This is a genomic window from Rummeliibacillus suwonensis (assembly GCF_007896435.1).
GTDB classification, from domain to species: Bacteria; Bacillota; Bacilli; order Bacillales_A; family Planococcaceae; genus Rummeliibacillus; species Rummeliibacillus suwonensis.
On sequence record NZ_VCBL01000005.1, the window covers coordinates 57672 to 113643 of the forward strand.

The 55972-nt window shown below is 34.7% G+C and carries 47 protein-coding genes, 7 tRNA genes, 1 rRNA gene and 1 pseudogene; 8 read left to right on the plus strand and 48 right to left on the minus strand.

The window, feature by feature from the left end; translation table 11 throughout:
* Nucleotides 1-171 precede the first annotated feature (171 nt).
* From gcvH to FEU33_RS17435, 5 genes are all read right to left on the minus strand, one after another.
* Nucleotides 172-552, minus strand: a complete 381-nt coding sequence (gene gcvH / locus FEU33_RS17415; RefSeq protein ID WP_146550759.1) for a glycine cleavage system protein GcvH — start codon at nt 550-552, stop codon at nt 172-174.
* 78 nt (nt 553-630) lie between these two features.
* A complete protein-coding gene (locus tag FEU33_RS17420; RefSeq protein ID WP_146550760.1) occupies nt 631-987 on the minus strand; it encodes an arsenate reductase family protein in 357 nt (118 codons plus the stop codon).
* A gap of 128 nt (nt 988-1115) precedes the next feature.
* On the minus strand, nt 1116-2900 hold the full coding sequence (locus FEU33_RS17425; RefSeq protein WP_146550761.1) for an acyl-CoA dehydrogenase family protein: 1785 nt from the start codon (nt 2898-2900) through the stop codon (nt 1116-1118).
* A 149-nt stretch (nt 2901-3049) separates the two neighbouring features.
* Entirely contained in the window at nt 3050-4222 is a 1173-nt protein-coding gene (locus FEU33_RS17430) for an acetyl-CoA C-acetyltransferase (protein ID WP_146550762.1), read from the minus strand.
* A 28-nt stretch (nt 4223-4250) separates the two neighbouring features.
* Entirely contained in the window at nt 4251-6638 is a 2388-nt protein-coding gene (locus tag FEU33_RS17435; protein WP_146550763.1) for a 3-hydroxyacyl-CoA dehydrogenase/enoyl-CoA hydratase family protein, read from the minus strand.
* Nucleotides 6639-6901: 263 nt separating this feature from the next.
* Between FEU33_RS17435 and FEU33_RS17440 the strand changes: the two genes are divergently transcribed.
* Nucleotides 6902-7219, plus strand: coding sequence for a thioredoxin family protein (locus FEU33_RS17440; protein WP_146550764.1), 318 nt, complete (start codon nt 6902-6904; stop codon nt 7217-7219).
* Nucleotides 7220-7627: 408 nt separating this feature from the next.
* Complete coding sequence (locus FEU33_RS17445) at nt 7628-8149, plus strand: C39 family peptidase (RefSeq protein WP_146550765.1); 522 nt, start codon at nt 7628-7630, stop codon at nt 8147-8149.
* On the opposite strand, the gene FEU33_RS17450 is transcribed toward FEU33_RS17445, so the two are convergent.
* The 3 genes from FEU33_RS17450 to FEU33_RS17460 all read right to left on the minus strand — a co-directional run bounded on the left by FEU33_RS17450 (nt 8135) and on the right by FEU33_RS17460 (nt 10791).
* On the minus strand, nt 8135-8980 hold the full coding sequence (locus tag FEU33_RS17450; RefSeq protein ID WP_243881340.1) for a 5'-3' exonuclease: 846 nt from the start codon (nt 8978-8980) through the stop codon (nt 8135-8137). The two genes, FEU33_RS17445 and FEU33_RS17450, sit on opposite strands and share 15 nt — an antisense overlap.
* An 886-nt stretch (nt 8981-9866) precedes the next feature.
* The gene (locus FEU33_RS17455) at nt 9867-10313 is read right to left on the minus strand and encodes an OsmC family protein (RefSeq protein ID WP_146550767.1); all 447 of its coding nucleotides are present in this window, start codon (nt 10311-10313) and stop codon (nt 9867-9869) included.
* Between the two features lie 16 nt (nt 10314-10329).
* Nucleotides 10330-10791, minus strand: a complete 462-nt coding sequence (locus FEU33_RS17460; RefSeq protein WP_146550768.1) for a hypothetical protein — start codon at nt 10789-10791, stop codon at nt 10330-10332.
* Nucleotides 10792-11877: 1086 nt separating this feature from the next.
* Here FEU33_RS17460 and FEU33_RS17465 point away from each other — a divergent pair.
* Nucleotides 11878-12516 carry a DUF2238 domain-containing protein gene (locus FEU33_RS17465; protein ID WP_146550769.1) on the plus strand — a complete coding sequence of 213 codons (639 nt, stop codon included), beginning with the start codon at nt 11878-11880 and terminating at the stop codon, nt 12514-12516.
* Nucleotides 12517-12959: 443 nt separating this feature from the next.
* On the opposite strand, the gene FEU33_RS17470 is transcribed toward FEU33_RS17465, so the two are convergent.
* The 10 genes and pseudogenes from FEU33_RS17470 to FEU33_RS19445 all read right to left on the minus strand — a co-directional run.
* Nucleotides 12960-13706 carry a metallophosphoesterase family protein gene (locus FEU33_RS17470; RefSeq protein WP_146550770.1) on the minus strand — a complete coding sequence of 249 codons (747 nt, stop codon included), beginning with the start codon at nt 13704-13706 and terminating at the stop codon, nt 12960-12962.
* Between the two features lie 445 nt (nt 13707-14151).
* On the minus strand, nt 14152-14805 hold the full coding sequence (locus tag FEU33_RS17475) for a hypothetical protein (protein ID WP_146550771.1): 654 nt from the start codon (nt 14803-14805) through the stop codon (nt 14152-14154).
* 61 nt (nt 14806-14866) lie between these two features.
* A complete protein-coding gene (locus FEU33_RS17480) occupies nt 14867-15151 on the minus strand; it encodes a hypothetical protein (protein ID WP_146550772.1) in 285 nt (94 codons plus the stop codon).
* Between the two features lie 256 nt (nt 15152-15407).
* Nucleotides 15408-15575: a hypothetical protein gene (locus FEU33_RS18930; RefSeq protein ID WP_186731472.1), complete on the minus strand. Its 168-nt coding sequence runs from the start codon at nt 15573-15575 to the stop codon at nt 15408-15410.
* A gap of 368 nt (nt 15576-15943) precedes the next feature.
* Nucleotides 15944-16159 carry a hypothetical protein gene (locus FEU33_RS17485; protein ID WP_146550773.1) on the minus strand — a complete coding sequence of 72 codons (216 nt, stop codon included), beginning with the start codon at nt 16157-16159 and terminating at the stop codon, nt 15944-15946.
* A gap of 97 nt (nt 16160-16256) precedes the next feature.
* Entirely contained in the window at nt 16257-16499 is a 243-nt protein-coding gene (locus tag FEU33_RS17490; protein WP_146550774.1) for a hypothetical protein, read from the minus strand.
* 1179 nt (nt 16500-17678) lie between these two features.
* A complete protein-coding gene (locus FEU33_RS17495) occupies nt 17679-18233 on the minus strand; it encodes a hypothetical protein (protein WP_146550775.1) in 555 nt (184 codons plus the stop codon).
* A gap of 340 nt (nt 18234-18573) precedes the next feature.
* The gene (locus FEU33_RS17500; protein WP_146550776.1) at nt 18574-18834 is read right to left on the minus strand and encodes a hypothetical protein; all 261 of its coding nucleotides are present in this window, start codon (nt 18832-18834) and stop codon (nt 18574-18576) included.
* 583 nt (nt 18835-19417) lie between these two features.
* Nucleotides 19418-19567, minus strand: a complete 150-nt coding sequence (locus FEU33_RS18935) for a hypothetical protein (RefSeq protein WP_186731473.1) — start codon at nt 19565-19567, stop codon at nt 19418-19420.
* 399 nt (nt 19568-19966) lie between these two features.
* Nucleotides 19967-20080, minus strand: a pseudogene (locus tag FEU33_RS19445) (hypothetical protein); the annotation flags it as partial.
* Nucleotides 20081-20219: 139 nt separating this feature from the next.
* Between FEU33_RS19445 and istA the strand changes: the two are divergent.
* Nucleotides 20220-21719: an IS21 family transposase gene (gene istA, locus FEU33_RS17510; protein WP_146548493.1), complete on the plus strand. Its 1500-nt coding sequence runs from the start codon at nt 20220-20222 to the stop codon at nt 21717-21719.
* Nucleotides 21719-22456 carry an IS21-like element helper ATPase IstB gene (gene istB, locus FEU33_RS17515; protein ID WP_370467591.1) on the plus strand — a complete coding sequence of 246 codons (738 nt, stop codon included), beginning with the start codon at nt 21719-21721 and terminating at the stop codon, nt 22454-22456. Before istA ends, istB begins: the two co-directional genes overlap by 1 nt.
* On the opposite strand, the gene FEU33_RS17520 is transcribed toward istB, so the two are convergent.
* Nucleotides 22392-23507, minus strand: coding sequence for a hypothetical protein (locus FEU33_RS17520; protein WP_146550777.1), 1116 nt, complete (start codon nt 23505-23507; stop codon nt 22392-22394). The genes istB and FEU33_RS17520 overlap by 65 nt on opposite strands.
* Nucleotides 23508-23947: 440 nt before the next feature.
* On the opposite strand from FEU33_RS17520, the gene FEU33_RS17525 reads away from it, so the two are divergent.
* Complete coding sequence (locus tag FEU33_RS17525; protein WP_146550778.1) at nt 23948-24706, plus strand: zeta toxin family protein; 759 nt, start codon at nt 23948-23950, stop codon at nt 24704-24706.
* Between the two features lie 91 nt (nt 24707-24797).
* Nucleotides 24798-24959 carry a hypothetical protein gene (locus FEU33_RS18940; RefSeq protein WP_186731474.1) on the plus strand — a complete coding sequence of 54 codons (162 nt, stop codon included), beginning with the start codon at nt 24798-24800 and terminating at the stop codon, nt 24957-24959.
* Nucleotides 24960-25174: 215 nt separating this feature from the next.
* Here the strand turns inward: FEU33_RS18940 and FEU33_RS17530 are convergent, their stop codons facing one another.
* From FEU33_RS17530 to FEU33_RS17600, 15 genes are all read right to left on the minus strand, one after another.
* Nucleotides 25175-27511, minus strand: a complete 2337-nt coding sequence (locus tag FEU33_RS17530) for a S8 family peptidase (RefSeq protein WP_146550779.1) — start codon at nt 27509-27511, stop codon at nt 25175-25177.
* A complete protein-coding gene (locus tag FEU33_RS17535) occupies nt 27512-28654 on the minus strand; it encodes an AAA family ATPase (protein ID WP_146550780.1) in 1143 nt (380 codons plus the stop codon).
* Nucleotides 28655-29192: 538 nt separating this feature from the next.
* On the minus strand, nt 29193-30743 hold the full coding sequence (locus FEU33_RS17540) for a Tn7-like element transposition protein TnsE (RefSeq protein ID WP_146550781.1): 1551 nt from the start codon (nt 30741-30743) through the stop codon (nt 29193-29195).
* Nucleotides 30724-32586, minus strand: a complete 1863-nt coding sequence (locus tag FEU33_RS17545) for a TnsD family Tn7-like transposition protein (RefSeq protein WP_146550782.1) — start codon at nt 32584-32586, stop codon at nt 30724-30726. The genes FEU33_RS17540 and FEU33_RS17545 overlap by 20 nt, the downstream gene beginning before the upstream one ends.
* A gap of 70 nt (nt 32587-32656) precedes the next feature.
* Nucleotides 32657-34354, minus strand: a complete 1698-nt coding sequence (locus tag FEU33_RS17550; RefSeq protein WP_146550783.1) for an ATP-binding protein — start codon at nt 34352-34354, stop codon at nt 32657-32659.
* Nucleotides 34329-36482 carry a Mu transposase C-terminal domain-containing protein gene (locus FEU33_RS17555; RefSeq protein WP_146550784.1) on the minus strand — a complete coding sequence of 718 codons (2154 nt, stop codon included), beginning with the start codon at nt 36480-36482 and terminating at the stop codon, nt 34329-34331. Before FEU33_RS17555 ends, FEU33_RS17550 begins: the two co-directional genes overlap by 26 nt.
* Nucleotides 36479-37318, minus strand: coding sequence for a TnsA endonuclease N-terminal domain-containing protein (locus FEU33_RS17560; protein ID WP_146550785.1), 840 nt, complete (start codon nt 37316-37318; stop codon nt 36479-36481). The genes FEU33_RS17555 and FEU33_RS17560 overlap by 4 nt, the downstream gene beginning before the upstream one ends.
* A gap of 23 nt (nt 37319-37341) precedes the next feature.
* On the minus strand, nt 37342-38130 hold the full coding sequence (locus FEU33_RS17565; protein ID WP_146550786.1) for a restriction endonuclease: 789 nt from the start codon (nt 38128-38130) through the stop codon (nt 37342-37344).
* Nucleotides 38131-38313: 183 nt separating this feature from the next.
* The gene (gene glmS, locus FEU33_RS17570) at nt 38314-40116 is read right to left on the minus strand and encodes a glutamine--fructose-6-phosphate transaminase (isomerizing) (RefSeq protein WP_146550787.1); all 1803 of its coding nucleotides are present in this window, start codon (nt 40114-40116) and stop codon (nt 38314-38316) included.
* A 774-nt stretch (nt 40117-40890) separates the two neighbouring features.
* Nucleotides 40891-41673, minus strand: coding sequence for an SDR family oxidoreductase (locus FEU33_RS17575; protein WP_146550788.1), 783 nt, complete (start codon nt 41671-41673; stop codon nt 40891-40893).
* Nucleotides 41674-41980: 307 nt separating this feature from the next.
* Entirely contained in the window at nt 41981-43135 is a 1155-nt protein-coding gene (locus tag FEU33_RS17580) for an MFS transporter (RefSeq protein ID WP_146550789.1), read from the minus strand.
* Nucleotides 43119-44543, minus strand: a complete 1425-nt coding sequence (gene bacD, locus FEU33_RS17585) for an alanine--anticapsin ligase (protein ID WP_146550790.1) — start codon at nt 44541-44543, stop codon at nt 43119-43121. Before bacD ends, FEU33_RS17580 begins: the two co-directional genes overlap by 17 nt.
* Nucleotides 44544-44966: 423 nt before the next feature.
* Nucleotides 44967-45731 carry a glucose 1-dehydrogenase gene (locus FEU33_RS17590; protein ID WP_146550791.1) on the minus strand — a complete coding sequence of 255 codons (765 nt, stop codon included), beginning with the start codon at nt 45729-45731 and terminating at the stop codon, nt 44967-44969.
* Nucleotides 45732-45764: 33 nt separating this feature from the next.
* A complete protein-coding gene (locus FEU33_RS17595; RefSeq protein WP_244951071.1) occupies nt 45765-46448 on the minus strand; it encodes a cupin domain-containing protein in 684 nt (227 codons plus the stop codon).
* Nucleotides 46441-47040, minus strand: a complete 600-nt coding sequence (locus FEU33_RS17600) for a type 2 periplasmic-binding domain-containing protein (RefSeq protein WP_146550792.1) — start codon at nt 47038-47040, stop codon at nt 46441-46443. The genes FEU33_RS17595 and FEU33_RS17600 overlap by 8 nt, the downstream gene beginning before the upstream one ends.
* 195 nt (nt 47041-47235) lie before the next feature.
* On the opposite strand from FEU33_RS17600, the gene FEU33_RS17605 reads away from it, so the two are divergent.
* Complete coding sequence (locus FEU33_RS17605) at nt 47236-47688, plus strand: Lrp/AsnC family transcriptional regulator (protein ID WP_146550793.1); 453 nt, start codon at nt 47236-47238, stop codon at nt 47686-47688.
* Nucleotides 47689-47977: 289 nt separating this feature from the next.
* Here the strand turns inward: FEU33_RS17605 and glmM are convergent, their stop codons facing one another.
* The 14 genes from glmM to rrf form a co-directional block, all read right to left on the minus strand.
* A complete protein-coding gene (glmM, locus tag FEU33_RS17610; RefSeq protein WP_146550794.1) occupies nt 47978-49330 on the minus strand; it encodes a phosphoglucosamine mutase in 1353 nt (450 codons plus the stop codon).
* Between the two features lie 47 nt (nt 49331-49377).
* Nucleotides 49378-50661 (minus strand): CdaR family protein, encoded by a 1284-nt coding sequence (locus tag FEU33_RS17615; protein ID WP_243881363.1) that lies wholly within the window; start codon nt 50659-50661, stop codon nt 49378-49380.
* Complete coding sequence (gene cdaA, locus FEU33_RS17620) at nt 50661-51503, minus strand: diadenylate cyclase CdaA (protein WP_146550796.1); 843 nt, start codon at nt 51501-51503, stop codon at nt 50661-50663. Before cdaA ends, FEU33_RS17615 begins: the two co-directional genes overlap by 1 nt.
* A gap of 117 nt (nt 51504-51620) precedes the next feature.
* Nucleotides 51621-52241: an anti-sigma factor family protein gene (locus tag FEU33_RS17625; RefSeq protein WP_146550797.1), complete on the minus strand. Its 621-nt coding sequence runs from the start codon at nt 52239-52241 to the stop codon at nt 51621-51623.
* A gap of 13 nt (nt 52242-52254) precedes the next feature.
* Entirely contained in the window at nt 52255-52818 is a 564-nt protein-coding gene (gene sigW, locus FEU33_RS17630; RefSeq protein WP_146550798.1) for an RNA polymerase sigma factor SigW, read from the minus strand.
* Between the two features lie 464 nt (nt 52819-53282).
* The gene (gene rocF, locus FEU33_RS17635; RefSeq protein WP_146550799.1) at nt 53283-54188 is read right to left on the minus strand and encodes an arginase; all 906 of its coding nucleotides are present in this window, start codon (nt 54186-54188) and stop codon (nt 53283-53285) included.
* Nucleotides 54189-54922: 734 nt separating this feature from the next.
* Nucleotides 54923-54995 (minus strand) — tRNA-Lys (locus FEU33_RS17640).
* 12 nt (nt 54996-55007) lie between these two features.
* Nucleotides 55008-55082 (minus strand) — tRNA-Gln (locus FEU33_RS17645).
* A gap of 5 nt (nt 55083-55087) precedes the next feature.
* Nucleotides 55088-55171 (minus strand) — tRNA-Tyr (locus FEU33_RS17650).
* 4 nt (nt 55172-55175) lie between these two features.
* Nucleotides 55176-55251, minus strand: a tRNA-Val gene (locus FEU33_RS17655).
* Nucleotides 55252-55271: 20 nt separating this feature from the next.
* Nucleotides 55272-55346: transfer RNA gene (locus tag FEU33_RS17660), tRNA-Glu, on the minus strand.
* 123 nt (nt 55347-55469) lie between these two features.
* Nucleotides 55470-55542, minus strand: a tRNA-Thr gene (locus tag FEU33_RS17665).
* Nucleotides 55543-55555: 13 nt separating this feature from the next.
* Nucleotides 55556-55632: transfer RNA gene (locus tag FEU33_RS17670), tRNA-Asn, on the minus strand.
* A 250-nt stretch (nt 55633-55882) separates the two neighbouring features.
* A 5S ribosomal RNA gene (gene rrf / locus FEU33_RS17675) occupies nt 55883-55972 on the minus strand; the annotation flags it as partial.

Sequence of the window (55972 nt, forward strand, 5' to 3'; positions counted from 1 at the left end):
CTTATAGGGTTTGCTCTCTGGAATAAAGTGAGCACTACCTGTATCTGCCCGACTGGTTCAACTAACTCACAGTGGGCTAAGAAACACCCATTGTGACAAGTTTCGCTCAATCCAACTTGAAATTGTACATAAAAACGCCAACACAAAAGTGTGGCGCCTCTATAGTAAAAATTATTCTTCGATTAGCTCTTTATATTGATCAGCTGTTAGTAATTTATCGATTTGAGAAATGTCCGTAGGTTCTATTACAACCATCCATGCTTTTTCATATGGTGATTCGTTCACGAATTCTGGACTATCTTCTAATTCCTCATTGATTTCAACAACTTTTCCTGAAACCGGCGCATAAATTTCTGATACAGTTTTTACAGATTCAACACTACCAAATGGTTCGTCTGCTACTACTTCGTCCCCTACTTGTGGTAGTTCAACGAATACGATATCCCCTAGTTCTGATTGTGCGAATTCCGTAATACCGATGCGTACTTTACCTTCATCTATTTTTACCCATTCATGCTCTTCTGAATAACGCAAATCTGCTGGTATGCTCATTATTACCCCTCCAAATATGTATTAATATTCACTTTAATTTTGACATATTCCCTATACAAAAACAAGCTAATTCCTTTACTATTTCCATGTGTTTTCAAAGTCATCTTCTTTAAAGCCCAACGTAATTCTTTGTCCATCAGTCACAATTGGTCTCTTAATAAGCATGCCATCTGAGGCTAATAATTCAAGCTGTTCTTCATCTGACATTTCTTTTAGACGATCTTTTAATTGAAGCTCACGATATTTTTTTCCAGATGTATTAAAAAATTTTTTTAAAGGGTACCCACTTAATTTCCAGTAATTCGTTAGTTCTTCTTTTGTGGGTGCTTCTTCTACAATATGTCGTGCAGTATACTCAATGCCATTTTCATTTAACCATGCTTGCGCTCTTTTACATGTCGTACACTTGGGATAGTGAATCATTTTGATCGTCATATGGATGCTCCTTTTTTTACGGTTTTTTATTGTTTTCTTTCATTGTAGTGTGACAGCCGTGTACAAGCAAGAAATCCGATCACCATTTATCATGACCGGATTTCTAGTTTTTATGCAAATTTTATACATTAAACCGTATACTTTTCTTCAGCAATCAGCTTTAAAGAGGCTTGACGTTTTTTCACGATCAAATTATATGGAGTAAAACGTGTCAGTTTACGCAATGCAGATAGTAGCATGCGTGCTTCGTCACCTTCTACAGAACCAATAATTGTTTCTTTTGCTTCTTTTTCGATTTCTGCAAAAGCCTCTTGTACGAAGATCTCTGTGTACAGAACTTTTTGTGCCGATTTATCGAAGCCATCACGCGCAAGTGCCTTTTCCGTGCGGAGAACAACAGATTCTATTGCGAATAATTGATTGGCGATGTTGGCAATATTCACTAAGATTTCTTGTTCTTGCTCTAGTTTTTGACCAAAACGTTGTACTGCTGTACCTGCTGCTAGTAATGCAATTTTTTTCGCCATTTTCACTAGATGTTTTTCTTGTGCTAATGGTTCATCCCCAATTTCTTCTGGCACCAGCGATAGCAATTCCGCTTGTAAGCTTTGCGCCTGTTGAAGAAGTGGTAATTCGCCTTTCAAAGCTTTTTTTACAAAAGTTCCAGGAACGATTAGACGATTGATCTCATTTGTTCCTTCAAAAATACGGTTGATACGAGAGTCACGATAAATACGTTCAACTTCGTATTCCTGCATGTATCCATAACCACCATGTAATTGCACGGCTTCATCTGCTATATAATCCAACGTTTCAGAACCGAATACTTTATTGATCGAACATTCAATTGCATACTCAGCGATTGATGCTGCAACCGCTTTTCCGTCATTCTTTTCTTTTTCATTTAACTGACTCATACGATCCTCGAAATAACCAACCGTACGATAGATCAAAGATTCTGAAGCATATAATTTGGAAGCCATCGTTGCTAATTTTTCTTTTGTTAGATTAAAGGATGAAATGGGTGTTCCAAATTGTTGACGTTGATTCGTATAGGCTATCGACAACTCAAGCGCGCGTTTTGAAGCCCCAATCGTCCCAACCCCTAGTTTATAACGACCGATATTGAGAATATTGAAAGCGATAACGTGCCCACGCCCTACTTCACCTAATAGATTTTCCACAGGTACAGCAGCATCCTCAAAAATAAGCGTACGTGTTGAGGAAGATTTAATCCCCATTTTTTTCTCTTCCGCACCAGTTGATACACCTGGATATGAACGTTCTACGATAAATGCTGAAAATTTATCGCCATCTACTTTAGCATAAACAACAAAAACGTCCGCAAATCCTGAGTTTGTAATCCATTGTTTTTCACCGTTTAAAATATAATGAGTTCCTTCTGCATTGAGTTTAGCTGTTGTCTTCGCACCTAAAGCATCCGATCCTGATCCCGGCTCTGTTAACGCATATGCGGAGATCAGCTTACCTGAAGCCAACTTAGGAAGGTATTTGCGTTTTTGGTCTTCGTTACCGAATAAAACAATTGGAAGTGAGCCAATACCTACATGCGCACCATGAGTAATCGAAAAACCGCCAGCACGAGACATTTTTTCAGCAATTAAGGCTGAAGAAATTTTATCTAATCCTAGACCATCGTATTCTTCAGGAACATCGGCTGCTAGTAGCCCAAGCTCCCCAGCTTTTTTCAATAAACGAACAGAGTTTTCAAATTCATGATTTTCTAATTTATCAACAACTGGTAGTACCTCGTTTTGTACATAATCTTCTGTTGTTTTAGCAATCATTTTATGCTCATCTGTGAAGTCTTCTGGAGTGAATACACGTCCAGCCTCAATATCTTCTGTTAAAAAACTGCCACCTTTAATAAGTTTTAAAGTATTTTCTGCCATTTTAAATTCTCCCCTTTGTCTGATGAATTTTATCTCTCATTAACAAACACTAAGACCTTCATAAAACTAGGAAACAAGCGGGCGTTAAGTACCCGTAAAAACCTGATTGGTTCATTAACAATCGGTGAATGTATTAAAAAAACCTCATTCTATAAAATTTCAAACACGCCAGCTGCTCCCATACCGCCACCGATGCACATCGTAACAACACCATATTTTTTACCTTGGCGCTTTAACTCATGGATTAGTTTAATCGTTAAAATCGTGCCAGTTGCACCCAGTGGATGCCCTAAAGCAATGGCACCACCATTGACATTTACCTTTTCTAAATCAATTCCTAATTCACGTACAACTTGGATCGATTGGGATGCAAAAGCTTCGTTGATTTCCCATAAATCAATATCTTCTATGGATAATCCGGCAATCTTCAAGGCTTTGGGTACTGCTACGATTGGTCCGATTCCCATCACTTCTGGTGGCACGCCTCCGACTGCAAACCCTAGGAATTTTGCCAATGGTTGAAGCCCTTCTTTTTCCGCTTGTTCACGGTCCATCACAAGGACTGCTCCCGCACCATCTGAAGTTTGTGAAGCATTTCCTGCTGTCACACTTCCTGTTACCGAAAATGCAGGACGTAACTTAGCTAGTGTTTCAACAGAAGTACCTACCCGGACCCCCTCATCCATCGCGAAAGTAAGTTTCTTGACTTGCGCTTTATTATTTTCATCTACATAATGCTTTTCCACTTCCACTGGGACGATCTCGTCAACAAACTTGCCTTCTGCAATAGCTTTAGCGGCACGTTCATGTGATCGAACAGCAAAGGCATCTTGATCCTCTCTTGTGACACCATATTTCTTCGCCACTTCTTCTGCTGTATGCCCCATACTCATGTAATATTGTGGTGCTTCTTCCGCTAGCTTGGCATTCGGACGAATAACATTACCCATCATCGGCACCATGCTCATCGATTCAATACCACCAGCAATAATGACCTGTGAATGACCAAGCATAACTCGTTCTGCAGCATACGCAATGGATTGTAAGCCTGATGAACAGAATCGATTGACGGTAATAGCTGGAATAGTATCTGGCAAACCAGCTAATGCACCAATATTTCTCGCCACATTCATACCCTGTTCTGCTTCGGGCATCGCACAACCTATGATTAAATCATCTATTGGCCCTTCATATCCTGATCTTTTTAATGTCTCCTTAATAACCAATGCCCCTAAATCATCCGGTCTAACGGTTGCTAATGATCCTTTTTTTGCCTTGCCAATTGGTGTTCTTGCACCTGCTACGATTACGGCTTCACGCATATGATTTCCCCCTTTCACTACACAAAAACTAATTGCGTAATGGTTTTCCTTTCATCAACATGTGCTGCATTCTCGCTTGTGACTTTGGATGCTGTATAAGACTAATAAAGGCTTCTCTTTCAATATTCAAAAGATATTGTTCATCTACGAATGTGCCATATGGAACATTGCCACCTGCGATCACATAGGCCAATTTTTTAGCAATATATAAATCATGTTCGCTGATAAAACCTGATTGCAGTAAGTTTTGCGCTGCAAGTAATAACGTTGCATAACCTGGTTCCCCAACAACCGGCACTTTTTCACGTACAGGAGGCTTATAACCAGCTTCTGCTAAGGATAAGACTGCTTGTTTTGCATCATATAATTGATGATCTGGATTTACACTGATACCATCTGTAAAGTCTAAGAAATTATTTTCTCTTGCTTCTTCCCCAGACGTTGAGACTTTTGCCATCGCGATCGATTCAAATACTTTATTGGCGATCGCTTGCAAGTCAATATCAACGCCTTTTGGTAAACCTTTTATATGTTTGATATAGAGTTCTTTGTTGCCACCACCACCAGGAATGAGTCCAACCCCAGTCTCTACTAAGCCTATATAAGTTTCCGCAGAAGCCTGAATATGTGCAGAAGGCAAGCAAATCTCTGCGCCACCTCCAAGTGTCATGGCAAATGGTGCTGTAACGATCGGCTTATTGGAATACTTAATTCGTAATGTGCCCTGCTGGAATGTATTCACAATATGATCTAATTCAAAAATATTATCATCTTGTGCTTCCATTAAAATCATGGCTAGATTTGCGCCGACAGAAAAGTTTTTGCCTTGGTTGCCAATTACCAGCCCTTTGTAATCAGAGTCATCTAACAAATCCAAAGCATAGTTTAAAATTTGCATCACATCTAAACCAAGTGCATTTGATTTTGAATGAAACTCTAACAACAATACTTGATCACCGAAGTCTATCAAACTAGCACCCGCATTACTTTTTAAAACGCCATGCTTTTTCTTATAACGTTTTAAATTAATTACTTTTTCATTGAACGGAACCTTCTTATATCCCGTTCCATCAAAATAAGCTAGTTCTCCATCAATTTCTGAGTAAAAGCTTGTGTTTCCCTTATCGAGCAATGCTTGTGTAAATGCAGGGATCTTATATCCTTCTGCTTGCATTTTTTCTACAGATTCTTTCACACCGATAGCGTCCCAGATTTCAAACGGCCCTTGCGCCCAACCAAAACCCCACTTCATCGCATTGTCAATGGCCACAATATCGTCTGCTATTTCGCCTACTAACTGTGCCGAGTAAATAAGAGTAGGTGCAAATATACTCCAAAGTAGTTCCCCCGTACGATCTTGTGCATATGTTAGCGTTTTCACTTTAGCAGCTAGACCTTTTTGCTGTTTGGCTATTTCAATAGAAGGGGTTTTTAATTGTTTTACGGGTTCGTATTTGAATGTATCTAAATTTAGTTCTGTGATGTCCTTTCCTTTTTTCAAAAAGAATCCCTGACCTGATTTTGCTCCTAGCCAGCCGTTATTGACCATCTTTTGAAGATACTCAGGAACTTCAAACACCTTTTGTTCATCACCAGTTGTATGATCGTAAACGTTTTTAGCAACATGGACAAATGTATCTAAGCCGACCACATCTAATGTTCGGAGTGTTGCCGATTTTGGTCGCCCAATCAATGGACCAGTGACAGAGTCTATTTCACCGACTGAATAACCTTTTTCTTTCATTACCTGTAATGTCACCATCAGACCGTACGTGCCGATGCGATTGCCAACAAAGTTTGGTGTATCCTTTGCCAGTACGACCCCTTTTCCTAAACGCTCTTCCGCAAATTGTCGCATAAATGTGATCAATTCTGGTAATGTATCTTGTGCTGGAATAACTTCTAATAACTTTAAATAGCGTGGAGGGTTAAAAAAATGTGTACCTAGGAAATGTTTTTTTAAATCTTCAGAACGACCTTCTATCATTGCATTGATACTAATACCTGATGTGTTGGAACTAACGATTGTACCAGGTCTACGTACCCCATCGATTTTCTCAAGCAAATTTTTCTTAATAGCAAGATTTTCTACTACAACTTCAATAATCCAATCCACGTCTTTTAATTTTTCTAAATCATCCTCTAAGTTACCAATCGTCATAAGGTTTAGACTTTTCTTCGTTGTCAATGGAGCTGGTTTTTGTTTCAGCAATTTTTGCACTGCATTAGCTGCAAAACGATTTCTCACACTAGAATCCTCTAAGGTTAGCCCCTTTGCTTTCTCTTCCTGTAAAAGCTCTTTTGGAACAATATCAAGCAGTACAGTTGGAATTCCGATATTTGCTAAATGGGCGGCAATACCAGATCCCATTACACCTGAACCAATAACAGCTGCCTTTCGAATGCGATAAGTCATGAACAAATCCTCCCTTAACTTTTGAATGAATGCTCATTCATTTTATAATCAAAAAAATAAAGCTCCCTTATATGGAATTCATTTTAAACTATTTTATAAATTTCCGCAACGAAAAAATCTAATTCTTACAGAAAAACGTCCAAAATAGCTATATTAATAGATATATTTGCTGGAATAGTGCATGCGGATTTTTTTTGCAAACAATTTACTAGCGCTTAAACCCTATGAACGTGTAGACTAAAAACAATTAGGAGGGATTTATAATGAAATCAATAACAACTGAAGAACAATTTAATGAAGTGATCGCATCCTCTCAACCAGTGATTGTTAAATTCTTTGCCGGATGGTGCCCTGATTGTTCACGTTTGAATATGTTCATCGATCCAATTATCGAAGAATACAATCAATACACTTGGTATGAAATCAATCGTGATGATTTTCCAGAATTAGCGGATAAATATCAAGTATTAGGCATTCCAAGCCTTTTAATCTTCAAAGATGGTGAAAAGCTTGCTCATTTGCATAGTGCAAACGCAAAAACACCACAAGATGTAACGTCTTTTTTAGCAGCACAAAAATAAGCTGACGTAGAAGAGCCTGCCGATTTGTTGGAGGTCACTGAAAAACGATAGCATCACCTTTTATAGATACGATCCATTTTTTATGAACCAAAAAGCGGATTTTATCATGTTTGGGAGATGAATGGACTTTCTCAGTGGCCTCGATTCGTGGCAGGCTTTTTCTTTATAGTGGATTGAACATTTTAGAATGATGTCTGGGGATGCGTAATTTTTTCTGTATTGAAATATTAGTTTTACTGATGACCTAATTTTATCGCTCTCAACAGATTTCCACTACAAGCAATAGATTACAAAAATTTTATAATTGCGCTCCATATGTGGGGGCTTTACTTTTCCCTAATCAATACATCTCTTTTCGCTTCGAAACAGCCATCTTTTACTTTCATTTATAAAAGAAGGGGGAATTTTATGCGTGTTGTTTTGCCCGTCAAGCCACAATCTCAGTATGCAACATCGGTTCATAAAAATTATCAAAGCTCTGCTTGCGGTCCTACGACTGTATTTGTTTTACTGCGTTATCTTCAACCTACATCCCAGCAAAAGAGCATCAATCAGCTCTATCAATTACTTGGTTGTACAAAAATCGGTTTGTTTTCATATCTCCTCATTCGCAATTTGAAAAAACTTCTTGGTCCCGCTTATGAGGTTGGCAATTGTCGTCTACATGATGCTCTTCTTGAACTGGAAGCAGGTCGTCCTGTTGCGATGAAATTTGATCGGTATTTTTCTCTTCATTTCTTCATTAAGGGAGATTTCAATTATCATTGGGTACCACTCATTGGTTTCGAACGTACAAATGACGATATTATTTTAATCATCCAAGATAATGGTAGCCCTACTCGAGATAGTATGATTCGAGAAATCTCCTATGAAAAAAATCGTAAAATCCTAAGCTTCATCAAAGTTGCCCCAAAATCATCGCATCAATGATTGAGCATGACGAGAAATCAACGAATACCCTTCCATTGTTAGTTGATCGAATTTAGAACGGTCCCAAATAGGCAATGTACAATCATCAATTGCCGCATCGATCGGCACATTTGTGTGGATACGTGCTAATTGTAATGACAGCTTTAGCATGTCCTCATTTTCCTGAATCTTGCTACGTTGTGCAGGCTTTAATTCGTCAAGCGCCTGTAAAACGCCATCTACGGAGCCATAAGATTGAATCAGTTTTAGTGCGGTTTTCGGTCCAATTCCTTTAACACCCGGATAACCATCACTTGTATCACCCATAAATGCTTTGACATCTGCAAATAATGACGGCTCGATCGCATATTCCTCTTTAAAGCGTTGATCTGTATATATGTTGTATTCCGTATATCCTTTTTTCGTTAAGGCAATTGTTGTGGAAGGATTCAACAATTGAAGCAGATCTTTATCACCACTAACTACTGTGATCTTCGCTTCACCCTTCCATTTATGAATAATGGAACCGATGGTATCGTCCGCTTCCATTCCTACTGTTCCAAAGTTTTTCCAGCCAATCATTTCTGATACTTCCCGTGCCATATCAAATTGCGGCTTTAACTCATCTGGCGGTGCTGGTCGATTTGCTTTATAGCCATCAAAAAGTTCATTGCGGAATGTATGGACCCCCATATCCCAACAAACTGCTAAATGCGTAGGACGTACGATCGATTGTGCACTCAAAACATGTCTTGCGAAACCTTGTACACCATTTGTAGGCGTACCATCTGCCTTTCTAAAATACTGACGCATGGGCGCCGTTGCAAAAAATGAACGGAAAAGAAGAGCCATGCCATCAATAACTAATATATGAGGTTGTTGAGTTTCCAAAGTAAAATTCGCTCCATTTCTAAACTAGTACTCACTATTATAACAAAAATAGTTTTCAATAAAAGAAAGATCATTGAAAAGAATCTTCTTTTATATCTTTTATAATAGAAGATTCTATATTTAGGATAAGGGTAAGATAGCAAGGAATGGATTCGATCGTTTGGTGCTGACTTATTCTGTTTTTGTGCCGGATTAGCGGAAGGGGTTCGCTTTTTGATACGGTGAGTTCGCTCTCTGTGACGGTTTATTCGCTCTCTCCGACGGTTTATTCGCTCTCTCGGGGGTTTTATTCGCTCTCTCCGACGGTTTATTCGCTCTCTCGGGGGTTTTATTCGCTCTCTCCGATGGTTTATTCGCTCTTTCGGAGAGGGTATTCGCTCTCTCCGATGGTTTATTCGCTCTTTCGGAGAGGTATTCGCTCTCTCCGATGGTTTATTCGCTCTTTCGGAGAGGTATTCGCTCTCTCCGATGGTTTATTCACTCTTTCGGAGAGGTTATTCGCTCTCTCCGATGGTTTATTCGCTCTTTCAGAGAAGTATTCGCTCTCTCCGATCGGGTATTCGCTCTTTCGGAGAGGTATTCGCTCTTTCAACAATTTATGTCTTTTACTAGGATTCATTATCCCGATGATTGGATTTTTCGGCCTCTTCTATTCAATAAAAGCCAAACAAAAACACGAATGCCATTTCTTTCGACATTCGTGTAGCTATTTTAATTCTATTTCATGAAAAAACAGTTGCCTCATAAATCTATTAGAATCTCATCCAACTTATCATATATTTTCCATTCAGCTATACCAAAATTTATATTTACGCAGCTTCAAAGATCGTCATTCATCATTAAAAGGCTATTCATAGTCAATGGTAATTTCTAATTTCATCTCCACATTGCCACGAACAGCTTTGCTGATCATGCATGTCTCTTCAGCTTTCTCAGCAAGTCGAACAATTTGTCGCTCTTCTTTTTCTGTATAATCACTTGGGATCACAATTCTTGGCTTATGGGTAATTTTTACATAGGTAAAAACACCATTTGTTACATCGACAATTCCCTCAGAAACCATCGTCAATTTTGTTGGTTTTAGTCTAGCTCTTTCAAACATGGCAGCAAGCGTAATGATATAACAAGTCGCTGCAGCACCAAGCAACATTTCATCTGGATTTGTACCAATTCCTGGTCCATCCATTTCAGGAGGAATGGACACCTTTGTTTGAAGTTGTCCTGATGCGATTTCTCCAACCGAATTCCGTCCACCCGGCCAAGATGCAGTTAAAGTGAAGATATGTTCTGCCATTTTGAAATCTCCCTTTCTAATTAGCGAATGAAAAATATTTCTCTGTCTTGGGATCGAATGCAAAGCGTTCAATCTTTTTATTTTTCTTTATAGTAATAATGTATACTTCTTGTCCATTATAATCTACCATTGTTTGCCCAAACACTCGATCTTTCACAACTTTTCCACCCTCTGTTCGGTGGATAATTTCCGTTGCATCCTCAACATTAAAAGTAGGAATATGACTTTTATAAACAAATGGCGCTATGACTAATAGTCCGTATGCAACCATGATTAAAATAGATTTTTTTCGAAAATTGCTTACTTCCACCAAGAAAAAGTAACTGATAAAAAAGAAAACATTCCCTACCACCACATATGTGATCATATCGTCTAACCCATCAATAAATAAATAATCTTTTCCTATAAAATAGAAGCATAAGATTTCAATGACAGATACCACTAAAATTCCTTGCAATAAACGTTTTCGTTTGTTCAAATTCAGTTCACCTCATAATACTTATCAACAGGATCATTTAGAGTAGTAACTCTACTTCTTTCCTCTCTGTTCAAACAGATTATGCCATACTATCATAACATAATACATTTATACTGTTTACATAAAAGACGGTACTAAGGATTCGATTGTTCCAAAAAGCTTCATCTAATAAACAAACCTCCCTAAGGCAAGTTAAAAATGGATGAGAATACGAAGTTGAAAAAGCTTCTATAAAGAGAGAAGAAACCACTGAAAAACTATAGCATGACCATTTTTATTGTTAAAAATCCAATTTTTATTCCATGAACTGAAAAAGCTAATTTTTATCCAGGCGTGTTGATTATCCAATTTTCTCCATGAAGATAGGGAGAATTCGTTGATTTCCGCTACGGCTTGCTCGCTTTCCTGCGGGCGAGCGCTGGGGGCAACAGGATGTTGGTCACGGAATCGTTGCCACAGGACGTGGCATTCTTAGATTCCGTTCCTTCAATCGCTACGCTCGTGCAGGGTCTCAACTGTCTCGCTTTTCCCGCGGGAGTCGAGCAAGCCTCCGCTCCAATCCACATAAATGGAACGAAAAATACATGTTTTTTTAAGAATTATATCAAAAATATTTCCTAATTTCTGCCTAATCAACACGCCTGATTTTTATCATATTTTTGAAGATAAATTAACAGCCGTTTTGATTATCTAATTTTTTTCTAATCAACACACCCAATAAATTGACTTTTCAGTAGCCTCAAAAAAAGGATGAGTTTCTTTATTTATTACTATATGTAAGTTGGATTCAACAGGAAATCCATATGCATGTTGTCATTTTCCTCTGTGGGATGAGTCGGAACCTATCATGCTTTTACACCCATACTTATCCTCACTTATGTCTTGAAGTGGAGTTCTTACTTCCTGCCCATGCAAAAAGGAAATGATTCAATTGTATCCAGTTTCTGATGAATCCTGTATATAAAATATATCATTGTCAAATACTAAAAGAAGAATGGCTTTACAAGAACATCTTTAGAAATTTTTCCAATTATAAAAAGCGTTCAAGCCGTTGGTATATCAACATTTATAGAGGGAGGAAATAAAGTGACTGAAAACAGGACTAGATACCCAAAATTTCATTTATTTTTATTATTCATCATAATAGCAGTTCTCGTTTGGTCACTGATTAAGCCGCATCGTTATTCTAGTTGGGCAGCAGAAGGGATTCCGGTTGTTATCGGATTAATCATTGTGATCGCCACATATCGTAGATTCCCACTGACTACACTTTCCTATATTATTATCACCATCTTAGCCATTTTAGAATTTATCGGAAGCCATTATACTTTCTCAAAAGTCCCATTATTCGATTGGATCAAGGACGAGTATGATTTAAAAAGAAATAATTATGACCGATTTGGACATTTCATAAAAGGAATGGCCGTGATCATTGTTAGAGAAATCATCATTCGAAAAACGCAAATTCAGAAGGGGGCTTGGCTGTTCCTTTTTAGCTTTAGTATTTTAATGATGATTGCTGCCTTGTATGAAATCATCGAAATGCTTTCCTATAAAATCGCAAAAGGTACTCAAATAGCAAAAGGCTTTTTGGGGATGCAGGGAGATCGTTGGGATGCAGAATGGGATATGACAATGGCCTTACTCGGGACAATTGTTTTCTATATTCTTTTTGCACGACTGCATGACAAGCTCATTAAAAAAATGCAGAGGAAGGGTGATTAACCTTCTAAAAAGGAGTTATTTCTTTAATAAAGAAACACAATTGTTCAACATTTGTTGTTCCTATACGTTGTTTTGCCTATATAATTTATCCGCTCTATATGTACTGAAAAACATGAATATTAGTGCAAGAAAAACAAAAAATACCCAGTAATCATTATTGCTTGAAGCCAATATGATGGACGTCACCGCAAATAAATTCGAGACGATGAACCCAAACATTGTCTTAAAATCTTTAAGTATTACCCAATTCATCTCACTTTTCATCTCCATTTCAATTTAAATTATACAATTTTTAACACAAAAATTCTATTTTTGCACTTGGATAATCTAGATCAATTCATAACGTTCGACCTTTAAATTTAGATTATTCTTAAAATTTTTCATCTAAAAAATGGAGGAACTATGCATCGTAAATTTATCTAGCTTCATCATATCGGCATTCATTATTTTTGTTGGATGGTTTGATTGGCCTCTACATAATATACGCGTTTTTCCTCACTCTTACTTATATAAAGTCCGTTTAATTGCTTTTCAAATCCCACACCGCCATCGATGCCGATTAACCCATCTGTGCTTTGCCAAATGGAAGAATCCTGGTTGCCTCGTATCTTAAATGTAGGTGTATGTCCAAAAATGATCTTTTTTCCTGTGTTATTGGGAACTTGAAAAAACTCTTCCCGAATCCATAACATATCTGCTTCGCTTGAATCATTCCAGTGCGGCAAATGTGGATTAATACCAGCATGCACAAATACATATTCCTCCATCGTGATATAGACAGGCAAATTTCGAATAAATTCGATTTGTTCCGAATACTCTTCTTTTATTTTTTCTGCGACCAATACTGCATCCGTATATTCATCAGGAGTTATGCTTAATAGGGATTGAATCGTTTTACTTCCTGTACCGAGCATATAGGCCTTCCCTAGCAATGGGTGCGTGAGAAAATCTAAAAACAATTCTTCATGATTTCCTTTGATCGCCATCGCTTTCCCTTGCCCAACTAGCTCCATTACATAGTCCAAAACTTCTTTTGATTGCTTCCCTCTATCTATGTAATCCCCAAGAAATAAAATCAGTCCATTTTTATAATATTCCAACAACTTCCTAAGTTCATCATAATGACCATGAATATCCGATAGAACAAATACATCTTGTTTAGCTATCATTCTAGTTTCCAATTCGCTCACCTCGAAGTTTCCTATAATATTTAGTACCTATTATACCTTTTCTAGCTGCGAAATTTAATCTTTGAGCATTGAATAAGTCATTAGCTGAATGTCTTCATATTCAATGAAACATACTTATTTTACAATAAAAGGAATATATTCATCGTCTGTGATACATAAATCCTTCACCAATCCTGTTCAATTGAAAATAGGTTTGGAGTCGAATTTTGGAGCAATAATGTAAACTCCTAAACGATATAATGATCAAAATCTATTATTGAGTAAAAATGAATACAAAAAAGAATCTGTATACACCAGGTTTAAGAATTCCCATGCAAATTAGGGGGCTATACAGATGTACTTTCATTCTGTAAAAGGCTTGCACAGTTAAAAATTGCAATGAACACGTGCCTTACGCGTTTTAAATGCAAATTTAAGATACACTGATGTCTACTTCGCTTTTAGATCAAACCGAAAATTGTACTAAAATTTGCGCATCGAATTCTTCTACTAATTGGGCTTTTTTCTTTTCTAACATTTCTTTATTTCTAAAAAATATTTGAATTGTTAAGTAATCTAAAATTCTGATGATTGTATCCTCATCATTTAAGAATAGTAAGGGTACTCCTCTAATTGACATCTTGGCTAAAAGAATGAATTCATCAAAGGATTCGATTTCTCCACCTCTATAAGGTTCTTTTAAAGATGGAGACGATTCAATCATTCCATATTTTTTTAATAACGATAAATAAGCTTCATATTCCGCCATTATCCATGAATTAGAATCGACTTCTTCATCTATCCACCAATTTCTTTCTAATTCGGGTGTGACAATAAGCTCCTTTTTAGAAAATAAGATATTCTCCACTTCTTTAAACCAGTTAAAAAATTCTTTCTCTAAGTTTAACCATTCCATTGAACTTAAAGATAGTTGAGCATAAGGATTGTTGACAGCATCAAATCCCATAGAATCATAAAAGTCTGGAAAATGTAATTTATTTAGAAGATCATTAGGCATCCCAACTATTATAGAATTTTTATTTTCTTCTCCAAGCTCCCAATCATAAAAATCATATTTCAATACTTTTTTTAACAAGTTTAACAATTTAATCTTTTTCAATTCACTCTTCTCACTTTCAAAGAAGCTTTCCTATCAGTTTTAATAAAAAACCATTGTGATATTATTCACCTAAATATTCAGCTGGGTATTTTTTTGTATCCATTATTGTTAAGCCCACAAAATTAGTATAGTCAGCATTTTGAAAATGTAATATGATTCCTTGGTAGAGCACATCATATGTTATGATTGTTTTTTCTTTCCCCCAATAATGCTTACCATCTATTAATATGAACTTATTCACATGTTGCATTTCTTTTAAAAGATTATATGTTTCGCCAAATATTTCAATTCCCCTTACTCTATTTTGTTCATCTATATCAAATTGAAAATCAGAGTTTTCTTCCAATTCTTCAGTTGCAATAGCTCTCTATACGGTAACCCATAAGATAGAATATAGATATAACCTATTTCTGCTTCTGTATCTATACGTAAGATATTCTTCATCTTTATCTCCATCTTTTTTATTTTGAAATATATGTTCGTCAACATTGAATAGCTGCTAAACGTGATTAAGATCCCACAACACGAGTGACAGAGAATACTTTCGGCTTTAGTTACAATGGAACTATAATTATAAAACAAATCCATCTGCTTTTACTTGATCAATCATTCAGCTTTTTTTCTTCTGCAATTTTTTCACAAATAGATCCAACTATGTATTCTCTAGGTGTCAATTCTTCTAAGTCATTATTTTCGACTAAATCTTCAATCGCCATCCAGACAGAGTTCCATATTACAGTTTTTTCATATTTTTTATAAGGGTGGTTCATATCTCTTTCCTCATCTTATCCTTCTTCCCATCAGATTAAATTTGAATTTCATTAAAACCCATTAGTGTATGTCCTCACTAAAGAAAACAATATCATCTATTTTTATAATCAAAATGCCTTCTACTTGAAACACGGAAGCGGCACTAGCTACTCTTTGTATATCATTTTTAGTCGATGTGAACTTATATTCAAAAATTATGTTGTAGGTTGTACTATCCATATTTCTCCTTATTCTTGTAACATATCAACAATGATTCGTCGAATTGGTATAGCGTTTAAACTTTATATCCATAATACTTCTCCTGTTTAATGACCCAAACGTAGTTTTCATCAGCCAGCGAACTATTTTTCTCTGCGAAGATATTTTATCATTCTTCATTAAAATTGAATTGAACACCAATTGGCAGGCTAACCATTAAATCCTTTATATTTGATAAGCTATTACTATTTGACAATACTAATATGGCATCTCCATCTATATCTACATCTATAACAATGGTGTTTTCCTTCATTTTTACGACAGGGACTGTATCTTGAAAATAAAAAACATCTTCAGACAATGAAATAACTGCTAATTGATTCAAGCAACCACTGCCATATATATAAGGGAAGATTATTTTAAACTGCTCGATATTTTCAACGCTACCTTTATAATAAATGTTGTTTAAATATGTATATTGATTAAATAAAATTTTTTTCTTTTTTCATCACCTTTTCCATTTCCAAAGTCATGTAATTATAAGCTTCAAATAGAAAATATATAGGGTATCTGTTTATTTTCTCAATCCAAATAACACAAAATTTAATTCTTCGTTCTTCTTCTTTGTCCTCAAAATAAATACCACATTCATATAAATCTTCTCCTATAAGTTTAAAAGGAACTTCTCCATATGATTCTGGAGTTGTAAGAAAAGTAACTTCCAACAGAACCTCCTCCTTTGAATTCTTTTCTATACTCTTTTAATAACTTCAATGAGTTTTAGCATACTTAAATAGTTTTTTTATAAATATCACTTTATCGTTCATCTCTAATTGGGCTTTGATTGTAAGGATGCTTTGAGAAATTTGCTAGATAGTCCCATCCATCTCCATTAATCCATAGATAAAAGATATTGCAATAAGAAAATAGATATTTTGAATATTCATCCTCTCTAGTTCGAAACAAATCTACCTGTTTTGCAGAAGTCATTAATATTGAATTTCCATTATACACATCAAGATATAGATTGGAAAAATGCTATTGAGCTGGCTTATATCCTTTATTGGTTGGAAAAAATAATATTCTTTTAAATGATTATTTCTGATTTCTTTCTTTAACGACGCATCTTGTACAATGTTTGGCTTAGATTCTTCAGATATTTCATGTAAATAAAGCGGAAATCAATTTAATTCTTTTAAAAATAATCAAACGTGTTGATTATCCAATTTTCTCCACAAAATATAAGGGTATTCACTAGTTTCCGATACGGCTTGCTCGCTTTCCTACGGGCAAACGCTGGGGGCAACAGGATGTTGGTCACGGAGTCGTTGACACAGGACGTGGCGCCCTTAGACTCCGTTCCTTAATCGCTTCGCTGCGGGGTCTCAACTGTTCGCTTTTCCCGTGGGAGTCGAGCAAGCCGCAGCGAAGATCTACATAAATGGAGCTAAAAATACATGTTTTTTTTAGAATTTCGTCCAATTTATCACCTATTTTTTCCTAATCAACACGCCTGAAAAATAATAATAGCGATGTTTCTACATTTATTTCTTCGTCTGATTCATCATCGGAACAATAGGAGAATTGAGTTAGCGTAACTTAGCTTTCATTTTTTATCATATATTCCTCTTTATAGCCCATAAAAAAATTGTTTAAATAATAATTCATCTGCTTCACCATGTAACTCTATAGTTTGAACTGATTTTCATGTAACTATTTCGTGATAGTAGAGGGGATCATCATATAATGTGTTGGCCCGGTGAGATGGTCATGTCATAAATTACTGCATTAAACTCTCGGAAAGGTTTATATAGTTCATTATAACTTTTAAAGTCATATTGCTATTTAGAAATAACCGTAAAATAGAAGGGGGGCAATTAAAAGAGTCAACACGATTCTTCTTTTCAATTATTATTGTAGGTTTCATTTAACAAATGATTTAGACTATTTGTATCACTTAAATCAGTATTATTGGTATAAATTCTTATTCCTACATCTGAAAGTAAATAAGTTGTTGCTTCTGGATCTAACTCAAAACATTCTTGAAAATCATATCCATATCCCATGTTGTACGTAATAATTTTATAAAGAGAACTTTGCTGACAATCACAAACTAGTCCATAACATCCATTAGTTATACTAAAAAGAATATAAGGCATCAATGTCTTCAAATCCCCGTCATTTTCTACTTTGAAAACTTTCAAATCTCTATTTTTTATCTCTTTAACATTAATTATTTTTGATGACTTTATGATCTCAAATCCTTCATAAAAGCTCATACCATCATTAATTACAATAAAATATGGAAAATTGATAGTTGCCTTAAAAAAAGTATAAGTTAAACCATCTTTTGAATCTTCTCTTAAAAAGTATATTAAATCTATTGCGGGATGATAAATTCTATCTAATCCTTCATCCTTTTCAACGAATTCACTAACTACATAATCGATTTTATGCATATTCACTCTCCCTCTCCCTTTACCTTTATATCCATTTGGTCGTAAAACCATGGTTAAACATAGGATTTATCAATGTGATAGTCATAGGAAATTTCAAATAGTTATTGTAACCTTTGCTGTATAGGTAAAAATCCTACATAAACATCTTTAAGTTCAAATTTTTTATAAGAACACATCGTCTACAATTCAATTTATCATCAACCGCTAATATAAAGAAACTGATTCAGCCAAAATGCTAAACCAGATTCTTATATATATCTTATTTTTGCTATTAATTAGACTTATTATCTTCCCTTTATAATTCGACCGTTGATAAATTAGATAGCCCATCATTACAACACTATTTATCTTTCAATTTAACGATATCTAAATCGTTTCCTGCAATGGTTAATATTGCACCATCATATTGAATAAAAGCACAAACTGACAATGACTCTAAGTGAATACTTGGTACCCAACTTTCGCCAAGAAAGAGCTTACTAATTTTATGAATATTTATTTTTTTAAACTCAATATTTAGCTTTTCTCCTAAACAGAGTATAGCTAATTCATTCATTATGCTAATGTATATTTCTTGAGATTTATTAATAGATTCCATCAAAAAGAAAATATTCTTCCCACACGTGTTAATTTTACAAAAATCAAGAATGCCTATTTGGCGTAATTTTTGAAAAACCCTGTTTTTTTTGGACTATTTATATAGATCTTCGCTGCGGCTTACTCGACTCCAGCGGGAAAAGCGAATAGATAAGACCCCGCAGCGTAGCGAGGAGGCTCTACATTCGCCCGCAGGAAAGCGAGCAAGCAGGAGCAGAAATCAACGAATCCCCCTATTTTTATGGATTAAATTGGATAATCAACACCCCTGTATTCTTCCTATTAAAATCGAATATTTTATATTTTGTAGTTTTAATTTTTTTCAATGTTTAACCTTCCATTCTTATCAACTTGTAGGATAGGTTACTGCATTTTATTTATTGGAATTCCTTCTCTGGGTCTTCTTCATCGTTTAACTTGATCCACTGTAATTGACCAGAATCTGTATATCCTTGTTCCCAAGAATACACCTTCTCACCATCTCTTGAATTGACGACTACATTACTTAAATTTCCAACATCATTATATTGGTTGTTTTGATACCTGGCATCAGATTTTTTTGAAAAGCATACAATGAATTTTAAAACCTATAATAATAGCATCCCTGCAATTAAACCAAATAAACTAATATAGAATAAATACGTTACTGTATCTGCTGGTTCTGTAAGCATTAATAATATTGCTAATTTTTCTTTTCTTGAATCGGCTTGTATTACAGCTTGTATTATCTTAAACAAAGTTATAACCAATATCATAAAACAGATTGAAACTACTATTACTTTTAACATTATTAATATACCTTCTATCATAATTTATTTAAAAAAAACGTTTTGACTGATTATAAATTATGCTTTTCCAACTCTTCTTACCAGGAGTAGTATTAAAATGATTAATTATCTTTTTTAATAAGGAACATTATCCATAAATAACATAATTATCTATTTTTAATTCTTGTTTGGATAAATACTTTTTCTTTTTAGCTATTTTTATAGTCCAGATATATGTTTCAATCCTCTAGAAGATACACCAATCCCTCCTAAAACGGCTCCACTCAAGACACCAATACTTACCTTAGCAATAGCATGAGATTTATTTCTTTTTTGAATCCCTATTCTAACTTCTACCTCGTATTGTATATAAGCCATAAATCCACCTAATAAAGCACCCTTAGCCATCCACCATAAAAATGCCCAATTGCCGTTCGGATCCACATTCATCACTGGATTGTTATTCCCATAAGTATACCCATTTGTTTATTGCAAAATAAAAGTACAGAGGTTTGCGAGAAATTTGTGCAGAACTCAACTGCATAAAAAAAGGCTTGCCAGCCCCATAATAATTCCCTACTGTATTGATTGAGAGACCACAACAGTAGGAGGACATGAAAGGATGCTAGCGATGCCTGAAGTAAATTATATCAAACATTTAAGAGAAGAAGAAGATTTATCTATAAACGAGATTGCAAGAAAAACTGGTTGTAATTGGAGGACTGTTAAAAAATACGCAGATGGAGAAAGTTTTCAAGAAACACTCAAGTTCACTAAAAGAGGAATGATGTATGAGGAGGGGTTCGGAGAAATTGTTGACTGTTGGCTTGAGGAGGACATGAAACTCAAGAGAAAAAACCGAAGAACTAGCAAGAAGATCCATGAAGAACTTAGAAACAACCATGATTTTAAAGGTTCGTATCGGACCGTATGCGAATATATCCAACACCGAAAGCCCCAACTCAAAGCAGCCAAGGTTGAAAGACATGAGCGTTTAGAACACCCTCCGGGTGAAGCACAAGTGGACTTCGGAAACATGACTGTGGTAAAAGACGGAGCGTATAAAGATGTCAAAGCCCTAATCTTGAGTTTTCCACATAGTAATGCTGGATTTAGCTACCCTCTTCCAAGCGAAAATACGGAGTGTTTCCTTGAAGGGCTAAAGGAGTTGTTTCACCAGGCTGGAGGGGTCCCAACCTATCTACGTATTGATAACTTGTCTGCGGCAGTAATTTCAATTGGCAAAGGGGACAAACGGACCTACACTGACGCATTTTTGAGATTCAAGTGCCATTATGGTTTTGAAGTGCAGCCATGTAATCCGTCAAGCGGGCATGAGAAAGGAAATGTGGAAAAGAAGGTTGGTTATACAAGGAATAATCTATTTACAACAGCACCGATAATGAAGAGTTTTCCACAATTAGCGGACTGGTTGAAGGAGGGAATGGAAAAGGATCGGCAACGCCTCCACTATGAAAAAAATGTGTTGATTGATGAGTTGTGGAAAGAGGATAAAAAACATTTGAAAGCCTTGCCTTTAACGGATCTTCCGATTTATTCTGTAAAATCCACAAAGGTTAATAAATATGGGGAAATTGAAGTTGACGGTGAAAAAATTGTTATCCACAAAGCGAAAATGAAACAAGGATTGGTCCTCAAAATGGAATGGGATCGATTCACCTGTTTTACGAATGGCGGAGAAATTGTTTACCAGGAAGACCGCCCTTATATGAATACAACAAGAGCGATACCATGGAATGATATTTTAATAGATTGGGAGAAGAAGCCTCGGTCTGTCAAGTATTCACGATTCTTTAAATATTTGCCTGAGAGGGTTCAAGCGTATCTGACGATACACCCGGAAGAAACCCGAGCAAGGGTTAAAGGTATAAAGAAACTATTAGAGAAGCATACACTAGATGATATTCACTCCTCTCTGGAAACAGAAGAACGGCTTGAAAGAGCTCCACATGAACTGGGATATATCCTAGAAGCTAAGGAGGCTGCTTATCCAGAAAAATTAACCGAAGTACACACACCTGAGATTTTGCTTAACTACGAAACAGATTTGCACACTTATGATAAAAAACTTTGTCCTTCCTTGGAAGGAGGTGTTTCCTGATGAACGATTTAAAGGCCATTTGTAAAACACTCCACCTTGCCCATATTATCGAGGAATTTGAGGAGATACCTTTTGAAAGCAAAGAACAGTTTTTACGTGATATTCTATCGATTGAAGTCAATTCCAGACAAACCACCAAAATCGCTAGACTGATAAAAAAGGCTAAATTTAGAGAGCTTAAATGGCTTAGGGATTATGAATGGTCCGACCAGCTGCACTTACCAGCAACAACCTCGAAAGAGGAAATCTGTGACCTCCGTTTTATAAAGAAAAAACAGAATCTTCTACTTTTAGGAACGCCAGGCACTGGGAAAACTCATCTAGGAACGGCTTTAGGTGTGAAGGCATGTGAACTGGGATTTGAGGTCCGTTTCTTTAGGGTGGCTGATTTGGTGGGACAATTAGAAGAAGCGATGAAAGAAGGCACCTTGCAGAGATTAAAACGACAGATTGAGAAGTGCGATTTGCTTATACTGGATGAATTGGGATACGTTCCTTTTCAAAAGCAAGGATCGGAATTATTGTTTCACATTATTGCAGACTGTTACGAGCATAAAAGTGTGATTGTAACCTCCAATTTGGAGTTTGGTCAGTGGAATCGGGTTTTTGGGGATAACCGTCTAACTTCCGCCCTTGTGGACAGACTAGTTCACCACGCGCATGTCATAGCGTTCACAGGGGAAAGCTACCGGTTGAAAAATGCCTTATCCTCCGTAAAAACGGATACTGGGATTTAATGTAAAAGAAAAGCTGCAAGCCTATGTAAATTTCTCTGCAATTTTCTGCACTTTTTGCTTGCAAAAAACAACTCTTATCATACTTCATATCCAACGTTAATTTAGATATACAATTTCCAATGAGAACTATTAGAACGTCTGCTATTCTTAAGCCAACATGATTTTTCGAATCTAATCCCTCATGAATTTTCGCCAATTTTAATCTATCAAATGGTGTTTTCTTTATACCATCATCAAGTGAAAGTTCGATTTCTCCTCTATCTATATTTAATTCAATTAACCATAAATCAATACTAAATACTGCTTTTTCCCAATTAAGCCTAATAAATTTATCACTTTCATTTTTAAAATCTTCATCAGTTAAATATATTTTATAATTTTCAATTAAAATTTTTAACTCCTTATAACTTTTTAATTGAGCATCCAATCTATCTCTATATCGGATTTTTTTATGCTTTCTAATAAACGCTTTTATATCACTTAGAATTAAATTCAATACACTACCACTTGATGTATCCTTATTGAATAATGCTTGAATTACTTCCTTATTCGCCTCGTTCTCTACATATTTTATTAGAGAATACTTAAATCTATAAATGCTTGGCAAGTATCCTCTCTCTCCTAATTTCAATATCCAATCTGTAAATCTTTTATCTATAACTAACCCTATTTTATTAACTACAAACACGTGATTTTCAACTTTATTTTCGATTAAAATATCAACTAAATCAACATAGAATTTAAGTCCTCTTTTATTTAAACTAGCAATACCATTTTTAAAATTTTTCTTTAAAATATCACTACCTTTCAATTCTCCCTTTCCATTTTTGAATTTTTGGCTTTTAGCTTTATATTCTTCTTCAAGATTACTATATCTATATTCTACATTTTCGAGATGAACATCGGATATTTTAACAACTGTAGCAATAAAATCTTTCATATTATCAGTTCCTAACTCTATCTTTTGTTCATCAGTATAAGGTGTTTTGTTATTCCCCAATGCTTTTATAGTCTCTTGCGTTCCTTTTTCATCAATATACAAATATTCCATATTAATACTCACCTCCAAATAAAATATACCTTATTTTCCATTTAATTTTATTTTACCTATATTTTCATTACAACTGTTTTTTTGTATAAACAATTCAACAAGGTACTTACCGTGTAAATATATTACTTCATATTGAAACTATTATTAAATATTTATTTAAATCTACCCGTATTTAAACCTCTTCTCATGTCTTAAAATTGATAGCTGTAGTGCTTGTATTTCATTAGATAATAAATTAGCTGATATTACCTACTCAATACTATAAAGTAGAATAATATTTCCTTTTATCCATACTTTCTCATGCATAGTATCACTAAAATGCTATGTATTGTAAGGCTACTTTATAAGAAACTTATATTCATTATTTATAATTCCATTTTTTAGTAAAACATGGTATAATAGTAGTACTCCTTAGAAAAAGATGGGTAGAGGTGTATTTATTGAAAGAAGAATCAACAAAATTAAAATACTGTTTAAATGGCAAATATACTAAAGAAAGAAGAAAGCTTCATAAAGCTATAATACATAGTATTATAGAAGATTCACCAACTGAAAACCCAGAATCGATATTGATGGGTGGGGGATCAGCTTCCGGAAAAAGTTTTATAAGTTCATTACTTTTAAAGGGATTCAAACAAGAAGGGCAGCCAATCACATATATTGATTCTGATGATATAAAAAAATACCTTCCTGAGTACAAAGAAATGGTAAACTCAGGGATCGATGAATTTATTAAAAAGGCAGCTTCTTTTGTACATGATGAAAGTAGTGATATAGCTGAAGAGCTACTAAATATCTGTATTGAAAAAAAACTTCACTTTATATATGACGGAACTATGAAAAATGCTGAAAAATACAAGAGAATAATTAAACAATTGAAAAGGGCTTTGTTCACAATTCGGGGAGTCATCGTTGACGTTCCATTAGAAGTTGCATTTGAACGAGCAGAAATCCGTTATATGGCAGAAGGTAGAAAAGTTCCTGATGAAGATATCATTGCAAGTCATGAAAATGTGGCGGTTACTTTTTCCAAAATATATGAGGATTTTGACACTTTTGTTATGTATGACAATACTACGAAACCTGCTATTCCCTTTGCTATTAAGGAATCAAAAGAGTCCCCAATAGAAATAATTAACCAAGCAAGATTAGAAGAATTCCATAACAAAGTTCGTCAAACAGTTAAAACCACTGATTAACCTCTTGATTTTCAGGAAATAATTTTATATGTAAATTTTTTCTTCTCGTTTTCATAAGCTTATTATATACTATAAAAAGGAGGCGATATTAATGGATTTCAAAAAACTATTGTTATACGTTGAGGATCATAAAGAAGAGCATCTTGCAAAGACAATCGCCGTAAACGAAAAAAAAATTTCTGAAAGAACAAAGAAAAATGAATATTTTATATCTGCCGCAAGTACAAACAAAGAAGTTATCACAATAAAATAATTAGTTGTTAGTGTTTTTAAAATATAAAAAGGGTTGTCTCTAAGATGAAAAATCTTCTAATGAGGCAATCCCCTTTTTTATTTTATTTAATTACTTTCTAATTTTCAGTTAGAACTATTTCGCTCTCACAAAAGTGTTAAGCATTCAAATGAATTAGCATAAGCGTTTATTATATCCATTTTCCGGTAATATACTTTAGTAAAAGGAATTCCTTATCAGAAATCAACTCGAATTGGAGCATTTTTGAGTTTTATATCATTTATTGCAAACGAAGCATTTAATTGCTGAGTTACTTCATTATATATTGGTAGTTCCCCTTTTGGATCTTTAATTGTTAAAACAATTACAAAAGGAACCTTTATTTTTTCCTCTATATTTCTCCAATTAGGCAACACTTCTAAAATTAATTCATTCGTACCTTTTCTACCATTCGGACTTTTAAACTCGACTTGCTTAATATTGGACCATTTAGACTCACTTGTTATTCTATCTCTTTCCCATTTTGCATCGAAATTACTCTCTGTTTTACTTCCATTCGTAATTTTCTTAAAAGAATCATCTATCCTTGTTCTTATTCTAACGTCAAGATTACTTCTACAATATTCACTCCCATATCTTGCGTTCAGTGGGGTATCATACCCCAATGTGATTAATATGTTACCTTTTATTTTTTGAGATTCCTGATTGTAAAAAGACTTAGGAAAAGGAAATTGATCTATCTTAATCCAATTAGTCCCACTTGATGAATCTATGTCCCCTTCAAATAATAATGTTATTTCATGTTCATCACCGTACAAAATGTCTGCAATCCTTCTAGGTAAACCGTAACCATATTCATAATGTGTTGCTATGTCCTTTATGCGATTTTTGTTTACAGGATTTTGCCCACCATGTATAAGTAAAGTCTTAGCCATAAGTGGCGTCATATTATTTGGATATAAACTAAAGTATTCCCCTAATATTGCAGAAACTAATGGGGTAGAAAAACTTGTACCATAATCCCCGACTTTTTCCCCACTAGAATTTAAAGAATAAATAGGATTTTTTGATGGATTTCCACTAAAGTGAACAATGTCGGGCTTGATAGAAAGACCCACGCCAGGCCCCTTTCGTGAATATGGTAGCACTACATTTCGTTCTACTTGATCTTGATCAGAACTATCAATAGCAATTGACCCTACCGTAACTGCTCTTATAGAATCCGCAGGTGACGTTATTCTATTTATAATACTAGACTTTGTATTACCAGCAGCTATTACAAAAAGGACATTAAACCTTTTTTGCATGGCATCGATAGCAGCTGTAAACTCCGAAACATAACCATCACAAACCCTATCACTAGCTAAGGATAAATTCCAAACTTTATATTTATCAGCATAAACTTCTAATGCTTGTTCAAGGGAAGCTAACAAATCATCTTCTCTTACTCTCTCTTTTTTAATATCTGGTAATATAGTAACATCTAAAAGCTTAACACCCGAATCCACTACATTTTTGATGTTTTCATTTAAAATATGGCCATAATTAATTATCCCCGCAATAAATTCGCCATGGTAATTATCTTGATTACCTTCAATTACGTAATTATCAACAGCCTCAACCCATGGTTGAAGATATGGATTTTCTTTCCCGATTCCAGAATCAACAATAGCTATTCTCGGATATTCTTGACCAGCAATTGGTTGTAAAATTTCCACTACCTCATCTTCAACTAAGGGTTCCTGTGATACTGATTCAAAATAAGTGAAATTTGATATTGATTCCACTCCAGGAAAGTGTGAAGCCAACTTAACTAAATCATCTGATAAATAAGGAACAGCGTATACATCTAATAAATCAATATAGTTGATTTTTCTAACCTTATTCCTATTTAAACCGTAGTCTTTTAAGCTTCTTAGAAAGGTTGATATAACGATTTGATTTAATTCATCATCCCCATAATTAAAAAATCTGACTTTGAACTCTTTATCATTGCGAATATTACTCATGGAATTCTCATCCATAAATTCTTCAACTTCATTATGACTATATAATTTGAACTGCTTGATGCAAGTTAACTGATGAATAATCTCATACCATTTTTCTTTACTCTTAGTAACTATTTCCCTATCATCTTTAGTGATCAGCCAATCCATCCTGTGATTTGGAACTTCCTCTAATACATCATAAATTAATTCAACAAGTGTTTCTAAAGAAGCTCTAGACGCGCTTATTATTAATTTACCAATATCTTGAATAGCAATAATATCACTATCAATTTGACCAAGGATTAATGTTGGTCGATGGTTTTTAGCAATTCTGTTGTCTTGTAATTCTATTATTACAGGAAATGGATAATATTCATTATCTTTAATTGAATTATCAAATATATCCAGCTCGTTATCTAGTATAAATTCAATTTGAGTGATTAGTTCTCTAAGATGTTTTTTAATTGTAGATTTCTCGGAAAAAAACCATGTTTTCGGGCTCGGAAAAATTGGGGATGGATTGCCCCTTTTTCTATCATTAGATCTAATATTGACATGTTTTGCTGGGAAATTTTCGTTAGCCAATTAATTCATCTCCATTTGAATTTTTTTTAAATCACTTCTTATCGTATTGTGGTGACAATTTAAAATTTCTCCTAACATTCTGTGACTGAAAGTAGGATCAATATTTAATAAAAATTTAAGCTTTTCTCTCCGAACAGTATCAGCATCGCCATTAAAATCTATGTCTGTACCTACATAATTAAAATATCCCTCGATAAAATCTAAAAATCCAACTTCCCTATTTTCTAATATGGCTCCCCTTACGGATCTTTTTAAAATTTGTTCAATGTCTGCTATTGACAATTTATCAAAAAGGGAAGCTAGAACATCTATGAAATTTTTCCTATACGTATTATACCCTATATCAGACAATATTTGGGTAATTAATTCTGTTCTAATATCATTAGTTGGGTAATTTATATGCAATCTCGTACTAAATCTTCTCCAAATAGCTTTATCTAGTAAACCTTCATGATTAGTTGCCCCAATTATTATACTTTTGTCATTTATAAAATCTATATTTTGTAGAAGAGAATTAACTACCCTTTTTAACTCTCCCTGTTCATTTTTATCATCCCTTAATTTTGCTATTGCATCAAATTCATCTAAAAACAAAACACAAGGGTTTTTTGCTGCATATTCAAAGAGCATCCTAATATTTTTCGAAGTACTTCCTAAATAAGATGAAATTAAAGTGTCAAGCCTAGCTATAACAATAGGAATGCCTAGTTCTTTCGCAACAAAAGAAGCTAATTCTGTTTTTCCACATCCTGGAGGTCCATACAACAACAACGTGGATGGAATATCTAAACCGTACGAAGCCAAACGATCTGATTCTTTATATGAAGCAATAAATTCATCTATTTGTTTTCTAACTGAAGGGCTGTAAAATAATACTTTTTCTTCTATCTGATATGGCATGACAATTGTAGCTATCTCCAATTTAGTTTCATTATCGAAAGGAACTTGCGTTGAAGCTGAAGTAATTATATCTTCTTTAACATAACCTGTTTTTAATAACAGTTTTTCTATCCTTTCAGCTTTTTTTATTTCTCCTTCTTCTTGTAACTTTTTAGCTAATAAAGTCGCATAGTCACTTACCTTCTTTGTATCCTTTCTCAAACCTCCTTCTATAATTTTTAACACTTCAGTATAAAACCTCATGTCGTGTCATCTCCTTTTACCTATCCGTTACAGAACAAAATTATCCATTTAATAACTATATTAATCCATTATACACCATTAATTATCCATTTGTGTTTTTTTATTGTTTATGCAATTATTTTTTCATATATACATTTTAAAAAATTGCACTATTAGGAGATAATTATTATTTTGAAAAAATGGTTATTTTAATAGTAGTTGTACTTTTAAGTAATTTAACCGTAATGCAACTACTAAAGTCTGGTTTGAAATACTCTCTTATTTATATCAATGAACAATGAACTATTCAGATAAATAATACATTTATTTCAGTTTAAAGCGATGTTAGTTGAGTGATTGTGTAAATGAACTAGCTTTTATCTTAGTTAGCGTGTAATGCTGAACATATATTTCCTTAGTTAAATTGGAAATTCGATACTTTCATGTATCTCTCTAGAACCAATTAACACCAAAGAAATCAAGCTTAGCATATTTACATTTATACAAAGAAATTTTATGTTGTTTAAATCTATACGCTATTATATGGAATTTTCAATATTCAAGTCGCAATATTTTTTAGTAACTTATTCAACAATGACTCTGCTCTATATGTAATATTTTTTCTACTATGTTTCATCCTTTTCACATCTACATTATTATTTTTAATATTTTCCAAATATCCCCCATGCCAAAATCCACTACCATTCACAAGGGTTAAAAGTAATTTAGTGTATATAGCATTCCAGTTTTTAAACATATTTGATGATAGAATTAGCAATGATAAAGATCTATTTTCTCGTTCCACTTCTATAATATTGAATTTCTTTCCACCGGCCATATAAACTTCAGCAATAACATATTTTCTTCTTGTAGTCCCATCGTCTAAATATTTAAATTTTCTCTCTCCATTTCCTTCAGGCAGTATATCCATAATTACTCGAATCGAGCTGATTTGTGAATGTTGCTCTAGGATTTTTAAAACATTTATAAAATCCTGCAATTCTCCCTGTAACTGAATCTCATGCAATGCATTATATTCAAGACCTCTAACTAATTGCTGTCCCCCAACATCTCCAGTAGAGCGGTCCCCTTTGTCTTCAAAGTAGTATTTCTTTGTGTTTTCATCTTCATGTATTCGTTGCTTAGCGGATTTTTTTTGAATTTTAGTAACTTTTGGATGACTTGTGTATTCATGCTTCTGATTACCCATTTCAACTAAATCGAAACTATCTGTTGTACCATCAACCTCTACGTTCAGTGTAATATCATCGGTTCCTTGCACCTTACTGTTCATATAAAAAGTGTACTTCTTCGCTTCATTTGATTTTTCATGTTCTTGTAATCCCGGATGACTAAATGAAATTTCATTGAATGGAAGAATCTTATTTTTTACACACTCTACTTTTAAAATTGTGCTCCCATACTTGCCTTGTTTTACTAATGCTCGGATTATTATAGGTTGTGTAAACGTCCAATCAAATTTAAGTATTCCAATGCTCATGAAATTAAATGCGATATTTTCAAATATATTGCGTAAATCTGGTCTTGATAGTAGCCATACCAGCTGATATAAAAATTCTTGCCTTGTGTATTTCAAATCATAGTTAGAGGAAAAAGCTAGATGAATTTTATTGAGCTCATATTGCTCAATAAAAAATTGTGGGAAGGAATTTGATTCAAATAATCGATATAAAAGAAAACGATTCGGCGCTAAAATACTACGTACCACTTCTATGAGAGGCAAAATATATTTTTTTCCTTGATTAGTAACTATAAAACTGCGAGATACATCATTTTCTTTAGTTCCGTGAATATTCCATTTTTTCTCAGAATACATAACTAAATTAGGGTGTATGGTTATTTCAATTTGTTCGGTATCCATTGGCGGAACACTTTTTCTAATGTCACCATTAACATAAAAATGTTGAATTGCAAGTGCTGGCAATGTACCCCAATCAACTAACACTTTTTTAGTAACTTCATTTGCTCTAAAATAAGCATTTAACATTATTTTATGGTTTAGAGAAAATGGGGAGCTAATCCAAAGTAATTGGGCTTGTTCTCCGTTTTTAAAAGGCCAATTCTCTAGTTTAACCTGTTGTTCGCTCATTTTTTTCACCTTGCTTCATCTGAATATATATTTCAAGTTTTGGCTTTATTTCATGAAAATGATGTGACTTCACTGCACCCACCCTTTGTACTTTCCAAAGAAGAACTGGTTCATTTTCTAACATGAATCGATCTATAATTTTGCAGCAACGTCGTATTTGAAATTCTTGAATAGTTTCGGTTATTTCATTTAAAAGCTTTTTAGTTTGAGGTAATTTTTTAGCATTTTTCTCTAAATTAGCAAGAATACCTAATCTTTTACCTATTAGTGATAATGTGATTCTTACTGGTTTATCTAGTGTTAATAGTTCTGAATAAAGATGCTTTATCTTCTTGCTGTATTCTCGATCTCGTAAATTCCAATCAACCACTTGTGTTGGTTGTTCTTTCTTTTGCTTATCGGGCAAATTAGCAAATAACCATTCTTTATCATGCCTATATAGAAACATGTACTGTTTCGAAAGCTGTTTTCGTAATTGGGTCCTTGAAAAACTACAGAATTGTTTCATCCCATTTAATAGCTCTGCTCTATACTGTTCAGTTAAATGATTATTTTTAACAACCTCATTTTTATTTACTTCTTCATGATTATCTAGATATCTTTTAACTGTCTTTGAATCAACACCTAATTCACTAGCAATTACTCTTATACTCATACCCTTATTCGCCAATTCTTTTAACTTATTTTTCCAAATAACACCGTAATCTTTCACACAACCAATTCTATACTTATCCTCTTCTAATAAATCAGGTCCTTTTCTAGCGTAAACAAAACCACATGAGCATGAAAAAGTACCAATTGAATTGTTTGTTTTAAAGTCCCTTGTGATTTCTACATTAGAAATGACAGGTTGTTTGAAGTGTGGGGCTGCTTTATTTAAACATGGGAATGGGCCCTTTCCAAACGGTCCTTGATCTTCTTCCATTTGAAAAAATTTTTTAACATCTAGTTCTAAGAAATAAAGCATTAGCAAATGTCGAAATGGATGTACATGACGCTTTACATTGCGAGTAATAATCTTTAGCCAATTGTATTCATCATTGACATCGATAACTGATTTATACTCTTCTAGGAAAGCCTTTGGAATCCTTGATTGAAATAATCCATATAATTCATTTTGTCGAATCCGATTTGAGGATGTTACTAAATTTCGTTCTCTTAAAAGCGAACGAAATTTAAGGCTTATGGATTCACGAGAAAATTGATATATGGGCGTTTGTAATAATTGGTAAGCCATCTTTGATAAAGCAATTTGAATGACTGAGGTTTCTTTAGATTCTACTCCTTGAGTCATTGATAAATCCATCTGCCGTTTATCAAAACGAATAAATTCAATTCGACTTTGCTGTGAAAAATCAATTGGATATTTCTTTAATTTCAATTCGTGATGTGAGCAGTAATCAATCCCTTGCAGCTGGTGCTCACGATGAATATATGGTTCTCCGTATTGTTCAATATCATTTTTTGCGCACTCTGAACAATAAAAAAGCCATTTCTTTTTGCAAATCCCCCCTGCAACTATGCCAAGCCTCGTATATACACCTTTTCCATCACTTTTGACATCCTGTAGTGTCTCTTGTTGACGTTGTTTTGAAAGAAAAGGTGCATGATAAGGATATATAGTATGTTTGGCTAATAAATTTTCAACAGTATAATTGGAACCTAGTTGCTGAGCTAATATCGAAAAATGACTGCCAATTGCTACGCTTGGAATTACGGAACGGCTTTGAAATACTTCTTCTAAGGTATCTTTATAATCAATATTCCCGCTGTAAAAGTGATAACGTGCTATAGAAGAATATATTAATTCATTAGGATAAGGATTAGTGAAAAATGGTAACATTTTGTACCTCCAAGCAATAATCGATTTATTTAAATAATGTCAATATTACTTGGGTTTTAGACTTTCATATTCAATTAAAGTAAAATTCAGCTAGTGGCTGTTTTATATACCCATTAGCAAATAACAATTCATATGGATGTTTCTTGTTTCTAATAGCCCTAGTTCTTAGTTCTAGTAAAGGTAATAATTCCTCTCTTTTGGTATGTGGTTTTACTTTTTGATTCAGCTTTTGTTTATTAACCTCTATCGCTTGCTGAATTGCATCGGACTTCATCACATTAAAATCCATATCAACTGGGTGATTTTCAACTATTGAGGTAACAAGCTTTCGAATATCATTAACATTTAAAGCATCGAAAATCCCTAAAGAAGCTATTTCCACGCTTAGATTTTCAATAGTATCTTGTCTTTTATATTTCAGTGTGTTGAAACGTTCTTTCATCCCTTCTCTTACTCGACCTTCAAACTCAACATTTTGTTTGTGATTTAGCATCAATTCGTCTAAGTTGATCATAATATCTTCATATTTCATGACTTCTTTTAAATCATTAGTACGTAAAGCCTTAATCATCGGTTGAATGATTTGCATGTCTTCTTTTGCCGTTTTCTTTAATAGTTTTGTATTAATAGTCTCACTTGGATTATCCTCATCAAATAAAGCTCGCTCCTGAGCTAAGATAAATAAATTTACTGCAACTGAGGTAATTCCCTGACATTCATCATAAAATGTCTTTTTTACCTCCTCAGTAAGTTCCGAATTTGTTTTTAGACACTGAAATTCCCATAGCGTTTCTAAAAAGAACTGCCATTCCTCACTATCTTCTAACATTCGATCCCAAAAAATTGCTCCATCACTCGCTGCTCGTCTTGCCTGACGAAAATTCCCCTTAAAAAGTTGTTGGGCTTTAGAAGTACCAATTAAAACAGTGGGAATACCTACAGTGTTTGATAATGTAACAAAGAAGTTCAACATTTCTTCTTGGTCATTTTTTGTATGTAGTAAATGTTGAATCTCATCAATGACTAGAACACCGATACCATACATACTTGCCAATGAAGTCATATGCAATAACATTGTGGATGTGACACGATTTAAGTAGCCGAACTTCTCTAAATAGCGCGTACCAAGCAAATCATCAATTGCTTTAAAAAAGCTCTTACATAGCGTTGAAAGGCTCCCGTCATATGGACAATCAATTTTGAGCCAAACAATTTGTGTACGATTAAATGGCTGCTCTTCATATATTTCATGCTTAATGACCTGTGGGTACATCAACAATAAACGCTCCATCGCCGTTGTTTTACCAATCCCTGAAATACCAATAATTGATAGGCTATCTGCTGTTGAACGAATATAATTCAGGCGTTCATCAATATATTTATGTGCCTGTTCCTCATTCTCACGTAGCTGATGCAGCACAAGAAGTCGTTCAAAAAATGTTTTATCTAGTGGGTTACGAGCTAAATAACCACGACGAATTAATGTCGATAATCTACGTTCTACTTCAAAGTGAATTGGTAAAGGTTGAATAAAATTTTTCACACGTTTTAAAACGTGATAACGAATATTTATCTCACTTTGCTTATCTTGCTCACTAATACGTGGTGTAACCATAAAGCGATCTAAAACATCATCTTCATCAAAGATTGGTGGCAGAGCTTCAATAAAAGGGTTGTTTGCATACTCTAGGAGTGCTTGTTCTTTATAAACAGCCTCTTCCATGGCACCTTTTAGTACCACATTATTTATCTTTTCCAAATTCCTCATCTCGCTTCTTCTTTAATTTATCCATAAGACGTGAGCTAGATTTCTTTGGGGTTTCCTGATTTTTTTTAGGGAATTTTACAAATTGAGTTGGTGACTGATCTACTTTTTCAACTAAATCGAACTTTTCATCCGTTCTATTTATTTGTTTCTCTACTGCTCGATTCACTTTAATATCACGAAGCTTTTCCGACTTTGTTTTACTTGTAGAATTCTTTTTCTTTTCACCTATTGCCTTCTTCACGATTTCTTCAATTGCTGTATCTGTATTGATTGTGTTTTCTCGTTGTTTATTGATTTTTTCAGCTTTTGCTTCTTGTAAAAGTTGTTGATAATACTCAATTTCTTCCAAAATATCATCTTTATATTGCGCACTAACATCTAATAAAAAACAGGCGTCAAAGCTACGTCCATCATTAGTTGGAATGTAGATTTGATTCATTGTTCGCGGATCATAAACAATATCGATGCTTTTATTCTTAAGTTTTATATACCACTGCTCATTAATTGCTTTTTCAGAGCCATAGAATAATCCCTTGAACTTCAAGCCAGCTCTAGTAATTCGTGCTTTACCTCTTGGTAATAAGTTAAGTCGAAATATATTTTTATCTATAATTTTTTGAAGACGCCCTTTTTTATTAGCTATACCCCAGTTCCATATATTAAGTGGTGTAGCAATTAATCCATCCGCAATCATACTTTTTTCTAACGGATATTTTTCAATGATTTTTTGATTATGTTGCAATATTAAATGAATAATTATTTTCGTAAATTCTTTTAAGTTCAAGCTAGCATCTAAACGATAGTCTCTGTCACCACGTTCACGATATTCTTTTTGAATAGCTCCTGGTGTTTTACGTTTGATTTTCCCGTTAATTGTTCCAAACTGCCGTTCAATAATCCCTTTTAAATCTCCTCGATACGCAGAAGTATTTTCGATTTTCACATTAAAATTATTAATTAAACTTCCTACTGCATAACCTTCAAACTCACCTCTATCTGCAATAATAATCTCTGGTAAATGCTTTGTTGGCCATTGTGAATAATCAATTTTTATATCATAATCTGCACAATAATCCACTTTATCTGTAATCATATTATCTAAAGCCATCATTGCTCCAATCCATGAAGGACCTTCTAATCCAACATACATACCTGTGAATATCCTTGAATAGACATCAATAACACCATAAATAACAGGCCTTCCTATAATTAAAGACCGATCAAAGGAACTTACTAAATAAATATCTGCAATCGTAGCATCAATTTGGAATCGAGTACCCGGTCCATCTGTTTCTAAAGTAGAGTTACTTAAAATCGGTCTATGTTTTAAATCAAATTCTTTTGTACTTTTTCTCAGTGATATATCCAATTGTGGATTTTCATATTTTTTAAACCAGTAGTAAAACTGATTATAAGTTGGTATACATGAGGTATCCCATATTTTAAACTTCACTACCCCATTTTCTGTATATTTATTTGAGTAAAACTCGCGTAGCAAATAATCATATGTTTCTGCCAAAGTAACTTGTTCTTTTTTTCGATAATACTTTCTTACAACGTGATTAAACTGCTTCTTCACCTCATCTGTAATATTAATACCTTGCTTACCCTCTTCAGATAAAGTATATAGACGGGGTCTTCCAACCTTTGTATTTGATAAATCTCGTTCCTTACCTTTACCTCCAGAATACATGTAATCAGGTAAAAGAGCGTTTTTATTTAATCCACGCTGCCAAAAACGTGTATACATTCTTTTCACTTTTAATTTACTTAAACTATGTTTCTCAGCTATCAAACTAAATGTTTTCTCTCGTGTTTTCTTGTCAAAAAGTTGTGTTTTATACGTTTCCCACGTTGCTTCAATCACTTGCCAATCTTCATCTCTTTTTGCCACCTGTTTTGGTGTCAAAGCTTCATCTTCGTACCCAACCATATACGGATCTGATATTGCTAATAACACTGAGGCTTCTATCTCAGCCTCTAACGTTGCTATATCGCTTTTTTTAGGCATTGATGTATCGCCATGCAATTCGACATAATAAGCAATAGGATTACTAATTTCAATGATGCGGATACGATTTTTCTCATCCTTGCTAGCATATTGATATACTTGATTATAAAAAATCATATTGCTTTCACCTTCTCTGAATAATCCTTACGAATAGCTTTGATTTCCACAACCTGATTTACATCTAGTTTTTTCATCAAGTTGACTTCAATTACTTTAGTAATGATAAGATGTTTGAATAAAGTCAATCCACTACCTGTAGGTAAAGCAAATACCTCTTCTACTTGAATGGCTGCTTCTCTTACAGTTAATTCTTCTGATAACAATTGAGTAATTAAATACACACTAAACATATCTACATCATCTTCTGAAAAATCACTGAAAAACACATTATTTTTTAAATCTGCATATGCATGAACAAAAGAAATATTTAACGCCATTTCTTTCGGTATTTCAAGTTCTGTCACGATGCCCCAATCAATGCCTTTTCTTTCCCAGTATTCTCGCTCAATTTCAAACTTTTCAATCACGCGTTTATCCATTAAATCATCTTTGTATTTAAGCGTTCGTGCGATATGCACTGGTTGTCCATTTACTAATTTCGTAACCAGAAAGTCAGTTGTCATAACGATAGGTTCTTTAGTTTGCGGATGAACTGGATGTTTAATTCCCAATTCACCTGCAATGATAATTGTCTCCTCAGCTGGTAATAGTGGAAACTGCTCGCGAATATCTACAACGACATCAGAGTACTCCAACAAATAAAAATAGTTCCGTTCCAAATCCGATAAAAATTCATATTGTCTTGGAATTTTAATGCCCTTTAAACGGGTTGAACGACCAAGTGATGATACATCTTGAATAACTAACCAAGGTTTATAATCAATACCTACACCTTGTCCGTGACCATCTTTCAACTTCTTTTCAGCTGATGTTATACGCTTACGTTTGGACATGAATTCACTTCCTCTAATTTAAATTAAAATTTTAATTTTTGATATTCATCTATAATCTTTCTACGTAATTCCGTTTCCTCATTGATTTTTTCGATATTCTTTAATCTATTACCATATGGACCTACTCCTTCAGCATGATAAGCATAAAGCGTCGTTAACTCGTCCAAGTAATTCAATATATTATTTCCCTTAAAAAACCTGTGTGCTCTTAAGTCTCCTAGTGCATTCACTGCACAGGCTATTTCTAATAAATCACAGTCTAATGTTGTAATAGCACTAACTAACGGATATAGTCTATTGTGTATTTCAGTCTTTTCATCAACACTAGCTACCTCTCTTATAAAATCTTGATCTATACGTACTGTACTAAAGTATTCTTCGTACAAATTATGTTTCTTTATTAACTTCATTAATTTGCTGGCATCATGCAGTTTAATAGTTATACCTTTACTCTTTTGTTTTTCTTTCCACGCCCTCCACCAACTATGCTCTTTATGTGAAAAATCCATTGGAACGCATAAAATCCAATTGTCCATTGTATTATTACTCACCGCTTTTTTAAAAGAATCTCTAATTTGATTCTTTCTGTTGTCATCTAAATACTTTAAAAAATATTTACATTGAATAATCGTATATTCTCCATCTTCTTCATCAATATAAATATCTATTCCACCATCACCTTGAGTGACTTTTACTTTATGAACATCTGCATTAGGAAATTCACTAGAATAGATATCATAACAAATATCTTCAAATTTTTGACGAGCACCTTCTTTTAAATTTTCCCATAGCCAGTTAAAATCCCTTTCCACACTATACACCTCTAATTTTCAGAAAAATAAAAAAATAACCTCTCGAAGATATAGTACCCGAGAGGTTATTTTTTATCAAACTTTATTATCAATTATCAATCTTTTTTTAAAATTATCGAACTTTTTTATAAATTATCAAACTTTATTCTAAGTCAACAACAAAAACTAATCCCCAAAAATCCCCTACTCAACTGTCACAGATTTGGCTAGGTTTCGCGGTTTATCGACATCGCAGCCGCGGTATAGTGCTGCATAGTAGCTGATAAGTTGTAGAGCTACTACGGAGACAAGCGGCGTTAGTAGCTGGTGCACTTGTGGGAGAACGATGGAATCGCCTGCTTCCTCCATGCCTTCCATTGAAATGATACATGGGTTGGCACCACGTGTGACTACTTCTTTGACATTGCCACGAAGGTTGAGGCTTACCTCTTTTTGGGTAATCAAGGCAAATACAGGGGTCCCCTCTTCGATTAAGGCGATTGTACCGTGTTTTAGTTCACCGCCTGCAAATCCTTCTGCTTGAATATAAGAGATTTCTTTTAGCTTTAATGCACCTTCAAGGCTTACATAGTAGTCTACGATGCGACCGATGAAGAATGCATTTCGGGTTGTACTTAAGAACTGATCTGATACTTGCTTTAAATGTTCTTTGTTATCAACGATTGATTGGATACCGTTAGCAGCAATGGCTAGCTCAGCCTTTAAGTCAAAATCAGGTTGTTTTCCTTGTAATTGTGCTTCGACATAAGCAGTAATGGCTAGAACTGCGACTTGTGCAACATACGCTTTTGTGGAAGCTACGGCAATCTCTGGTCCAGCATGTAATAGCAATGTGTAGTCTGCTTCACGAGATAAAGTAGAACCAGGTACATTTGTGATGGTTAATGCAGGATGACCGAGTTCTTTAACCTTTACTAATACTTGACGACTGTCGGCCGTTTCACCTGATTGTGAGATGAAGATGAAAAATGGTTTTTCCGATAAAAGTGGCATATTATAGCCAAATTCACTAGAAATGTGAACCTCTACCGGAATGCCTGCGATTTTTTCAAAATATTGTTTACCAACAAGACCCGCATGATAGCTTGTGCCTGCAGCAATGATATATAAACGATCTGCATTGTGAATGGCTTCTATAATATCATTAGGAATGGTCAATTTTCCCTCTTCGTCTTGATAAGCTTGAATAATTTTACGGACAACGCTTGGTTGTTCGTCGATTTCTTTTAGCATGTAATGAGGATATGTGCCCTTTTCAATGTCACTCATATCCAATTCTGCTGTATATGGAGCGCGTTCCACGACTGTTCCATCTAATTTTTTAATGGTAACAGCTTCTTTCCCAACAATAACGATCTCTTTATCACGTAATTCAATAAATTGATTTGTTACTTGTAACATTGCCATCGCATCAGATGCTACCACATTGAAACCATCACCCACACCAACCAATAAAGGGGTTTTGTTTTTCGCTACAAAAATAGTTTCAGGGTCTTCTGCATCTAGTAATGCAAGTGCATAAGAACCATTTACCAATGTTAGAGTATGACGGAAAGCTTCTTCTGTTGTCATGCCATCATTGACAAACTTTTCAACAAGTTGCACAACAACTTCTGTATCCGTATCGGATTTCATAGGTACACCTTGTAAAAATTCATCCTGTAACAAATGATAATTTTCTAAAACACCATTGTGTACTATTGTAAAACGACCTGAAGCGCTTTGATGTGGATGCGCATTACGGTAATTAGGAACACCATGAGTTGCCCAACGTGTATGTCCGATTCCTGTGGTTGCCTTAACAGAAAAATCTACTACGTTTCGCAAATCTGCAATACGTCCTTTTTCTTTAAAAACTTTCACGCCTTCTTTATTGATAAGAGCAATACCAGCAGAATCATAACCTCGATACTCTAATTTTTCTAGACCTTTTAATAATATTTCTGTGGCATCAAGAAAGCCATTATACCCAACAATTCCACACATTTCTTTTTCCTCCGAACTTTTGCAAAATTAGCCGCATAAAAGTAACCTTCCCCTCAATAGGTGAAATTCAACAAGTCAAGCAGCTGCTATTTTGCCTTCTTACTTTTTCTGTCTACTCAATCGCTTGAGTCCTTTAAAAGTAAGCATCAATCGGGCATTGCGATCGGGAGGCATCCGCCGAAAACTTCGATACTCCTCCACCTCGTCTACTGAAGATATACCGTCCGATTTCTTCAGTACTGGCGCTATAACTGTTTTCCGATTTGTTGCTTCAATACGATCCTCCTCAGCAATATGCCAATTTTTAAAGGTTAGACCTTTAAAATCATTAGCAGTTTCATCATACTGAAATCACTTTTCATAGTCAATTACAAACATGCATTGAAAGGATTTCATTGTCAAAATAAATAAATCACTTTATTATACGCAACTTATCCTAACTTTGTTGCACGTTTTTTGTAAAAAAATATGTCATTATTATTACAACTTAATATGAAATGAACATTTATCAACTGAATGTAGATATATGGATGCACTCAAGTTAAGTCAATGAGGTAAAAACAAACAAAAGGGATATGGATCCGAATGTGAAATCAATAGGGTTTAACAAATAGTCGTTCAGGCTATGCCGTTCTGTGTCACCCATAAATAGTATAAACAACAGATTGTAATATGCTACAAATGATACTAATCTGTCAAGCGTGTCGATCGTCAATTCCCCTCACAAAATATAGTGTATTCGCTGATTTCTGCCTAATCAACACGCCTACCAATCTATATACTTTTTAAAGCTCCTCCATCTACAGAAATTTGTTGTCCAGTAATATAAGAGGCCCCTTCAGATGCCAGAAATGCTATCAGAGTAGCTACCTCTTTTGGTTCTCCAACTCTATTTGATGGAATATTTTGAGATACAAGAATTTCCGCCTGTTCATCATTTATATTATTATTGATTTTTAAATTCTCTATATATTTATAATATCTATCTGTTTTTATAAACCCTGGATTTACACAATTTATCGTAATTCCATTTGGCGCCAATTGTGTAGCTATATTTTTACTAGCATTGATTAAAGCTGCATTGATTAGACTATTTGTGAACATATTGTCCCCTGGTTCTTTCCATAGGTTACCGACTAGATTTATGATTCTACCAAATTGATTTTTTTCCATTAATAAAGATGCTTTTTTAATACAATTTAAATATGTTAAAACCTTATCAGAAATAGATTGTAAGATATTCTCTTCTTCGAAATTAAAAAAATGATCTGGTTTGCCACCAGGAACATTGTTGATAAGAATATCCAATCTTCCGTATTGATCTTTAATAACATGAAAAAGTTCTTCTCTGATCTGTTTGTTAGCTATATCACCAACAAAATACATATTTTGTTGGTGATGATTTAGACTATTCACTTGTGCAAGAACTTGCTCTAATTTAGATTGTCTTCTAGCATTAATGATTACATTATATCCTTTTTCAGCCAATGATAAAGCTGTTGATTTTCCTATACCTTGACTTGCTCCAATGACCAACGCGACTTTGTTATTAGACATTTAGCTTCTTCTCCTTTTTGTTCAGATTTCATTTTATGTTAATTTATCAGACGTGTTGATTTTCCAAAAATCAGGGTGTCTGTTTGGCATAATTTTTGTATAACCCTGTTTTTAGCGTCATTTATATAGATTGAAGCGGAGGCTTGCTCGACTCCCACGGGAAAAGCGAATAGATGAGACCCCGCAGCGTAGCGAGGAGGCTCAACATCCGCCCGCAGGAAAGCGAGCAAGTCGGAGCGGAAATCAACGAATCTCCCTATTTCCATGGATTAAATTGGATAATCAACACACCTGTTAATTTATTGGTTTAATTATTGAGTAATTCCTTATTAATTAACCTGGTAGAAAGAAAAAGAAGTAACATAATCGATATAATTAAAAAGCTGATGATCTGTGTATCAATAAAATTAATAAATGTAGAGCCGATTGACATAGAGATACCAATCAGTGCTTCTGAAATAGAGAAAACCCTTCCTTGAATTTCATTAGGCGAGTTTTCCTGCACCCTTACTTTAGCTAATACTTCACCGTATTCCATTGATATAAAAAATACAACGGCGGTTATTATATTGATTGTAAAATTTGAAGAAGTGATAAAGGAAGACAAAGAAATAGTGCTGAGAAGAACAAAATAAATCAAACCTTTGTTACTTTTAAAGCCCCATATATTAACCATTTGCGCACCTATGAATCCACCCACTCCAATACATAATGTAAGTATAAAATTTCCGATTTCGCCCTTACCAAGGGATTCACTAACTAAAGGAAAATAGCTATAAATTATCCCCCATAATAAGGACATTGTAATCATTGTAAATACGCCATTCAATACAAACGGATTCTTGATTATAGTTTTTATTCCCACGTTAAATGATGGATCAGGGATAGCCTTTTCATGTGTTATTTCCTCTTCTTTTGTGATATTCATTTTACTAATAAGTATAGCTGAAACAAAATAAGTGAGTGCATTAAAAGCTACAGCTAATTTGATAGATCCAAAGTATAAAAAAGCGGCTCCAAAAATGGCTCCAAAAATGATAAATAAAGTCGTCGCTTTCGCAAAAAGAGTATTGATCCTTTTGATATCATCTCCGATCGAAGACATAACTGCTAATCTAGCTGGATTAAAAAGAACTCCACTTCCATAAGAAATAAAAAGAAGTGTTAAGAATACTAAAGGATACTCCCCTTTAGGTAAAAAGGTAACTCCTAAAAAGGCGAATCCTCTAATAATATCTGTATATAACATCAATTTTACTCTGTTATATTTATCTACTATTCCTCCTAAAAATGGTTGGAATACTACTGGAAGACTTCTCACAATGATGACTCCTGAAGTTATCCAATAATCCTGAAAATAGGTGGATATGATCAAGAGAGCGGGTAGGACACAATAATCACCCATAAAAGATAATGCTTGCCCATATAATAATAATTTTGAGTTTTTACTTAACTGGTTCATGGTTAGGTTCCTCTATAATAATTCGAGAAAAATTCTGTAAATTATGAATTGATTCCGCTAGATCATGTGAGTTACTGCCGCTTAACTCTAAATAAGCAAGGCCATTAAAAGATTCAAACAATGTTAAATCTATATTAGAGTCTTTTTTTATTGTTTCAAATGAGGTGATTTGTGTATCACCAACTAATGCGTTAACAGGCAATATGACGTCTTTAAATACAATACGATTTAGATCGTTCGGTAGACTTCCATTTTGTTTGAAATTTTCAGGATATAAATGAAAATCAGCAACGTATTTTTGTGGGTTGTTTAATAATTTGTCTGGTAAGCTAGGAGAATATCCATCGCACAAAATATCTAATAAAATTTGAGGAGCATCCACATTGTAGACTTTTTTAATATTTGGAATCATGTTCCACCCCGCGAACCGTGCAGCTGTTTCAATTATCCCTACTTCTCTGTGTTTCATTAGTTTAACTTCCGTATGGGTTGAACAATATTCTAATCCAAGACCCTCATTAGCCTTTGAAACAGCAGTAATTATTCTTTTTTGAGCATCATCATCTAAAATGGTCGATGTGATATGTGCAGTTTCAGTGAAACCTATTTGAGGTGTTTTATCATGAATTACTAAAGGATAGTATTTTCCATTGACCATCATACCTTCAACACTAACATAGTCAGAATATCCCTCTTCTGAGTACCAGTCTTTATACTCTCCTTCAAGATACTCCTCAAGTATAAATGGCGCTTTATATGTAACAGCTTTAGGTACATCTATACTTTCTAAAAATTTCTTATCATTTAAGAAAAGATCTTCTGCAGTGGCTTTATCATTAATAAAGGTAACTCCTATAGAACTAGCTAAGTAAGTTGGTTTTAAAACTGAGGGTACACCAACATAATCTATAGCCTTTTTAAAATCGTCTAATGTTGTTACTCTCCTACTTTTTATAGCCTTTATACCTGAAGCATTAAATGACTCTCTCATTAAATTTTTATCCCTTGCCTTCTCTGCGGCTTTTACTCCTGCACCTCTTAATCCGAGCTTTTCGCAAGCTTTAGCCATTGGCAATATAAATAACTCATTATTAGTAGTTATTGCCTTGACATCAAACATTGTTGCAATTTTAATTATATCTTCAACGACTGCATCTTCAGGTTTGTTATACTCTTCTTGTGCCCAATAAATTGAATCTGGATGTGTATAATCAGTTATGCTTTTAAAATATTGGGGATCTTTTATAATCGCAATTGAATAAGTTTCAATAAAATGAGCATGAGTTTTTGTGATGGCAAATGGTCTAGGAATATAGCTGATGATATTATATTTTTCAGCTACACTTTTATAAAACATATCAGGAGGACATCCTCCTAAATCAGCTATTACTAATATATTTTTTTTCATATCGATTCCTCCTCGCGTATTTGTAGTAAGAGTGCTTTCCGATAGAATTTCCAGTTGATTCGGACAACTGAAAAGTTTGTTAGATTTTCTATAGAAAGCGGTCACCTTTTGACTCCTTCACTCTTTTTCTGTTTCTGTTGTTTGACTCTAGTTTTTCGAAGAGAGCCAAAAGGTGATATCCAAATTTAATAGTGGATGGATTTTTTCAAAAGTAATACTAGCAGGTGCTTGCCTACTTCATGAATATGCCTATTTCTAACAATCAATTTCATATGGTGATGGCGAAGGATTGAGGAGGCTCCATTTTAGTACTTTGTTCTTTTATCAAACACAAATATTCATTTATGACAGATGTTTATGCAATAATGGAACAGACAAGGTATGCACAGGAAATAGCTTTTCCTTCATGCAGACACTGTTTTTTTATATTGCAGTGTATCCCCCATCAACCGTTAAAGTTGAGCCCGTCATGAAACTAGATTCATCTGAAGCAAGGAAAACCATTGCATTTGCAATATCTTTAACAGTACCTAATCTGCCTATTGGGTTTAGCTTAGATTTTTGTTTTTTTATTTCTTCAAGTGTACCTACATTATTTTGAAGAAAAGATTTTTCATTCAAAGGCGTATCTATTACCCCCGGGCAAACACAATTGACCCTAATATTATATTTTGCATATTCTATAGCAAGAGATTTGGTCAATTGCAATACACCACCTTTACTGGCGTTGTAGGCAGGAATACCAGGCCAAGCTACTAATCCACCTACTGAACAAGTATTTATAATATTGCCTTTTTTATTTTTGATCATCTGTTTTAACACATGCTTGCTACACAAGAACACGCCAGTAAGATTCACACTTATCAATTTATTCCATTCCTCAATACTCATTTCATGAATGGGTGTAGTAATCTCGATCCCTGCATTATTTAAAAAAACGTCGATTTGACCATATTTTTCAATAGTTTCTTGTATTAGATTTGAACAGTCAGTTTCTTTAGTAACATCAGTTCGTATAAAATATACATTTTCTTGGTTTAAGTCTTTGACTGCTTTATAACCGTTTTCCTCATCTATATCAGCTATCACAACTTTTGATCCTTCATTAAGAAAAGCTTCTGCTGCAGCCAAACCTATACCTGATGCAGCGCCCGTAATGACTACAACTTTATCTTTTAAATTTTTCATCCATGAACCTCCTGAAAATTGTTTTCTTCTATATTACTTAGAACGATGGTATCTAGGAGGTAAAAATAAATTAATAGATTTAGATGCATGGTCTGATTTGTTGATGGCGCCATGTACTTCTCTAGGTTCACAAAAATACGTGCTTCCGAAATTCATATTATAAGTAACACCTTCAATAGTCATTTCATAATCTCCACCAATGCAAATCCCAATCTGTTCGTTCTTATGTTTATGTTGAGGCATTTCCCCACCATTACTAGGAATTTCAGCTATCATTACCTCAATCCAGTCTTCAACGAAAAAGGTAACTCCCATTCCCGGTAATAGATCTCTTTTTTCAAATGGTTCTAGAAAATACTCATTAGGTGCTGTATATTTTTCATTTTCATTATATCTTTTCACATCAATGGCAATAACTTCTTGATTTGAACAATTAGTCGCTCCATGAAGTACATTGGGCGGAGCAATATAAACACTATCTAAAGGCGTTAATTTTCTTTCATATCCAGCTACATTCACCAGCAATTCTCCTGATATCACCATTCCAAGTTGCGCTTCTTTATGTTTGTGCTTGAATGTGGTGCCTGGCGGAACATATGAAATTAAAACTTCCGTATTTCCTCGTTTAGTAGAATATTGCTTTACTCCATTGTCCCATTCTTTCAACACTGGTTCAGGAAAGTATAAGTTTTTAGTGTCCATTAAATCTTTATTCATTCAAATCTCCCCTTTCAAATACTGACCAACTCATAGGTATACTTTTGAATTCATAAACAAATTTTAAATTATATTTTTCTTTAGCTAATGCATTTGTAATAGCCATATTGTATATGCCTTCTTTTACTTCATAAGCTGCAACACTTGTAGAATTGACCATCTTTATTTTTACATCCCGTTTTAAATAATAATTTACTAGATTAACAGGTGCCGGATGAGATACAATTATTTCTTTTTCTAATAAATCTGGATTAAAATTAAATTCAGGCCGAATGGCTAATCCATACATTGGTGTATCACATCTGAATAATTCGACTAAATTGATATCTGGTCTCATGTAAAAATTATTTATGCCTGGATATGCATGGGGAGCGATAACATAATCTATGGTTTCTTTTAACAAATTATCCATAGCTTCCTCAAATGTATTAAAGAGTATTAATTCACTTTTAAGGCCCCTATTTAAAAAATAATTATTACAAAATCTATTGGCCGCATATTCACTACTTGTCCCTGCTGGTCCAAGAGTACCAATTTTTATCATCTTCAATGGTGATTGTTTTGAAATATCGTAATCCTGAATAATTAACATTTGAACACTTCCATTCTTATAGTATGATGAAGTATTAGTGTAGAACGTAAATTATTTCTGTATGATTACTTCTGAAGAATTTGAAAAATATAGTATAATTATAACTAAATAGAATTCTTTTTTCCTTTCAATTTGAAAAGATTTACAGGGAATTTTTTTACATTTGAAATCAAATTAACAGAAAGGATGTTCATATTGAAAATAGATGACTTAGATAAAAAAATATTATATTTACTTTCAAAGGATTCAAGATTATCCATGAGAGAGTTGGCTAAGAGGGTTCATTTGTCATCACCATCAGTGACTGAGAGAGTTAGAAGACTTGAAAGCGAAGGTGTTCTAAAGGGATATACAATTGAAATTGACTACAAGAAATTAGGATTCGATGTAGAGTGTTTTATAGAGGTTACTGTGAGAAATGGACAATATATAAAATTCAATAATTTTATTAATGAATATCCCTTTGTGGAATTTTGTTATAGAATTGCGGGTAAGACTTGCTATATTGTTAAACTGCGTCTAAAAAAAATAGCTGATATAGAGCATTTCATTAATAGTGTTAATTCATTTGCTTCAACCGAAACCTATGTAGTAATATCCAAAAATGAAACAAAAAGTGACTATTTAGAACTAGAAGAACTTATTTAGTTTTAAGTCTTTATCAACTAACCAGTTTCATTGTTAATGAACAAACTAAGTAAGTAATTACTTATACTATACAGGTACCCCAGTTATGTCCTAAAAATAAAAAATAGCAAAGCACATTCGAGTATGAATGGCTCTGCTATTTTATTTGTGATCCTTTGTGTTATTCGTAATGCTTTTGAATGTTTACACCTCAAAACAAAACCCGTTAATAGCATTTAAGGATCTCTTCCTTACAAATTAAATTCGTATGATATGGCTTTTTTATTAATAATCTATTCTATCTTAACGGTTAATCCTTTAATCCTAATTCATCGCGAACGACATCGGCGATTCGTTTGCAATAGGATTCGCATAGATCGCTTGATGGTGCTTCTACCATCACACGAACTAATGGTTCAGTACCTGAAGGACGAACGAGTATGCGCCCATCGCCATTCATCTCTTGTTCAACTTGTGCGATAATGGCTGCTACCTTTTCGTTTTCTTTTACAGCATGTTTATCTGTCACGCGAACATTGATGAGCTTTTGAGGGAATACGGTCATTTCGGAAGCAAGCTCAGATAGTTTCTTGCCTGTCACTTTCATTGTATTCACGAGTTGTAAGCCTGTGAGTAGCCCATCGCCTGTTGTGTTGTAATCTAAAAATACGATATGGCCAGATTGTTCGCCACCCACATTATAGTTGCCTTCACGCATAGCTTCTACAACATAACGATCGCCTACTTTTGTTTGAACACTATGCATACCGTTTCTTTCTAAAGCTTTATAAAAGCCCATATTACTCATAACCGTTGAAACAACGGTATCTTGTTTTAATTTTCCTTCTTCGTGTAGATGCTTTGCGCAAATATACATGATTTGATCTCCATCAACGATTTGACCATTTTCATCCACTGCAATTAAACGATCGCCATCTCCATCAAATGCTAAACCTACATTCGCACCTTTTTCCACCACAAACTCTGCCAACTTTTCAGGATGTGTGGAGCCAACGCCATCATTAATATTCAAACCATTTGGTGAAGAGCCCATTGTTGACAGATCCGCTTCAAGATCAGCAAATAGATGCGTCGCCAAAGCTGATGTCGCACCATGCGCACAGTCTAATGCAATATGGATACCTGTAAAGTCCTCATAAACAGTTTGTTTTAAATATTGAATATACTTTTGACCACCTTCGAAGTAGTCACTTACTGAACCTAAATCCCCACCTATCGGGCGAGGTAAATTATCTTGTTCTTGATCTAACAGTGCCTCAATTTCGTCTTCTTGTGCATCTGATAGTTTAAAACCGTCTGGGCCAAAGAATTTAATACCGTTATCTGCTACAGGATTATGAGAAGCTGAAATCATGACACCAGCTTGGGCACTCATGACACGAGTCAAATAGGCAACTCCTGGTGTACTAATAATACCTAAGCGCATGACTTCGGCGCCAACTGATAGCAAACCAGCCACAAGCGCACCTTCTAACATTTCTCCAGAAATACGTGTATCTCGCCCTATTAAAACTTTCGGACGTTCTGTGGTTTCTTTCGTTAAAACGTATCCACCAAAGCGTCCCAATTTAAATGCTAACTCAGGTGTTAGCTCACTATTGGCGACACCGCGGACGCCGTCTGTTCCGAAATATTTACCCATTTTGTTATTCTCTCCTTCAAAACTGTATGCCATTTTTACGAATCCTTTTATGACAGTTGTTTCACTTTTAGTTTTATAGTACTTGGTGTAGCTTTCCATGAAGTACCAGAAGGGCTGCTACCTATTATTGGCAAGGTATTGACGCCTTCCTTCACATCGTTTGCAGCAACATATAGCTGTATATCTGATGCCTTAAGTTTGGACAGTTTTTGCTCATCACCAGTAATCACAACTGATACAAAATGATCTGCATTTTCTTCAATGGTGTATTGTTTTGTATCTAAATTTCTTATTTTCACTCTAACATTCTCAAAGGTCGTAGTAGACGTATTAGATGTTTCCTCTTGCTTGGTTGCACTGTCATCTTCTTGTTCGTCAGTAGTTATGGACTCATCTAATGATACATGAACTTTTAGTTGATTTACAGAGAGTTTTGTCACACCTGTTGGCTTTGATAGATTGACAGTAACATTACCGGACTTTTCTAGTTTTGAAACATCTACATCAACAGGAAATGTATTTATTTTTTCTAAATCCTTTTTCGATCCAAACAATGTAATATGACTTGTTTCAGCACTCAATGTTTTTACTTTCAGATTATTTTTGGGACTTCCTTTAACATTTAAAGAAATCGGCACTTCCTTATTATACTCTCCAATGTCAACCTTCACTTGTACGTTCGCCGGGTTAACAGAAACATCTAATTTGTTCATATCACGATCCAGCACCTTGACAGTTGCTTCTTTTGTAAAGGATTCTGTAGCTGAAAGTTGCCCCGATAGCATTGCTTTGACATAAGCAATACTGTCAACTACACTTTTAGCTCCTGTTACAGTGACTTCATTTGGATTTGCATACATCGCTTTGACAAAATAATTTGGCGCTAATTGGCTTTCATTAAAATCTGGATCTACTTTAAATGTCCGTGTCACCTTTTCTTCGATCGAAACATTTACAGCTGAAGGTTCAATTTGGACATCTAACTTATCCGAAAATCCTTTATATTTAAATTTGACCTTATGTTGTCCAATTGTTGCTTTACTCAAATCTAGGTAAATCTGAAAATCTTTTAAGGCTTTTTTTTGTATTACCAATGCATATGGTCCCTTAATAGCGACATCGACTGTCTCTGGGACTCCTGAAACAATTAAATTCTCATTATCGTATAGAACCTTGACTGGGACATCATGAATAACCTCCGCTTGGCTATCATAAGTGGTTTTCGTATTGTTCTCCGTACTTGTTTCAGACTTTACGGTAAAGAAAATGAGTAATGTTAACGCGAGTGCGGTAATGCGTAAAAACCATGGACTCTCAATTAGTTTATCCATCACTTTTTATCCCCCCTCCAGTTCCATTTGGAGGTACCGACTGCAGTAGTTGATGTCCCAAACCATGCACGTTGAAGTCTAGATTCAAACTCTTCGATCGATAAATCACGATGTAAATCACCATTTATCGTTAAACTGATAGCACCTGTTTCCTCTGAAACAATTATGGTTATAGCGTCAGTTACTTCACTAATTCCAATTGCTGCACGATGACGCGTTCCTAGTTCCTTTGAAATAAAAGGACTTTCTGATAAAGGTAAATAACAGGCTGCTGCAGCTATTTTATTTTTTTGAACAATCACTGCACCATCATGAAGCGGTGTATTAGGTATGAATATATTAATGATTAACTCAGAAGAGATTTCAGAGTACATTGGAATCCCTGTTTCAATATAATCATTTAGCCCTGTTTCTCGTTCAATTGAAATAAGCGCTCCGATACGACGCTTCGCCATATAGCTAACGGACTTAGACATGGCAGATACCAATCTGGCTTGTTCTTCTTCCTCTTGTAAATTACTTCGAGCAAATAATTTTCCTCGTCCTAATTGTTCTAACGCTCTACGCAATTCAGGTTGGAAAATAATGATAATTGCTAAGAAACCAAATTCAATAACCTGCTTTGTCATCCACCCTAACGTAGTTAGTCCGAAATAAACAGTTATAATTCGAATAATGATAATGACAAATATTCCTTTTAAAAGCTGAACGGCCTTAGTACCACGAATCAGTGTTAATATATTATAAATGACCAACCAGACTAATAAAATATCGATTACATTTAATACCATTCTCACCCATTGATTACTGGTGAATTGTGTAAATTCATTAATTAAAGACATGTGGATCCCCCACTTTTCTAGCGAGTACGTATAGGTCAAGTATAGCACAACTACCTTTATTTCCGCCCGTATAAAGCAGAAAAGCCCACTATAATGCCAGTAGGCTTCTTCATTAGTTTATTCATTTTTATCAATAAAAGACCAAGCGCTTTTTGCGTTGCTTTTTATTTTATACCAGAGCCACTCAAACACTTCATCCACTTCCTCAATTTGACCAGTAACATTTGCGGTAGAAGCCATATATTTACCGTTGATAACCGTAATATTTCCATCAACTGCACCTTTTACGACAATATCACCATTCTTTACAACAATGTCACCTTTTACTGTTTTTCCCTCAGGTACAATGACAGTTTGACCTTCCACTTGTAAGTTAGGTTGTTTTGTAACAGAAAACTCCTGATCATTTTTATAGCCTGAAAAAAGGGATGCACTCATGAAAATGCAAAACATTGCTGCAGCAACCAAAAAAGGATGTCGACGCAACCAACGTTGTACGCCAGAACGCATTTTTCTTTTCGGCAGTCTTTGCATAACTTGTTCTACAAAATTTGGAGGCACTTCAATAACGGCTGCACTTTTCACGAACGCAATAGTACTTGTTAACTCCTGCATATGCTTTTGACAGTCCTTACAATTTTGCATATGTGCCCTTAGCTCTTGCTCATGTTCGCGACTAATATCCCCATCTAGATATTCATGCATATATTGCACGATATGTTCAGGGCATGTACTCATAGTGAAACCCCTCCTACAAATTGCTCAATTGCTTTCTTAATGCTTCGCGACCACGATGAATACGTGTTTTTACGGTTCCTAGTGGCATATCTAACACATCGCTGATTTCCTGCAATGGTAACTCTTCAATATACTTTAAAATAATAACCATACGATACTTATCAGGCAAGCAACTTATTTCATATTGAATTCTTTCCTGCAATTCCATTCTTTCGACTTCCTCTTCAGGCAGTCGATCATTTGACGAAATTTGAGAATACAAATCAAGACCATCAGTACCTGTAACTTCTGCATCTAAATAATAGTCCGGTTTCTTTTTCCTGATCCTGTCTATACACAGATTAGTTGCTATACGAAATAGCCATGTTGAAAATTTCCGTTCTAAATCAAAAGTGTGTAGATTTGTATATGCACGTATAAAAGCTTCCTGTGCTATATCTTCTGCTTCATGTTGGTTGTTCAACATACGGAAGCATACTTGATATACTTTTTGCTGATAGAGGCTCACAATATCTGAATACGCATGTTGATCACCTTTCAGCACTTGCTTTATTCTTTTGTTGACTAACGCATCCATGTGATTTCCCCTCCGCTATGCGGTTACCTGTTATATACGAACAGATTCCTTTTTGGTTTCACTTTTATTTCAAATTTTTTAAAAAATATTATTTGATTCTATTATACCAATACTTTCTTTGAATTTCTTACAACTTTTATCATTTTCACCATATAAAAGTGAGACATTTAGAAATAAAACGGAGGCACTGAAAAAACTTATAATATCAACATTTTAATTGACAAAGATCTTTCTACGAACCCAGAAGTTGATTTTACTCCATGCTGCGTGTCAATTTTAAATTTCATCGAAAATAGACAAGTCAACTGATTTCCGCTATGGCTTACTCGCTTTCCTGGCGATATGTGTTCAATGCACTTCGGGGCAATAGGATGTTGGTCACGAAGTCGTTTCCACATGACGCGACATTCCTAGACCCCCGTTCCAGAAAATATCGCTCCATGAAAGGAAAAAAGTTTCCTGCTTTATACTAATTTCTCCCCAAATAAGGATCCCATCAATGCAACAGCTACATCAGCGGTTTTGTTTCTCTCATCAAGAATTGGATTAACCTCCACAAACTCTGCAGAGGTAATCAAATCTGAATCCTGCAACATTTCCATTGCTAAATGACTTTCACGATACGTAATTCCTCCTGGTACTGGCGTTCCAACCCCAGGAGTATAAATCGGATCAATTCCATCTAAATCTAATGATAGATGAACTCCATCTACGTTTTGCCCTCGTAAATATATAATGGCATCCTGTATAACATTTGGCATTCCTAAACGATCAATTTCATGCATCGTGTAGACTTTTATGCCCTTTTTACGAATTAATGCCTTTTCCCCTTCATCAATTGATCGAGCACCAATTATAACGATATTTTCAGGTTTTACTTTTGGTGCATAATTTCTAATATTCACTAAACGCTCATGTCCTAATCCCATGCTAACAGCTAAGGGCATCCCATGGATATTACCTGATGGGGATGTTTCGCTTGTGTTCATATCTGCATGAGCATCATACCAAATGACACCTAAGTTTTTATAGTGATCTGATATACCTGCCAATGTGCCAATTGCAATGCTATGATCACCGCCTAATATTAATGGGAATCGGCCCTCATTTACCACTCTATGGACCTTATGAGCTAATTCGGCATTCACATTAACAACGATATCTAAGTTTCGCAATGATGTATTATCAGAAACCCCTTTTTTCGAATGATCAATATAGATATCTCCTTCATCGACGACCTTATGCCCAATAGATTCTAAACGCTCTTTCGCACCCGCATATCGAATCGCACTTGGCCCCATATCTACACCTCTACGTAGTTGCCCTAAATCCATCGGTACACCAATCATTGAAATATTTAATAGTGCCATACAACGATACCCCCTTTGTAAGTTATTTTCATTGTAACGGCAGCTATACTTATGGCTCAACAAGACATTTTTCTGTATTTTTATTCAAATAGGTCAATCCCATAAATTATTTTCTTTTTAGGAAATACAGGAATTTAAGGATGACTAATTTTGAGAGTTATGGAGAGGATTATGACGGTGACTTTTCGGAAATGTATATTCATTTTCTTCGTGCGCTATTAGTTCAGGGAGGGTTTATTCAAAGTCATGCAGGGAGGGCTTGAACTGATGAAGAATGAAAACCACACAGGAATATTAAGATGCACACACTGAAAAACTAGAGGATTGCCATTTTAACGATAAAGATCTCCCTTTTCTTTCATTTCATAAGCTAAAAAAGTTGATTTTTATTATGTTTTTGGAGCTAAATTGATTCTTTCAGTGATCTAGAATATTGAAGGGGCAAAGACCAAAAGCATCACGTCCTGTGACAACGGCTTCACGTCTGTCGCTTGCACTTTTGATGCAGAAGAAGCTATGAACCCAACTCCACGTTGGAGCGAGAAGATTGAAGTCAAGCCCGCAGAAAGTGTCATCTGTAGCAGAACGCAGAAACCCAAATATTAAAGTATATTGTGGAAAGCTTTATATTCTTTATCTCGATTCTACATTATGAAATTGATTTAGATTAAAATTTCTAATACACCAAAAAACCTTCCTCTAATTATTAGAAGAAGGTTATATTCTATAATTGATGAGTCATGCAGGATTCGAACCAGCGACCCTCTGATTAAAAGTCAGATGCTCTACCAACTGAGCTAATGACTCAAAATATAAAAATGGCTGGGGTACCTGGATTCGAACCAGGGCATGACGGAATCAAAATCCGTTGCCTTACCGCTTGGCTATACCCCAATAGATGGTGGAGGGGGGCAGATTCGAACTGCCGAACCCGAAGGAGCGGATTTACAGTCCGCCGCGTTTAGCCTCTTCGCTACCCCTCCAAAGTGGTGGAGGATGACGGGATCGAACCGCCGACCCTCTGCTTGTAAGGCAGATGCTCTCCCAGCTGAGCTAATCCTCCAATATGTATTAAACTAGAAGTGGTGACCCCTACGGGATTCGAACCCATGTTACCTCCGTGAAAGGGAGGTGTCTTAACCGCTTGACCAAGGGGCCATTAATTGTACTTTTAACAGGACATTTAATATTATATCACATAGCTATAGGTTTTACAACAATATAATAAAAATAATTTTCTTGTATTTTGAAATATTAGTTTGTTTGCTAAAAAATAATTAAAGCTTCCAACCGGGCTCGAACCGGTGACCTCTTCCTTACCATGGAAGCACTCTACCTGCTGAGCTATGGAAGCACAGACAAAAAAATGGCTCCGAAGGCAGGACTCGAACCTGCGACCCTCTGATTAACAGTCAGATGCTGCTACCAACTGAGCTACTTCGGAACAATATTTATATAAGGCTAAACCTAACATAATTTATTATAACAGGATATTAACAACTTGCAAGTATTTTTTTATATTAATGAGTTTTATTTTTTATCTTCAGCAAGCTCAACAGTAATACTGGGTCTATTAAATTGGATTTATTTCTACTTCTTTATTAGATTTTATCCATATACTATTGTTAAACTTCTTCATTATACTAGTATATTAAAAAAGGTACTACCAATTAAAATTAGTAGTACCTTAATACGCCTAGCAACGTCCTACTCTCGCAGGGGGACAGCCCCCAACTACCATTGGCGCTCAAGAGCTTAACTTCTGTGTTCGGCATGGGAACAGG

What these genes read in the sequence shown, in the direction of transcription:
- FEU33_RS17520 (WP_146550777.1), bottom strand. Translation starts at nt 23,507, where the DNA reads ATGGAATATTTGTATATTGATGAAAAAGGAACGCAAGAGACTATAAAA.
- FEU33_RS17540 (WP_146550781.1), bottom strand. Translation starts at nt 30,743, where the DNA reads ATGAGCGAACAACAGGTTAAACTAGAGAATTGGCCTTTTAAAAACGGA.
- FEU33_RS17550 (WP_146550783.1), bottom strand. Translation starts at nt 34,354, where the DNA reads ATGAGGAATTTGGAAAAGATAAATAATGTGGTACTAAAAGGTGCCATG.
- istB (WP_370467591.1), top strand. Translation starts at nt 21,719, where the DNA reads ATGAACGATTTAAAGGCCATTTGTAAAACACTCCACCTTGCCCATATT.
- FEU33_RS18940 (WP_186731474.1), top strand. Translation starts at nt 24,798, where the DNA reads ATGGATTTCAAAAAACTATTGTTATACGTTGAGGATCATAAAGAAGAG.
- FEU33_RS17625 (WP_146550797.1), bottom strand. Translation starts at nt 52,241, where the DNA reads ATGAGTACATGCCCTGAACATATCGTGCAATATATGCATGAATATCTA.
- FEU33_RS17555 (WP_146550784.1), bottom strand. Translation starts at nt 36,482, where the DNA reads ATGATTTTTTATAATCAAGTATATCAATATGCTAGCAAGGATGAGAAA.
- FEU33_RS17545 (WP_146550782.1), bottom strand. Translation starts at nt 32,586, where the DNA reads ATGTTACCATTTTTCACTAATCCTTATCCTAATGAATTAATATATTCT.
- FEU33_RS17580 (WP_146550789.1), bottom strand. Translation starts at nt 43,135, where the DNA reads ATGAACCAGTTAAGTAAAAACTCAAAATTATTATTATATGGGCAAGCA.
- FEU33_RS17455 (WP_146550767.1), bottom strand. Translation starts at nt 10,313, where the DNA reads ATGGCAGAACATATCTTCACTTTAACTGCATCTTGGCCGGGTGGACGG.
- FEU33_RS17590 (WP_146550791.1), bottom strand. Translation starts at nt 45,731, where the DNA reads ATGAAAAATTTAAAAGATAAAGTTGTAGTCATTACGGGCGCTGCATCA.
- FEU33_RS17420 (WP_146550760.1), bottom strand. Translation starts at nt 987, where the DNA reads ATGACGATCAAAATGATTCACTATCCCAAGTGTACGACATGTAAAAGA.
- cdaA (WP_146550796.1), bottom strand. Translation starts at nt 51,503, where the DNA reads ATGTCTTTAATTAATGAATTTACACAATTCACCAGTAATCAATGGGTG.
- FEU33_RS17440 (WP_146550764.1), top strand. Translation starts at nt 6,902, where the DNA reads ATGAAATCAATAACAACTGAAGAACAATTTAATGAAGTGATCGCATCC.
- FEU33_RS17425 (WP_146550761.1), bottom strand. Translation starts at nt 2,900, where the DNA reads ATGGCAGAAAATACTTTAAAACTTATTAAAGGTGGCAGTTTTTTAACA.
- glmM (WP_146550794.1), bottom strand. Translation starts at nt 49,330, where the DNA reads ATGGGTAAATATTTCGGAACAGACGGCGTCCGCGGTGTCGCCAATAGT.
- FEU33_RS18930 (WP_186731472.1), bottom strand. Translation starts at nt 15,575, where the DNA reads ATGAACCACCCTTATAAAAAATATGAAAAAACTGTAATATGGAACTCT.
- FEU33_RS17435 (WP_146550763.1), bottom strand. Translation starts at nt 6,638, where the DNA reads ATGACTTATCGCATTCGAAAGGCAGCTGTTATTGGTTCAGGTGTAATG.
- FEU33_RS17495 (WP_146550775.1), bottom strand. Translation starts at nt 18,233, where the DNA reads ATGCATAAAATCGATTATGTAGTTAGTGAATTCGTTGAAAAGGATGAA.
- sigW (WP_146550798.1), bottom strand. Translation starts at nt 52,818, where the DNA reads ATGGATGCGTTAGTCAACAAAAGAATAAAGCAAGTGCTGAAAGGTGAT.
- FEU33_RS17535 (WP_146550780.1), bottom strand. Translation starts at nt 28,654, where the DNA reads ATGAGGTTTTATACTGAAGTGTTAAAAATTATAGAAGGAGGTTTGAGA.
- FEU33_RS17560 (WP_146550785.1), bottom strand. Translation starts at nt 37,318, where the DNA reads ATGTCCAAACGTAAGCGTATAACATCAGCTGAAAAGAAGTTGAAAGAT.
- rocF (WP_146550799.1), bottom strand. Translation starts at nt 54,188, where the DNA reads ATGGCACTATTAAATATTTCAATGATTGGTGTACCGATGGATTTAGGG.
- FEU33_RS17450 (WP_243881340.1), bottom strand. Translation starts at nt 8,980, where the DNA reads ATGGCTCTTCTTTTCCGTTCATTTTTTGCAACGGCGCCCATGCGTCAG.
- istA (WP_146548493.1), top strand. Translation starts at nt 20,220, where the DNA reads ATGCTAGCGATGCCTGAAGTAAATTATATCAAACATTTAAGAGAAGAA.
- bacD (WP_146550790.1), bottom strand. Translation starts at nt 44,543, where the DNA reads ATGAAAAAAAATATATTAGTAATAGCTGATTTAGGAGGATGTCCTCCT.
- FEU33_RS17445 (WP_146550765.1), top strand. Translation starts at nt 7,628, where the DNA reads ATGCGTGTTGTTTTGCCCGTCAAGCCACAATCTCAGTATGCAACATCG.
- glmS (WP_146550787.1), bottom strand. Translation starts at nt 40,116, where the DNA reads ATGTGTGGAATTGTTGGGTATAATGGCTTTCTTGATGCCACAGAAATA.
- FEU33_RS17615 (WP_243881363.1), bottom strand. Translation starts at nt 50,661, where the DNA reads ATGGATAAACTAATTGAGAGTCCATGGTTTTTACGCATTACCGCACTC.
- FEU33_RS17575 (WP_146550788.1), bottom strand. Translation starts at nt 41,673, where the DNA reads ATGTCTAATAACAAAGTCGCGTTGGTCATTGGAGCAAGTCAAGGTATA.
- FEU33_RS17430 (WP_146550762.1), bottom strand. Translation starts at nt 4,222, where the DNA reads ATGCGTGAAGCCGTAATCGTAGCAGGTGCAAGAACACCAATTGGCAAG.
- FEU33_RS17595 (WP_244951071.1), bottom strand. Translation starts at nt 46,448, where the DNA reads ATGAATAAAGATTTAATGGACACTAAAAACTTATACTTTCCTGAACCA.
- FEU33_RS17600 (WP_146550792.1), bottom strand. Translation starts at nt 47,040, where the DNA reads ATGTTAATTATTCAGGATTACGATATTTCAAAACAATCACCATTGAAG.
- gcvH (WP_146550759.1), bottom strand. Translation starts at nt 552, where the DNA reads ATGAGCATACCAGCAGATTTGCGTTATTCAGAAGAGCATGAATGGGTA.